Genomic DNA, 57,671 nt, shown 5'->3' on the forward strand with positions numbered 1-57,671 from the left:
AGTAATTTCTACCATCAATCAATGAAAATAATTTCGATCAATCAACCAGTAAAAATCCACACAAGTTGTTCTTCATATTCTCTTAATGATCTTCTTAATGCTTCGTCAGCATCAAGCTAGGTCGGCTATATTACTCTCTATCTCTAAAAAGTCAACATGTAATGAAAATTATTTTTAATCCTTCTTTCCAACACCCAACTTAATCAATTCAACCAAGTCATTGTTTTATCAGAAGTTTTAATCTTCATCACCGCCGATGGATGTGCATTCTACAGTATTTCAGATACGACGCAACCCCTTTTTTTGATTTTTTTTATCTTTTCCCATTTTTTTTACTCATTCGCTACCTTTTTAAGCAATTTTTTATGTTTTTTTTAACTCTTAAGGTAATTTGAGTTAAATACATACTGTCGAACTGCTGTTAGAATAGCGCCATGATTGTCACAAGTTCGTTCCTTGTAACTTACATTTAGGAATTTATATGCATCGTTTTAATTTTTTATGGGCAAGTATGCTGTGCATAGGCTTGACCTCAACTGCATTTGCTCAAGATGCATCTTCAGAATCTCTTGTTCAGGAAAGTGAGACAGCTACCCAAAAAACAGAGAATACTGAAGCTGTTACAACAGCAGAAAATTCAACTATAGATAGTAAACATCCACGTTTTGATGCTTTAAAAGAATTAAAGTATGTCAAAGTTGAAAATTTAAAAGTGAATGCTAATGCTGCTCAAGCGGATGATGTCAAAGATCCATTGCAACCGTTAAATCGTGAAATTTTTGCATTTAATGATATGTTAGATCGTAATGTTGCACGTCCACTTGCTGTGCAATATTCAGAAAAAGTGCCTGAAGATGTACGTGGCTCTTATAGTTCATTCCGTAAAAATTTGAGTGAGCCGTGGAATGCAGTCAATCAATTAGCACAAGGTCGTTTTAGCCGTGCCGCAAAAACCTTAGGTCGTTTTACGATTAATACAGTCACCTCTTTAGGTTTTGCAGATCCTGCAAAACGTTTAGGTATGCCAAATGAAGATGAATCATTGGGTACGACTTTAGGTTATTATGGTGTTCCAAGTGGTCCTTATTTAATGTTGCCACTTTTTGGACCAAGCACTTTACGTAATTCTTTAGATTATGTTGCTGAAAGTTATGCAAACCCACTGACTTATACAGTAGATAATGCAGATCAGTCAGGTTATATCTGGGGAAATCGTCTAATGGGGGGTATTAATGCCCGTTCACGCTTATTAGAGTTTGAAGGTGCTTTACAAGGTGATAGATATGCTGCGATTCGTGATATTTATTTACAACGTCAAAGTTATAATATTGCCAAGAAAAAAGGTTTAGATACCGAAGCTATTTCCTTTGTTGATGATGTAGATGAAGATACTTCAACAGATGCCGAGCAATAATTTAAATCCACCTTTTTCACATATTTTGTAAAAAATTATCTGATATTGGCATATCCTCTGATGTGTCAATATCTCTTGGTTATCTATTTTACATCGTCTAACATATATTCAGACATATACGCTTTATAGCAGGATTATTGAATCACTTTATGTATTTCATTCAGCCCACTCGTACCATACCCAATTTAGACCAAGTACTAAATGCCCTTCCGAGTCTGCAAATGATCAATATTGAAGATATTCATTTGTATGATCCTACAGTCATTGCCATTGCAGATGTACAAGACTATTTACAACACCAGTGGAACTTACCGACAGTTGCTATTGCATTTGAAAATGAAGGTACAGCGCTTTCCCAAGCTTGGGAACTTGGTGCTTTAGCAGGTTGGATTTGGACACGTTTGCCTGCACACCCTGAACATTCATTATTAAAAATAGACGCACAATATAAACGTAATCAAGACAGTCGTGATTTACCGTCTGCTGCAGAATTACAAAAAAAATTACTGCCAAATCCAATTGAACTACAGAACTATAAAGTAGAAACTTTATTTAAGCCTTCAGCATATTTGTCTGGAGATTGGTACGATTATTGGAAAATTAGCGATAAAGAAATCATTTTTTATCTTGCTGATGTTTCAGGACATGGCGTTACTAGCTCTTTGCTAACATCATGGATGGCAGCGTTTCATGGGCGTTCTAAAACACCTAGAGAATTGATTAAAAAACTCAATGGAATGTTGGTGCAGGAAAATATCGAAAAGCACATTACCATGATTGCAGGGATTTTAAACTTAGAAACCCATGCTTTAAAATGGTCAAGTGCAGGACACTATCCTCCTCCGATTATTTTTGAACCAAACCAAGCACCTCGTGTTTTAAATACCAGTAGTTTTCCTTTAGGGTTAACTGAAGACCTTGAAGTTGAAGAGTTTGATTTGGTGTTAAATCGCCATGCACGTTTTATTATTTGCTCAGATGGTGCGCTTGAACCTTATACAGGTGGCTTAAACGAACAGTTTTCACAACTCGTCTATCATTTGCAAAATCAATCATTCCAAACCCCAAATCACGTTGCTGATGATATTGCCATCCTCAGTTTAAGAAGAATGAATTAGCATATTATTCAAAAACTTAATTCAATATAGACTATTCTCTAACGCGTCAATACTTGAGTATAGAGTTGCGCTATGTGATAATTTTCCCATCCTTCTCTGCAAATGGCATTTATATGTCAACAGGTCATGTTGAATATGCAAGCTTGAATGGAACGCATATTTTCAAACTTATTGGTGAAGTGCGAGCCCAATCTTGTATAAGCTTAGATAAACTTTTGGCGCGGATTGAACAGCAAGAAAACGTCATTGGCGCTATTGTTGATTTAACCCAAACCACATTTATAGATAGTACAGTTTTAGGTGTACTGGCAAAGTTAGGCTTAAAGCTGAAACAAATCCATCATATCCAAGCTGTAATGCTATCCACAAATCCCGATATTACAACGCTTGCCAATAGCATGGGCTTAGGGCAGGTTTTTGTCATCCTCAATTATTGTGGTGATCCGAATGTCTGCACTCAGGCATTACTCGATGATAATGTCAATCATAGTACGATGTTAACCACGGTTTTAGATGCGCATAAAACATTAATGAAGCTCAATGAAAACAATCAAAATATGTTCGAGCCATTGGTAAAACAGCTTGAAAAACAGCAAGATGACATGGAATGTGTATCTCAAAGTGTGCCACAGCATAACGCTTAGCATTAAAATAAGGAAAAATCATGACTTTACTTTCTGTTGTTCAAATGAACTCTCAAAATGACATTGAAGCCAACTTTAGTGTGATTGAGTCGTTGATTCAACAAAGTAAAGCAAATGGTGCTTCTTTAATTGTTTTTCCTGAAAATTTTGTCTGTTTTGCTGCAGGTAAACAGCGTGAAACAGCTGAACGCTTTGAAGAGTTTCAACAGCGTTTAGAGCGTCTTGCAGCGCAATATCAAATCTGGATTGTTGCAGGCACCTTGCCTTGCCCTTTCCGTCCCGACGGTTCGACGATTTCAGATGGTCGTGTTCGTACAGTAAGCCTGTGTATCAGCCCTGAACGGACTGAAGCACGTTATGACAAAATTCATTTGTTTGATGTGCAAGTCGGTGATTCGGTGGGGGGCTATCAAGAGTCAAAATTCTTTGAACCTGGTACAGATGTGGTTGTAGCAAAAACACCTTTTGGCAATATTGGCTTAATGGTCTGTTATGACTTACGTTTTCCTGAACTTGCTTTAACCTTGAGATCGCAAGGTGCCAATATTTTGACTGCGCCTGCTGCATTTACCTATACCACTGGCGAAATGCATTGGCAGTTATTGCTTCAAGCACGTGCCATGGACAGTCAATGTCAGGTTTTAGGTGCAGCGCAACAAGGTTGGCATGGTGAAAAGCGTCAAACTTGGGGGCATGCAGGCGCAAGCAATAGTCGTGGTCAGATTTTAGAGATCACCAATCAAGAAGGTGCGCAGCTTTTGACTGTACCTTTTGATTTAGCAGAGCAGGAAGCCATTCGTGCTTCTATGCCTTTGATGCAACATCGTATTTTAGTGCAATACTGAACATCATTTTGCATTGCATCTCACTTTTCAATCCCTGATAAATTTACAAAAACACTGCTTATTCTTTTCTCACTTTCAGACAGGATAATGGTTCAAATAATATACACAGGGATTTACCATGTCTTTAGAAAAAGTTGTTTATACCGCATATGCAAAAGCTACAGGCGGTCGTGATGGTCGTGCTACTTCCTCAGATAATATTTTAGATGTAAAACTCGCAGTACCTACAGAAATGGGCGGTGCAGGTGGTGGAACCAATCCTGAACAGCTTTTTGCTGCGGGTTATTCTGCATGTTTCTTAGGTGCAATGAAGTTTGTTGCCAACCGTGATCACATCAAAATTCCACATGATGCTTTTATTGAAGGCAATGTCGGCATTGGTCCAATTCCTACAGGTTTCGGCATCGAAGTGAAGTTAGATATTCATTTGGAAGGTTTAGACCAAGCAGAAGCTCAAAAGTTGGTAGATGCCGCGCATATTGTTTGTCCATACTCAAATGCAACACGTGGCAATATTGATGTGACGTTAAATGTGATTGTTTAAAACGTTGTATAAGTAAAATCAACCTGAAGGATATAAATTTTCTTTGGGTTGTATTTCAATATAAATTAAAACATGCTCTATTCTTTTTAAAATACGTCATTGTTAAAAAAAATTATTATGATGATTCAGCTTCAAATGACTTAAAACATCATGAAACGTTTTAATTAGGCTAATCCTATAAAAGCTATGAATAATTTTTAGTTATCTCCCCAAATGAGCAGTTTACCAATATCATCTATATGAAGCTTATGCATATGATTCATTTTTTCTAATCGCTGTTCAAAAATTTCTAATTCTTTTTTCGCTAATTCAACGGCATTTTTCAAATCAGAACGATAAAAATGGATCGGATCTTGTGCAGGTGGTGGAAAAAATCCTTCATCATGCTCATCAACTGTAAAATCAAACGTTATCTGCTCACCTTGAATTTTAATTTGTGGCTCAGGATGCCCCTCATAAAAAAATGCCTTATTCGTTGCTAAATTTTCCCAATACTGAATATCAGAAAGAGTGCCACAGCATTGTGGAAAATATTGATCAGTCTCATTTATTTGTAAAACATAACCGCCAAAAAATGCGACTACTTGAGACCGTTCGTATATTCAATCTCTCAAATCTTGCGTATGATCAATGATTATTTTGATCAAATTACGTTCTGAAATTTCTAAAATTTTACAAAATGATGACCCTGGGCTATAAGGCTTAAAATCATCTAAAAAACCTGCTTTTTTATAACAGTCAGCATGATATCGATTCCATAAATGAGCATAATCCCAATATGGATATTGATCAGGAGGTGAAATGCCTTGATTGTTATACCCCAATTCAATAACAGGTATTAGCGCTAAGGTTATCATCCATTCGTCCATAAAAATAAATGCAAAATTTTAAGGACCATGCCCACCATGACATGAACGCCCTTCTTGATACTTTGAAGCGATACGAAAGCACTTATTTCGCGCACCTTCCGCATTACCTTTATAACTGCCTAAACATGTTTGATAACACTGTTCACGTTCAGGCTCATCAAATTTTGCTTTTGGCGGTGTGACATTACGATGACATCCGCACAGTGCTAAAGCTAAAAAACCGAGCAAGAATAATATTCTCATCACTCTGCTGCTTCATTCGTCACACGTAAAACCTCTTCCATCGTAGTTTTACCTGCCAAGACTTTACGCAAACCATCATCACGAATCGAACCTGCATCACGACGTGCATATTCCTCAAGTTCATACTCAGCTGCATTGCCATGAATCAAACGACGCATTTGCTCATCAATCGGCACAATTTCATAAATTGCGGTACGACCTGTAAATCCTGTATGTGAACAATGGTCACAGCCCTTTGGCACAGGCAACTTTAAATCAACTACGTTAGAAACAGGCTTAAAAATAGCTTTTTCAAAATCATCCGCTTCACGCCATGTATGACATTGCGAACAGATTGTTCTCACCAAACGCTGCGCAATCACCCCAATCAAGGAACTCGATAATAAAAACGGTTCAATTCCCATATCTTTTAAACGTGTCACTGCACCAATTGCAGTATTGGTATGTAGCGTAGATAAAACCAAGTGACCTGTTAATGAGGCTTGCACGGCAATTTCTGCGGTTTCAAGGTCACGAATCTCACCCACCATCACCACATCAGGGTCTTGACGAAGCATGGCTTTTAAAGCACGGGCAAAAGTCATATCCACTTTACTATTGACTTGTGTCTGTCCAATCCCTTCAAGCTGATACTCAATCGGGTCTTCGGCAGTCAAAATATTTTTAGAACCATCATTTAAGTCAGAAAGCGCAGCATACAGCGTGGTGGTTTTACCCGAACCCGTAGGCCCTGTCACAAGGATAATGCCGTGCGGACGATGAACCAAAGTTGTTAAACGCTCATAATCACTTGGCATTAAACCTAAATGGGTCATGTTCAAACGCCCTGCTTGCTTATCCAGCAAACGCATCACCACACGTTCACCATGCGAGGAGGGTAAAGTTGAAACACGAACATCGACTTCACGTCCTGCAAGACGCAAAGAAATACGACCATCTTGCGGAATACGCTTTTCAGCAATATCAAGTTTTGCCATGACTTTGATACGAGAAACCAAAAGTGGTGCAAGTTCACGGCGTGGTTGGACGATTTCACGTAACTGACCATCAACCCGTAAACGTACAGAAAGTTTCTTTTCAAAAGCTTCAATATGAATATCAGATGCGCCTACACGAATGGCTTCGGAGAGTAAGGCATTAATTAGGCGAACAATCGGTGCATCATCTTCCTGATCCATTAAATCTTCTGTTTCAGGAACTTGATCTGCTAAACTCAATAAATCAGGATGGTCTTCTAAGCCTGCTGCAACTTGTTGAGACTCACCTGTTTCACCCGCATAACTTGACGTGAGTAATTGATTAAACTCAGTTTCGGTAGAAAGTTGATGCTGTGCAGGACGACCTAAATAACGGCGGGCTTCTTGAATGGCAATCTGTGTGGTATTTTCACGACGGACAATAAAAACTTGGTCGCCTTCGTAACGCAATAGCACTCCATGCCGTTTCGCAAAACTATAAGGTATTTGTAATTGTTTAAGAACTTGCATTACAACTTATATTAATGATTAAAATTGTTTTGAGTGTACTCTAAGCGCATGACAGCGTGAAGTCCGTTTTCAACAAATGATCAGAGGAATAATGAGCTTTGTCGATCAAAAATGAACATCTAGAACCAGAGCTTCCTGATCTAAAATGGTGGGGAGAACAAAAATTTGAGCTAAATCAAGCCAAAGCATGGCAATTTGGCTCATTAATGATGCGTCTAACTCGAGGACTCCAAGAATGGCGCTTGGAATATTATCGCCCACAAATGCAATATGACTATGAGCAACAATGGAGTTGTATTCAAGATGTCAATTTTGGCTTTCCACAGCCTGTGCATGTTGAACGCTATATGTTTAGAGAAACCCATAATCATTTTCAACTGATGCCACGCTTAGCGGATCGTTCAGTGGTGATTCGCCCCGTAGATCCCATTTATATTCCTGCAGGACAACGTGGAACTTTATATATCAGCACCCCACTTTGGGTGGCAGGTTTTGTACAAGCGCAGAAAGAACCCCTATTTGATATTCCCGTCATCTTGCCCAAAGATACATGGTTTGGCCCTGACCATCGTACTGGTGAAATGTGTTATGCCACTTCAGTAGATGGACGTACCGAACTTAATCTATTACGCCCTCGTGCCTTTCGTGCTGTTACACCGATTGTTTTTCATAATATTAGTCATCATCAATTACGTTTTGATCGTATGAATGTACCTGTACCGGCATTACCGTTATTTTATAGTGAAAGTACAGGACGGCTTTGGACATCGCAAATTAAAGTCATTTATGAAGGTGATGACCGCCCTGCACGAATTAAAATTGAAAATCGCACGCCGCCTTTGGCTGGTGAAGTCAGTTATGTACATCCACCACGTTCGCCAGGTGGTGCGCTATTTAATATGTTTGATTCATTCTTCTAAGAGGTCAGCATGGCAGACAGTAATATTCCCAAAGACATTGCTGATAATTTAAAAGGTATTTTCACCAATATTAATACTGACCGACTCAGTGAAATTGTGGTCGCAATTGTACTGTGTTTTGTGGGTTTTTTATTGGCACGAATCATTTCCAATACTTTTATTCGAACCATTGGTGCCAAGTTTAACGCACATCAACGCTTGGTATGGCGACGAGGGATTTTTTATTTTATTTTCATGATTTTTGTGATGGCGAGTTTAAAAGAAGCAGGCTTTAAACTCAGTGTCTTTTTAGGTGCAGCAGGGATTTTGACCGTTGCTTTGGGTTTTGCCTCACAAACGTCAGCCTCAAATTTAATTAGTGGTTTGTTCTTGATTGGCGAAGGCTCTTTTGAAATTGGCGATACCATTCAGATCACCTTAATCCGTGGGCATACTATTGAAGGTGAAGTGATTTCGATTGATTTACTTTCTGTCAAACTGCTCACTTGGGATAATGTGTATGTACGTTTACCGAATGAGCAACTCATTCGGGCACCTGTACATAATTTATCAAAGTTTCCGATACGGCGCATCTTGATCACTTTGGCAATTAATTTTAATGAAGATATCAACAAAGTACGTGAAGTGTTGTTAGACCTTGCCAATGATTATCCTTTGGTTTTAGCTGACCCTAAACCACGTTTAAGCGTGACCTCTTTTGGTGAATCTTCAATTGAGTTGCATTATGCGTTGTGGTGTAAACAAAGCAATTATATGCAAGTTAAAGATGAAATCCATGAACAAATTCGCAATCGTTTTGTTGAAAATCAGATTGAAATTCCTGTGCCTAAAATTGGTTTTGTAGATCGTCCCATAACCCAACATAGCGCATTAGCCAATGAAGATGTGGATGCCTATGCAAATGCGCAAGAACTCAAAATGCAAAAAGATCAAGATAAGCATTTATAAACACGCACAATTTCAATTAAAAATTGCGATAGAAAAAACCCTCTAATCTCTAGAGGTTTTTTTATTTCTAATGATTTAACGCTTTTGTTTCAGGAATAGGTGCAATATAAGCAATGATCAGCATGACAAAACCTGCGCCTAAAAAAGAAATAACCCGTGTTAATGTGCCGATATGTGAGAGGTCAAGTAAGACTAATTTTAAGGTCACAAGCATTAAAATACTGCCGCCTAAAATCCATAAAGCGCGCATATTTTTCTTTGTTGCATAACTCATGGTAATAAAAGCCAAACTCACCCAAAGCAAAGTAAAACTCAATTGAATTGTCGCGTTTTGCCAAATCGCAAGCGTATTATATGGTGTAGACAAATAGACATGTAATGCCCGTAAAATCACATAACTACTCAACCAAAGTAAACTTAAAACTGACAACACAGCCACAATTCCACGATCCATTCCCTGTTTAAGTTGCAAACTCAACATCCAAATAAAACCAAATAAAATCGCAATACTGATCAAGTCAAAAGGATTGAATACAGGAAGTAGATAAAACTGAAAAGGTTGTTGTGAAAATAATTGTGAACATACAATCCAGATAAGGATCAAAGCCAAGCTACTTCGTGTTTGCCAAAACATTGTCCAATTCAAATTTTCTTTTTGACTAAAACACCATGCACAAAATGCTAAAGGTAGGATCACCACACTGATATAAGGCAGCGCAGGCAAAATACTCAAACTCATCAAGCTTAAGCTCAACAAAGTTCCCAAACTCACCCATTCTTTTTCAAGTTTTAAACCAATAGCCGGACGCAACCATAACCCTGTCAACAGTGCACCACTAAAGAAAATGCCTGCTTGCTCAATCGTATTCAACCAGAGGATACTGCCGTTTTCACTACGATGAATGACGAAGAATAATGCAAAAATATAAAGTGGGATCACCCCAATCCATTTTGGAATCAGCCATGACCATGATGCTTTACGCCATAACATCACGCAATTTAAAATGACATATAAGCCACTCATCAATATTAAAGTGACAATATACTGAGATGGTCCTTCAAGATAATCCACCCACAAAAACAATTGCATAGCGGTTGCCGACAGCAACAACATACTCAAAAAAGTAATACTGCTATAGGTTAATTGTTGTTGAAACTTTTCATAGGCATTAGCAAGTAAAACCACAGCAAAATAGCTGATACTCAGCACCCAATACATCAAACTTGGAAAATGTGCAGATTCAAATAAATAATATAAGCTCGACAAGCCCGCAACCAGTAATAAAGCACTCGCCAGATAACGACTCACTGTAGATTTTTGATATAAAGCAAATACAAAAATCAGTACACCTTCCACCGCCCATCCCATCACACTCCATTCATCTTGTAAAAGAAGTGGCGGAATTAATGTGATAAAAATCAACATTAAACTAAAATAGCTTTGTGAAATAATTTTGACGGCTTGATTGCGCTTCGCCAATAGATACAGCACCGCAAATAACACCGCAAATGCTAGACTCAGACTGGCTTGCCAAACTGTTTTTTCAAAATAAATCAAATATAGAAAAGTATAAGCAACCAATGGCGCACCAAAAATGAGGGCGATGTCTAAAGCAGGTTTTAACTGAAATTGTTGTACATCTTTTTGTGCGATCAGCTGACTAAAACGGAAACCTAACCAAATAAAAATGGCTGTATGTGCAAGTACCAAAAATGCCAAAGCATCATGTTGCTGCGTTTGCCCATGAATAAAGGCATAGCTTCCTGCAACAATCACCGTCATTAAAAATGCGATTTGATTGAGAATTTTCCACGGGCGCAAGGTCGTTAAAATCGCGACACAGAAATTAATAACCCAATAATACGCAACAAACTCTACTGCTGTTGCCGCCCGCACAGGCAAAGTAAAAGGTGCGGCGGCGGCAATGACCATTGCCATTAAAGCCAATTCAATACTCTGCTGTTTTAAACTTAAAGTCAGCGTGAGTGCCATGACCACAGCAAAACAGATACTCGCAACATAAATATTCGGAATGACATGATTGTAATAAGCAAAAAATAGCGTTAAAAATAGTCCTGCTAATCCAAGTCCTTCAAGTGCTAAAGCAAAACTTCTATTTTTATTCTGTAGAAAAACACCAATCCCTGTAAGCACGAAGCTTAGTATTGCAACGATTGCCAGTTTTAAAGATAAACTGACCTGCCAATGTTCCGTTGCAAAACGCAGTAATAAAATAATCCCAATGACCAATACAACAGTCGCCGCTTTTAAGACAGGATTGCCTTGAAAAATCCATTGTTTCATTTGCTGGATTAAACTCATTTCAGGATGAGTTTCAGATAAATGTTGGGTCGAATTTGAAATAATCGCAGTACTGTGTTCTGATGTGATAGATTGTTGCTGCACATGGTTCAGCTTTTCTTGTAACTGCTGTACAGAACGCTCTAAACGTCTTAGCCACCTTAGAAAAAAGAAAATCCAACAGGTTAAACCCAAGCCTATTAGCCAACCCCATTGCAGGCTCATGCCCACAACCGCAAGCAATGAGGAAATATAAAGCGGAACTTTAGAGGTAAACTGTAAAGTCAGATGTTGTTGCGCTGAAAGATCAAGCAAAGGCTTTTGCAAAGCATCGACATAATGCATTACGCTCATCACAAATGCCAAAGCGCAGACATAGGTCACGACTTCCGTCTTTAAAAACCACGCTGAAACCGCAACAATCGTTAAGACCATTAACCAAATAATACGAATCTCACTCTGCCCTTTGAGCATATTTCTCTGTCTCTCTCCTGAGTATTTGGATGATACAACAGTCAAACGCTGAGTTCTGATGAATTCATCAGATATTCGGTAACTATCGTTCTACATCATGATGCTATGCTCCTTTCCAAAATCACGTACAATACTGCTATTAATTGAATTAGGAATTTTGCAATGCCACCATTTGTTTTGGTCGATGGGTCATACTTTTTATTTCGTGCCTTTCATGCACTACCACCATTAACCACCTCAACAGGTTTACAAACCAATGCAATTCGTGGTGCTATTTCTGCAATTCAAAAGTTAATGCGCCGTGTTCAACCTACGCATATGGCCGTGATTTTCGACACACCAGAACCTACTTTTCGTCATCAACTTTCACCGATTTATAAAGGTGATCGTCCAAGTATGCCTGACGAACTTGCTCAACAAATTCCTTATTTACATGCCTTAATTCGTGCGCTAGGTATTCCACTTCATATGCTACCTGGTGCCGAAGCGGATGATATTATTGGTACTTTAGCTAAACGTGCTGAAGCTGCGGGTCATCAAGTCCTGATCTCAACAGGCGACAAAGACATGGCGCAATTGGTCACTGAAAAAGTGACGCTTGAAGACAGCTTTAAAGATAAACCCATGAATATTGAAGGGGTCATTGAAAAATTTGGTGTCCGTCCAGATCAGATCATTGATTATTTAACATTGATGGGCGATGCCTCAGACGGCATTAAAGGTGTCCCTGGCGTCGGTGCAAAAACAGCAGCCAAGCTTTTAAATGAATATGGTAATTTACAAAACATTATTGCCAATGTTGACAATATTAAAGGTAAAGTTGGTTTAAGTATTAAAGAAAACCAAGACGGTATTAAACTTGATCACCAACTTGCAAGTATTATTATCGACCTTGATATGGGTTTGACCTATGATGATTTGAAACTGACAGACCCGAATGTCGAAGAATTACGTCATTTGTATACTGAGTTAGAATTCCGTAATCAATTACAATCGTTAGATCATCCCAATAATCCAAACAGTGCTGCGTATAAACAGACCTCAAAACAAATCGAAAAAACCGCACAAAATACTGAAAATAACAATGATCAAGCCATTTCAAGTAGTATTGATGATCAACTTGGACAAGCAACTTACCACACTATTTTAACTCAGGCGGATTGGGAGCAGTTTTTCAAGCGTTTAAGTACAGAAAAGCGTTTTGCCATTGATACTGAAACCACCAGTTTAGATTATCGTGTTGCAGAAATGGTGGGGTTTTCAGTCGCTTTTGATGCGAAAGATGCCTATTACATTCCGCTTGCACATGATTATGAAGGTGCACCTGAACAACTGAATCGTGATGTGATTCTTCAACACATTAAACCTATTTTAGAAGATGTAACTGTTGAAAAAATTGGACATCATTTAAAATATGATGCACATATCTTTGAAAATCATGGTATCCATTTGCAAGGTTGGTATTTTGATACCATGTTGGCATCTTATGTCCTCAACTCAGTGGCGACGCGTCACGGTATGGATGATGTTGCACGTGTTTATTTAAGCCACTTGACCACAAGCTTCGAACAAATTGCAGGCAAAGGCGCGAAGCAAAAAACCTTTAATCAAATTGAGCTTGAAACTGCGGCGCATTATGCTGCCGAAGATGCACATGTGACCTATCGTTTATATGAAGTACTCGATCGTAAGCTAAGAGAAATTCCTGAACTCAGCAATATTTTGCACAATATTGAAATGCCTGTTGCTCGTGTTCTGACTTCAATGGAAGAAAATGGCATTGCGTTAAATCTAGCATTTTTAGACCAACTCAGTGTAGATTTTGCTGAAACCATTCAGAACCTTGAAAATCAAATTATTGAAATCGCAGGCGAATCTTTTAATGTCGGTTCACCAAAGCAAGTGGGTGAAGTCCTATTTGAAAAATTAGGCTTAAAAGGTGGTAAGAAAACAGCTACAGGTCAATACAGCACGTCTGAAGCTATTTTAGAAAAAATTGATCATCCTATTACCTCATTAATTATTGAATATCGTGGTTTAACCAAACTCAAAAGTACTTATACCGAAGGTTTATCTAAACAAGCCAATAATGAAACGCATCGTGTACACACCAGTTATCATCAAGCATTAACGGCGACAGGTCGCTTATCTTCGACCGATCCAAACTTACAAAATATTCCTGTTCGTGAAGAGATTGGACGTCAAATTCGTAAAGCATTTATTGCGCCGCAAGGTCGTGTATTGCTTGCAGCCGATTATTCACAAATTGAACTGCGTTTAATGGCACATTTTTCCCAAGATGAAGCGTTAGTTCATGCTTTTAATCATGGGCAAGATGTACACCGTCGTACAGCATCAGAAGTTTTGGGTGTTGCACTTGAAGATGTCACCAATGATCAACGTCGCCAAGCCAAAGCCGTTAACTTTGGTTTGCTTTATGGTATGTCTGAATTTGGTTTGATTCGTCAACTTGGCTTTACCCGTGAAGAATCACAAAACTATATCAAACAATATTTCCATCGCTATCCTGGCATTTATGAGTATATGCAACGTACTCGCCAAGTGGCTTTGGAACAAGGCTTCGTGGAAACGATTACAGGTCGCCGTCTTTACACACCTGATATTGATGCTCGTAATATGATGGTGCGTAAAGCGGCTGAACGTGCAGCAATCAATGCACCACTACAAGGTTCTGCCGCTGAAATCATTAAAATGGCCATGATTGAAGTTGATAAAATCTTACCGAAAGATCAAGCTAAACTTCTACTCCAAGTTCACGATGAATTGGTCTTTGAAGTCGATGAAGCGATTGCTGATGAATTAGCAAAACAGATTCAGGACGTCATGCAAAAAGTGTGTACCTTGTCTGTGCCTTTGTTGGTTGAAGTCGGCAAAGGCAACAATTGGGATGAAGCACATTAATCGCTTTTAGTACCTTCCTCCTTCTAGGAGGAAGGCTAGGATGGAGGTCGTTTTCAAACATCAAAAGAAAGATCACAATTTCTTTAATTTGAATGAAAACTACAATGTATAAAAAAGGACTCAATTGAGTCCTTTTTTATTTTCAATTAATAAATTACAAACCTGTTAATAAAACCTTTGCAACTTCATTCATTAAAATTTCAGCAATATACAACGCAAGGAAGGCCAAAATCGGAGAAAGATCAATCATTCCCATGTTTGGCATAATTTTACGAAATGGGGCTAATAAAGGCTCAGCGAGTTCTTGGATCACTTCAATATAAGGTGAACGAGATTGGGTAAACATCACTACCCAACTTAAAATAATCGTTGCAAAAATTAAATAACGACAGAAGCGAATCAAATCCTGAATCATGGTGACAAAAGTTAAAATCAAAAGATGTAAAGGGCTATTTGGCATAGCACCTTGCAAATACATGATTCCAAAAATTTTCAATAAATACAGAATAATCAATAATGCCAATGCAGCCGTATTCACACGTCCTTTAGCAACGGTTGGGAAGATGCGACTAAAAACATCTACAATTTTGGTCGCTTTCACTGTAGACAATACAACCGGATTATATGGACTCACCATTGCCAATTGCATTAAAAAACGAAAGAATACAAGCAAAATTGCGACGTTAATAATAATGCCAAAAATCTGCGCAGAATTTGCACCCATATCGGAATATTCCTAAATAAAATCAATAATTAAATTAATTATTTCGTGCTATCACTTAATTCTTGTGCTAACTCTTGACTACGCTTTTGTGCCGCAGCCAAGGCAGTTTGAATATTTTGTGAAATGTGTGCACGATCAAAAACTTCTAATGCCGCTTGTGTTGTACCATTTGGAGAAGTCACATTTTTGCGTAATTCAGCAGGCGTATTTGAGCTAGTAATTGCCATTTGTGCAGCACCCAAAGCCGTTTGTAACGTCAATGCCGTCGCCACTTTTTCATCCAAGCCCATGTTTTTGCCTGCACGAATCATACTTTCCATCATATAGAAGAAGTACGCAGGACCCGAACCTGAGACCGCAGTGACTGCATCAATTTGTGCTTCAGCACTCACCCAAATGGTTAAACCTGTCGCGGCTAAAACTTGGCTCGCTAAATCACGATCTTCACGAACAACATTATCTTGTGCAAACAAACCATGTGCACCTGTTTGTACCAATGCAGGCGTATTTGGCATGACACGAACAATACGTTCAGACCCTGTTAACGCTGCAATCGTTGCAATTTCAGCACCTGCTACAATCGAAATAATCAGTTTATTTTTAAACAAACCATTTAACGGTTTTAGCAAAGCCCCTAACACCTGTGGTTTTACGGCTAAAACAACAACATCTGCATTTTCAATTGCAACAACATTATCATCGGTGACGTGTACATCTTTCTCTTGTAATAGTTCACGTATTTTTTCTACAGGATCAGACACTGTAATCCGTGTTGCTGGGAGTCCACGGGTAATCAAGCCCCCTATCAGGGCTTGTGCCATATTGCCACCACCAATGAAAGTAATATTACAATTTAAAGCTGCACTCATGAATTACGCTCGTTTAACTTTTTGCTCGCTAAGAGATTAAATTTGGCTGCCAACCATCGACTTCAACATAGTCCGATTGTGCTAACCAAAAACCTTTCGGTGTAAAAACACCAAGCATAACATTATCTATGCTTAATATTTGAATTGTATGACGCAACCACGGAAAAATTTGCTGATTTTGGATGGCTTTTTTTAACGGCCATGCCCCAACTCGTCCATACAAATGAATTTTTTCTCCGCCAACGCGATATTGCAAAGTCAGATTTTTGTTCAGCAATGTTGGCGATAAACCGATTTTTTCTATTTGAATATGAAAATGACCTGCTGCCACAGTCAAATGTTGCCCCATTTCATAACAAACTTCTGTCATATTTTGCTCAGGTACTTGCTTACTTGCGAGATAAACCTCAGCAGTTAAACGATATAAAACATTTTGAAATCGTAAATAATAAAATTGATTCCAATGCAAGGCAGCTTGGGCATCATTTTTTGAAGCAATCACTTCATGTTGTAATCGTTGCACCATTTCAAAACTCGGACGATAATCGCCCTCACCTTTCATCCAAACCGATAAAAGCTGTCGTTGCCGTGCTGGTGACAAAGTTAAAAATTTTGCTAAATCTAATTGTTCAGCATCGCCACACCATGTTAAATCTTGCTTTAAAACCTCGTTCAAAATCTCATCAGCATCCTGCATCAATACACTCGTACGCGCCAAGGCCTGTTGCATTTTTGGGTAACGGCTTTGCAAAATATTCCAAAGTTCATGCCTACACCATGCTCTATCATAATGTGTATCGAGATTGGTCGGATCATTCACATAAGGAATATGAGTTTGTTCAACCCATTGGCAAATCTGCTCACGACTGATCTCTAAAAGGGGGCGCCAAATCGTCATTTTTTCACGAACATCGACAGGGTGCATCGCAGCCAAACCAGAGACACCTGCACCCGAGAGTAAACGTAACATCAACGTTTCTGCTTGATCTTGCTGATGATGGGCTAGTACTAAAATTTCATTGGCTTGTAAATGTTTTAAGTAGGCTTGATAACGTGCTTCTCGAGCTTGATTTTCAAGATTGCCTTTGGCAACACAAACATTTTCGATAATCGAGGGAATATTTAAAGATTGACATTGTTGAGCAACAAAATTTCCCCAGTCATCACTCATAGTTTGTAATTGATGATTAATATAAATGGCACGCACCTGTTGAGGACATAGTGCTGCCATTAAATACAACAGCAGCATGGAGTCCATGCCGCCGCTGCACCCAATTAAAAATCGGGTATTATTTTGAAATTGCTTAGATTGTTTTAAGAAGCCAGACCTAAATTGTCGCTGCCAAACTTCATTAAACGTTGGTAACGTGCTTCGCATCGCTCGTTAGCATCCATAGTTTGTAATTCATCAAGCGCTTGTTTTAACACATTTTTCAAAGATTCCATCACTTCCAATGGATGTAAATGTGCACCTTCGCCTTCATCAACGACATATTCAACAATACCCATTTTTTGCAATTTATCAGCAGTTAATGCCAATGCTTCACTCGCTTGTTCTGCTTTTTCAGCAGTTTTCCATAAAATCGAAGCACAGCCTTCAGGTGAAATCACTGAATAAATACTATGTGATAACATAATTACACGGTCAGCAACCCCAATGCCCAATGCACCGCCAGAACCACCTTCACCAAGCACAGTGGCAATGACAGGCACTTTTAAGCTTGAAAGCTGCGCCAAACTCGTTGCAATCGCTTCTGCTTGACCACGTTCTTCTGCACCAACACCTGGATATGCACCCATCGTATCAATAAAAGTAAATACAGGTAGATTAAAGCGTTCCGCCATATCAAGTAAACGCTGTGATTTACGATAGCCCTCAGGATTACACATCCCAAAGTTATGTTGTAATTTTTCACGCGTGCTGCGACCACGATGTTGCCCCACCACCATCACAGGTTGACCGTTAAAACGTGCTAAACCACCGACCATTGCACCATCGTCACCATAAAGACGATCGCCATGTAGCGTATCAAATTCTGTAAAAATTTCGCCTACATAATCCAAAAATTGCGGACGCTCTGGATGACGTGCAATTTGAACCGTTTTCCAAGCTTTAGATTGAGCAGCTTTATTTTTCATAAGTCGAGTATTATCCCTAATTCGCCGATGACTCACACCGAGAAATTTGTGTTAATCGATAAACTGTTCCGACTGAATATTCAATTCAATGTCCCAATGCTTAAATTGCACTTGCTCATCATGCAAATCGGCAACGAGCAATGGCCATTGTTTGGCATCACCAGAAACGCTGAGTTGCCATTGTTGCTCATTCTGAACTGTTAATTCAATGGCAGGAAGCATCTCATCACTACGACTGTGATTCAGTAAAACTGCAAGACGAAGCAATAAACAGAGGTAAATAAGCTTGTATCCACCTACTCTCATCACATCAATTTTACTGTCTGTACGCAATTTTCGACGATGATGAGCGACCAAATGTGACAAATGGTTTTGATCAATTTGTGAAAAACCAGGAATATCTGAATGCTGTAACAAATACGCACTGTGCTTATGATAACCACTGTGACTGATTGCTAAACCAATTTCATGTAAATATGCAGCACGACGCAATAAATCGCTATCATCATTATTTAAATCAAGTGCAACAGCCACACTATCAAATAAATACTGTGCGGTATCAACCACACGCTGTGCTTGTTTTAAGTCTGCGCTATAACGCCCAATCATCGCTTGGACACTGCGGTCACGAATATCTTCATGCTGAAAACGACCAAGCAAGTCGTACATTACACCTTCACGCAAAGCACCGTCGGAATAGACCAGTTTATCGATATTTAAAATTTCAAATACTGCATACAAAATAGCGACACCTGCAGGTAAAACTGCACGACGATCTTCTTTTAAGCCATCAAATTCCATATCTGAAACATGTTTATATTTCAGCATTTTATCTTTGAGTTTTTCCAATCCTTCACGTGTCAGATTTTCCTGATCATCGCTCCAACCCATATTGACCGTAATCTGACGACACGCCTTAATTGTACCGCTCGAACCGACTACCGTGTCCCATCCTGCTGCTTTATATGTATTTGCAATCGAAGATAATTCTTTTCGTGCCGCAACAACAGCTTTGTCAAAAATTTTAGCGTTGATTTCGCCATCAGGGAAATAAGACTTGGTAAAAGCAACACAACCCATTTGTAAGGATTCTGTATGAATAGGTTCAAACTCTTCACCAATAATGAGCTCTGTCGAACCACCGCCAATATCAATCACCAAACGACGACCACTATTCGCCATCGTATGTGAAACACCTAGGTAAATTAAACGAGCCTCTTCACGCCCTGCAATAATTTCAATCGGTTTAGGTAAAATTTCTGCGGCTTTTTGAATAAACTCTTGACCATTTTTCGCTTGACGCAATGCATTGGTTGCCACAATACGTAAACGATTGGGTTGAACTGAACTTAAACGTCCTACAAATCGTGCTAAACACGCCAAGCCTCGCTGCTGCGCTGCTTCTGTTAAATTTTTATTTTCATCTAATCCAGCCGCAAGTTGAACTTTTTCTGACATTGATGCGACTTTTTTTACTTCACCATGATCGACACGAGCAATTGCCAAATGAAAGCTGTTTGACCCCATATCAATGGCAGCAAGTAATTCTTCATCAATTAAAAAATCAGACATTATTCATACAAACTCATTCAGAAGTATGCCTAGATTAATTCACCTAAAGACAATTGAAAAGCCATTTATGATGACAATTCACTGAGCCATTATTTTTTCTACATTTGTGACAATTGTATGACAATTTCAAGCCTCCGATTAGGCTTATCGTGAGCATCAATTAGACAAATCCACAATTAAGATCGAAAATTTACCTATTCCCCTACTTTGTAAGAGATGTCTATGTAATACTTATAGACATAGATGACATCTTTAAAATATTTTGGAGCAATATCCATGTCAGGAAATATCGTAAACACAACCGATGCCAACTTTGAAGCAGACGTTTTACAATCTGAAACTCCTGTACTTGTCGATTTTTGGGCAGGTTGGTGTGCACCATGTAAAGCCATTGCACCTGTACTTGAAGTTTTATCTGATGAATACCAAGGTAAAGTAAAAATCGTTAAAGTTGACGTAACTGCATGTGAAGCAACCGCAGTAAATTATAACATTCGCAACATTCCAGCATTGCTCATGTTTAAAAATGGCGAAGTTGTAGCACAACAAATCGGTGCGGTACCTAAGTCTAAATTGACTGCATTCATCGACGAAAACATCTAATTCAGTGTTTAAGCTTTCGTTATTCTTCAAAAATACGCTATAAAAATATGGCGTATTTTTCTTCTATACATTGACAATTTTAAAGTTCTCACTTATATTCCATGCATAAGAAATTTTGGGGTTTATTCCAATTTCTTACAACACAACACATAAGATCGCCGCTCGGCAACAGAAATTGTTTTACACATTTCTCCTCGAAAGAACTAATTAGATTCTGAGTTTTGTTATTGTGCAAATACAATTACACTCACCTATTGTACTGCGGGCGACTTTTGCTTCTTTCTATTATCTCTGTGTACCACACATCCTTAAATCAATCTGACCATCTATGAACTTAACTGAACTCAAGAAAAAACCGATTGGCGAACTCATTAAGATTGCGGAGTTTATGGGCCTTGAAGGAATGGCTCGTAACCGTAAACAAGACATTATTTTTGCCATCTTAAAACGCCATGCAATGAATGGCGAAGAAATTTTTGGTGATGGTGTTCTAGAAATTTTGTCTGATGGGTTTGGCTTCTTACGCTCGGCTGCTGGCTCTTACCTTGCAGGACCAGATGATATCTATGTGAGCCCGTCACAAATTCGCCGTTTTAACCTTAGAACTGGCGACACCATTACTGGTACAATTCGCCCACCAAAAGAAGGCGAACGCTATTTTGCTTTACTTAAAGTAAATCAAATTAACTATGACACACCTGAGAATTCACGTAATAAAATCTTATTTGAAAATTTAACACCTTTATTCCCGACTGAACAATTGATCATGGAATTAGGCAATGGTTCAACTGAGGATTTAACCGCACGTGTAGTTGATTTGATCGCACCGATTGGTAAAGGTCAACGTTCAATCATTGTTGCACCGCCAAAAGCCGGTAAAACAATGTTATTACAAAACATTGCACAATCTATCGTACGTAATAACCCTGAATGCTTCCTGATCGTTCTTCTCATTGATGAACGTCCTGAAGAAGTCACAGAAATGGAACGTACAGTACGTGGTGAAGTCGTTGCATCTACATTTGATGAATCACCTGCTCGTCATGTACAAGTTGCTGAAATGGTGATTGAAAAAGCAAAACGCCTCGTCGAACATAAAAAAGATGTCGTGATTTTACTCGATTCAATCACACGTCTCGCACGTGCTTATAACACGGTTATTCCTTCGTCAGGTAAAGTACTGACAGGTGGTGTAGATGCACATGCTTTAGAGCGTCCAAAACGTTTCTTTGGTGCGGCACGTAATATTGAAGAAGGTGGCTCTCTCACCATCATTTCTACTGCCTTGATTGAAACAGGCAGTAAAATGGATGAAGTGATCTATGAAGAATTCAAAGGTACAGGTAACCAAGAGATTACACTTGATCGCCGTATTGCTGAAAAACGCGTCTTCCCTGCAATGAATATCAAAAAATCAGGTACTCGTCGTGAAGAACGCTTAATGAGCGAAGAAAATCTACGCAAGGTTTGGATTTTACGTAAACTTTTACATACACAAGATGAATTAGCAGCGATGGAATTCCTACTTGACCGTATGAAAGAAACGAAGACCAACGATGATTTCTTTGATCAGATGAAGCGTAAAGCCACTAACTAAAATTTTATTTATCTTAAGAAGGCTATCTATAACGATAGCCTTTTTATTTGGTTGACTTTATTTACATAAAATTACACATACCATTGTAGATTGTTAATATGTATTACAAGCTATTGAATATTAATATTTTTAAATATTAATCCTTATATTTTTTAAGCAGTTAGATAGTAATAAACCAATATAAACACTCAAATTAATTGTAAATACCTGTTAAAAAAACGTCATTTTCTAGTCATTTTTGCCATTTTTTTGATTTTGGGCAGTAGCAATTCTAAATGCGCAGTGATAGCATATTCGCATACCAGTTAGACTGCTATGCACAAAGCAAAAAACAGGCTAACTTGGGTTTTTTGTCTCAATTTATTTTATGAGAGTGATGCCATGTTATTCAAAAAAATCGCTATTGCTGCTGCAGTTGCTACTACTTTAGCTTTCGTTGGTTGTGCTAAAAAAACTGAAGAAGCTGCTGCTGACGCAAACGCTGCTGCTTCTCAAGCTGTAGAAGCTGCTTCTGAAGCTACTGCTGCTGCTGACGCTGCTGCTGCTTCTGCTGCAACTGACGTTGCTGCTGCTTCTGCTGCAACTGATGCTGCTGCTGACGCTACTGCTGCTGCTTCTGCTGCAACTGATGCTGCTGCTGACGCTACTGCTGCTGCTTCTGCTGCAAAATAATAATCACTTTAGATTATTATCAGAAAAAGAGAACCTTTGGTTCTCTTTTTTTATATCTTAAATTTAAAGATCAGAACCCAAAATACTCAATATTCAAAAGTATCAATATCAAAAACCTACTCTTAAGCTATACATATACATATTTTTTAAAAACTTAAGCTTTTTCTGAAATCCAATACACTTTTGAATATAACTGAACAGATAGGGAACCCTCCTACCTTCTTTCCATATCAAACTCAAAAAATTTCAATCAATACTTAACATCTGATATAAAAAAAGCCCTGTCATGTATACAGGGCTTTTTTTATAATAGAGAAAATTAATCCTCTTGTTCAGTACCAACACGTTGTCTAAATTTCTGACCCGCACGGAAAGTCACAACACGGCGTGCAGAAATTGGAATCTCTTCCCCAGTTTTTGGATTACGACCAGGGCGCTGACGTTTGTCACGCAATTCAAAATTACCAAATCCTGAAAGTTTCACTTGTTCGCCAGCAATCAATGCTTGGCTAATTTCATCAAAGAATAACTCAACCATTTGTTTTGCTTCACGACGATTTAAACTCGTAAGCTCACTTAAATGATCAGCCATTTCTGCTTTTGTTAATGCTGTCATGAGGCCCTCAATGTCGCTTCATAAGTGTCTTGCAACACTTGTATAATGTTGTCCATACCAGATTTTATTTCAGCATCTTCAAGTGTACGCGTTGCATGTTGCCATAATAATGCAAATGCTAGAGAGCGCTTGCCTTCTGCCACACCTTGACCTGTGTACACATCGAATAACCAAGTTGAGTCTAAGAGCTCACCACCCGTTTTTTCGATAAGTTGCTGAATTTCACTGACATTAATCTTATCACTAATTAAAACAGCAATATCACGTCTAACCGATGGAAATCGTGATAATTCTGTAAAATTAGATACATAAGTTTGCAAAACAACCAATTGATCGAGTTCTGCAACCCAAGTTGTTGCCAAATCTAGTTCATTTTCCAATGATGGATGTAAACGACCTAAATAACCAATCGATTTTCCAGCAACTAATATTTCAGCAGATTGTCCAGGATGCAACCATTCGCGCTCAGAACGCACATATTCAACCTGTACACGCGCAGCAGCAAGTAATTCCTCTACTTCACCTTTAAAGTCAAAGAAATCCATTGCTTGTGGTTTACCATGCCATGATTCAGCTTGTTTAGCACCTGTGGCAATCATTGCCAATGTAGGAATCTGTTTAAGATCATCAATACCTTGTGCATCTTGATAATCAAAACGTAAGCCTAACTCAAAGAAACGCACACGGCTTTGTTGACGATTCACATTGTATTGTACACATGGAATCAAACTCGACAACAAAGTTGAACGCATAACAGCAAGATCACTTGAAATCGGGTTTGCTAAAGCCAAAGGATTTACTTGTGAATTCAACTGTTTTTCAAGTTTTAAATCTGCAAAGCTAAAGCTAATCGCTTCTTGGTAACCTAAAGTCACCAAAGTTTGACGTAATTGTGGCAATTCAAATTGATCTTGATGTTTCGCTAATTTCACATCAATCACAGGCAGACTCATTTGAATATTGTCATAACCATGAATACGCGCTACTTCTTCGATTAAGTCTTGATAGATCACCATATCATAACGGTGCGATGGTGGTACAACCACCCACTCACCTTGCGCTTTTACAGTCACGTCACAACCTAAACGTTGCAATGCATCGGTAATAAAGTCAGAGGCAACGGTATAACCTAATAACTGATCCACTTGTGCCTGATTCAGTTCAATCGCTTCACGTTTTGGCAATAAATCCGCTTGTTCAGCTACAGTGATTGGACCAAATTCACCACCTGCGAGTTCTTGAATTAACTGTGATGCACGATGCATCGCAAGCATTGGCAATTCAAAATCTACACCACGTTCATAACGTTGTGATGCATCGGTATGTAAACCGAAACTACGGGCACGACCTGCAATATGAATAGGTTCAAAGAATGCTGATTCAAGGAAAATTTCAGTCGTTTCATCAGACACCGCTGAAGATAAACCACCCATGATGCCTGCAATTGCTAATGCTTTGGCATCATCTGCAATGACCATGACATTTTCAGAAAGCTCAACTTCTTGCTCATTTAACAATACGAGCTTTTCATTCGCAGTGGCTTGACGAACATGCACTGAACCTTGAACTTTCCCCCCATCAAAGGCATGTAAAGGTTGACCAAGTTCCATCAATACATAGTTGGTAATATCCACCAAGATGCTGTGCTGACGAATACCTGAACGAGCAAGCGCTTGTTCCATCCATGTAGGTGTAGGCGCTTTGGTATTGACATTTTTGATCACACGACCTAAATAACGTGGGCAACCTTCGGTTGTCACTACAACTTGCTTCTGATCTGCAATCGTTGCCGCAACTTCTTTAATTTCGGGTGCGGTTACAGCAAGTTGATTAATCACCCCAATTTCACGCGCAATACCACGGATACTAAAACAGTCACCACGGTTTGGGGTGATACTGATATCAATGACATTATCATCTAAATTTAAATATTCACGGATATTCGTACCAACTGGTGCATCATCAGGAAGTTCTAACAGACCATCAATTTTATCTTCAAGATCAATTTCCGAAGCACCACACAACATGCCTTGTGATTCGATACCACGCAGTTTGCCTTTCTTAATTTTGAAATCGCCGGGAAGCACTGCGCCAATCGTTGCAACAGGTGCTTTCATGCCTGCACGTACGTTTGGTGCACCACATACAATTTGTAATGGCTCACCTGAACCAATATTGACTGTAGTTACACGCAAACGGTCGGCATCGGGATGTTGTTCAACTGTCAGTACTTCACCCACAACCACACCTGTAAATGCTTTAGCCGCAGGTGTTAAATCATCGATCTCAAGACCCAACATGGTGAGTTGGTCAGATAAAGTTTCGCTATCAATAGCAGGGTTTACCCACGTGCGTAGCCAATTTTCGCTAATTTTCATTTCAAAAAACCTATTATTTCTAAATTTCCAATCCCTCTTCAACTTCGCTTTTTAGCAGCGAAGGCCCCTTCATCTCATGTTAAAGAACACCCCTCTCCTTTCAGGAGAGGTTAGGGAGAGGTATAAATTTGTTAAGCAAATTGGCGTAAGAAACGCACATCATTTTGATAGAACATACGTAAGTCATTGATGCCATAACGTAACATCGCAAAACGCTCTACCCCTAAACCAAAAGCAAAACCTTTATATTTCTCAGGATCAATGCCCGCAGCTTGTAGTACATTTGGATGCACCATACCGCAACCTAAAACTTCAAGCCATTTGCCACGTTCATCCATAATATCTACTTCAGCACTTGGCTCTGTAAATGGGAAATAAGAAGGGCGGAAACGTACTTTTAAATCTTTTTCAAAGAATTCATTTAAAAGATTCACCAATAAACCTTTTAGTTCAGCAAAGCTGGTATTTTCTGCAACGTATAAACCTTCGATTTGATGAAACATCGGTGAATGAGTTTGATCCGAGTCACAACGATAAACACGACCCGGGCAAACGATACGAATCGGTGGTTGTTGCGTTTCCATAGTACGAATTTGTACACCTGATGTGTGTGTACGTAGCAAATGTGTCGCATCAAAATAGAACGTATCATGCATCGCACGCGCAGGATGATGTCCCGGAATGTTTAATGCTTCAAAGTTATGGTAGTCATCTTCTACTTCAGGACCCGTCGCAACCGTAAATCCAGCTTTAGTAAAGAATTGACAAATACGCTCTTGAACTTGCGTCACAGGATGAATGCTACCAATAGTTTGCCCACGACCTGGCAAAGTAATATCAATCGTTTCACTTGCAAGCTTTTGTTCTAGTGCTGCTTTTTGTAATGCTGCTTGACGCTCAGTTAAGGCAGCGTTGATTGCTTCACGTACCGCATGAATTTGCGCACCAAAAGCTTTACGCTCTTCGGGATCCATTTTACCCAACGACTTAGATTGTTCCGCAAGCTGGCTTTTTTTCCCTGTAAATTGCACTCGCACTTGGTCGAGTGTAGCAAGGTCTTGAGCTGCTGCAATCGCAGCGAGCGCTTCAGTGGTCAGGGCTTCCAGTGACATAGTAACTCTCAAAGCAACAATTTAGAAAATAATATAACTGCATATTCTAACAGTTTTTATGCAGATGGATGAAGCTTCATAAACAGGAAAATCAAATTAGTATTTTTAAGTATAAAAAGTATAAGATAATCAGAATTTCATAAGAATGATGTCACCGAGATCAAGAACACATGGCACTTGACCCAATTTGGAAGCAACAACTCACGCTTGTCACTTATGGCAACGAATTTTTGTCCCAAGATTTAAGCTTTAATCAATGGGTCAATCACGCTATTTTTAATCAACACCGTCTGTATTTTCGAGATTTACTCAATCAACATTTATTGGCACAACATTTTCAAATATGGCTAGAAGGCTTAAAAAGACAAGGGGTTTATCGCCTTAGCTTACATAGCTCAAGCCTACTCAATGACGAAAAAAATCCAAATGCGAATGTAGAGCTCTTAGCAACGCCACACTTTATTATTAGTCATCATAAGCAACAGCATACAGCTTGGATTTTAGGTAAAGAATTGGCTGAATGGTACACTGCGGACAATGATTATGAAGTGCCGACAGCCCAACACAATAGTACCCGTCAGGAAACATTTTGGCGTTTTGAACTCAGCACAAAATATAATAAACCCATTGAGCAAGATTTAGCACAGCCGAATTGGGATGATATTCAGGTGTACACGGACAACGAGCTCTTTAATAGTAAATATGCACAAGGTTTTATTGAACCAAGTACAGTAACACTCCCTTATTTAGGTTTGAGTAAAGCTCAGTCTGCTCAAGAAAATACCAACAATCTTGCCTTATTTCCAAGTGCCTACTCAGCAGATTATGCACATGAAACGTTACATCGCTTAGAAGCTTTATCGACTTTTATTCAAAATAAAATGCAATATTCTTCAAATGATTTAGAACAAGAAATGAGTCCAGAAGAGCGAATGAATTTACGTCATTTTTCACAGAAACTTGATAATTTATACAGCAAATTTATTACCAAAGTTGCCAACCATTATCAATCAGCACGTTTAACGCCGAAACAAGCACCATCACCGTTTGAGGCAACAGGCACTGAAAATAAACAGCAACGTTTTAGTCAAAATTCGGAGTCCAAAGTTGGTAAATCAGGAGTTATGACTTTAATTGTCATGACTATTTTGATTTGTATCGCAGCATATTATTTTGGCTTGTAAATTTGCATTTTCAATAAAATCAAACCTTGTGAGCAAGCAGCATTAAAGTTGCTTCCTCACTTCCATCAATGCAAAACCTAACAGATTTAAACCTTTCCATTGCAATGGTTTTTCAGCATTTTTATCATCCGCAGCTAAACCAATGCCCCAAATTTTATCGACAGGCGATGCTTCGACCAACACACGATTTCCTGTGTCCAATAAATACTTTTTCAATTCCGCATTTTGCGAAAACTTCGCTAAATTACCTTGCACCACAATATCAAAACGATGCTTTAGCCATACATCTTCCTGATAATTTTTGACTTTTCGTCCCAAAGCTTTGGCTTCATTAGGATGATTTGCCTGAATAATGTTTTGAAAAATCTCTTCGTCCGCAAACAACCGCGCTTTTTGCGCCATCATAAAATGTTCAGCCGTTTTATATTCGATTCCATCGACCTGAAAAGCCGCAGGATACCATTGGCTAAAACAGCTTTTATCCACAAGATCTTGTTGCTTGGGCGTATGCCCCCAAAAGCAAAGATATTTAAAGTTTTTTCCCTTTCTAAGGTCTTCTTGTAAATCTGTTAAATAGCGTTGATCTGACATATTATTATCCACTCTTGAGAAGATTCCACTGATAAAAAACTTCTGAAATTCCCTCACCATACTCAGGAATCGTTTGTTCATCTACCTAAATACCACCCATTTTTTCATAAAAATAGCGGCTTAAATTTTTATTCAAAACACCTAATCGTAAAATAGAATATTGATCTGGCTGTAAAGATTGATAGAACTGCTCAAACATAGCACGACCAATACCTTGCCCATGGATTCTTTTCAACAAATAAAATGCATGAATTTCTGCTATCGTTTGCTCAGGATTTAAATAACCATCTAAAAAACCGAAAATGACATCATCTTTCTCATACACCGTAATTCGATGCTGTTGATCAACAATTAACTTTTGCCAAAGTTGCTTACACCCCTCTGCACTTCGACTATCTAAAACTTCTTGTCTAATCATGCCTGTATAGGTCTCATGCCAACTATGTACATGATCTTGTGCAATCTGTTCAGCCTCATCAAGTGTTGCAACATGAAAAAAGTAGCAAAAAAGCTACTTTTAATCATCTAATTTTTATCAATTAGTTAATTGGTTTTAACACGATGGTAATTTTATGCTCATCTGCATGTTGATTAATATAATGATTAATTGAAGCAACTTCGCCTTCAACTTCTGCATCTGCCCCATAAACTATTTTTAAATATTCACCTTCTCTCGGTAAGACATCTAAGTTAACATCTATTGTCCCTTGATCTAAACCTTGAATTGCAACAAGCATATGAAGCTCCTGATTTTATTATCGTTCTAATGTATTTGATTCAACTTTAAACAACTAGAATATTCCTGTTGATATTGTGTATATCTTGAGCAGTTTTAATCTTCATCATATTCGAGATCATCTTCATTGATATTCATAAAGTCTGGCGGTGGTGTTTCTTTAAACTGTACCGCTTGAATCATTTTTTGATTCAATAATTGAGCTTTTGCGACTCGATGCATACCATCCATCACTCGTCTATCTGCACATAAAATAATGGGATAACTTAGATTGGCATCTTGAATCAATTGAATATGCTCAATGATTTGTTGTGTCGTTGGATGTGTATCTGGGATGCCAATACGCTTCGCTGAGTTCTTGAATATCTACTAACTCAATATTTTGAATAGGAAAATTTTAAATCAATTCAATGAGATGATGTACATCCCAAATCAGCGTGTCTTCACCAACTTGGCAGAAATGATATTGTTTTCTCATTATTTTTTACGCATGCTATTACACAATCAAAAAGCATAATAACAGGAAAAAACACATGTATTTGGAAAGGGCTTATCGCCAAGTCGCTTTAGTGAGTTATGGCAATGAATTTTTGAGCGGCTCTGTCGATTCCGAAATTTTAGATCGCCATCCACTCCTTTTTACTCATTTTCCGATTTTACGTGATCTAGACACAGGGACTTTATTGGCTGGCTCAGGCTCACATCTACTCAATCATCTTAAAACTCAAGGGCTTTTTAAAATCAGCTTACATCTTGCTGCAGATGTATTAGAAGATATTACCGAATCTAAAATATTCGATCTAAAAACCACTGAAAATGACTTTTGTATTGTCTGTCATTTTCCAAACCAAATCTTTAAAGTTTTGATCTATGCTGAGGAAGAGCCACTTTGGCAAGAATATGATGAAAATGGATTTCCACAGCAATCAAACTATAATAATTATCATGACAGTGTTGAAAACTACGTCTTAATGGATATATCTCATGATTATTCAGACAAAATTTTAGCAGATCTACAAGCTTTCTCATGGCAATCTTTTTATGATGATTATCAAAACTCCATCTACGCCTTTGAGATTTCCAAACGTTATGGAACCTTTCCTGTTCCATTAACAGAAAGTAATTGTTATGAAGGTAATTATTATCAAAAACAAGAACAGTTTCCTTTATTACCTTTTAGCTTAAAACGCAATTATGCCAGTAATTTAATCATCAATGCTGCCGCACTCACGCATGCTTTTCATGTTGAATCTCATGCTAAAAATGAATATGCAGCATATTGGCATATGTCTGAAAATGAAAGAAAAGAGTTTTCAAAAGCATCCCAGACCTTAGATGAGCTTTTCCCAATTTTGTTAAAGCATAGTGCTAATCACCATCAAGAGGCTGTACTCAATTCACAAACACAGCGATTTACACCCTTGATTACACCACCCACAATCATAGCAAAATCACAAGATGATTCAGCTCACGATTCAAATATAACGAACACTGAACATATCGCGTTAGATGAAACACCGTCTGCATTTCACTGGGTTGGACTCATCAAGTTTTTATGGTTTATGTTGTGGTGTTATTGTGCTCTATGGACATTGGCATATTTCACAGTACATTGGGGGAATATTTTCATTATTATCATTGCGTTATTTTATGCATTATACAAAGCCCTTAAAATAAAAGATGATCAATCAATATAAAATCAATCCATAAAAAAGACCGCAAAATAGCGGTCTTTTTCAATCATCAATGATGATTATGCAGCCAATGCACCTTTCGCTTTTTCAGCTAAAGCAGCAAATGCAACTGCGTCATGCATAGCGATGTCAGCAAGTACGCGACGGTCGATGATCACTTGCGCTTTTTTCAAGCCAGAAATCATACGGCTGTACGATAAACCATTTTGACGTGCGCCCGCATTGATACGTGCAATCCACAAAGCGCGGAATTGACGTTTCTTTTGACGACGGTCACGGTAAGCGTATTGACCTGCTTTGATTACCGCTTGGAACGCTACACGATAAACACGTGAACGCGCGCCATAGTAACCTTTAGCACGAGCAAGAATTTTTTTATGACGGCGATGAGCCTGTACACCACGTTTTACACGAGCCATTTATAATCTCCTTAGATGTATGGGCACATACGACGAACTGAATTCATGTCACTTACGTGAACCATGACACAACCGCGCAATTGACGAATACGTTTAGCAGATTTTTTGGTCAAAATGTGGCGTTTGAACGCTTGTTTACGCTTGAAACCGTTAGCAGTCGCTTTGAAACGCTTAGCTGCACCACGGCGAGTTTTTAACTTAGCCATAACAACCTCTTTAAACACCTGTTCGGCATGTTCGCACCATTGCGAGACAACCTGCAGGTAAGGGAGGCAATATTCTAAATCATCTGCGTATAAAACAAAAGCAATAACTTTTAAATTTAACTTTAAAACAGATGCAATGGCATGTACGCTTAAAATGATATTTCTAACCTAAACAATAAATACTTCAAAAAAATTTCCTTATAATCATCACATCATGATAATTTTGGAACATTATGAACCCTGCACAGGATGCATTCGCAGCGCTCCGCTACCGAGATTTCTCTATCGTCACCATTAACCAATTTTGTTTAACTTTAGCGATTTTGATTCAGGAAATTATTGTTGCTTATTCTTTATATCAAATTACCAAAGATCCCCTAACACTTGGTTTAATTGGTTTAGCTGAAGCAATTCCTTTCATCGCGCTTTCATTATGGGGTGGTTATTTCGCGGATAAATTCAACAAACAAATCATTATGAAAATTTGTTTATTTTTCGCCTTTCCTCTTCCACTGGTTTTATGGTGGTTATTTCATAGCTATGATCATGGGCATATCGGGATTCAGACATTATCATGGGGAATTTATGCCGTTATTTTTGGATTAGGTACAATTCGTGGTTTTTACAATCCCTCTGCAACATCGCTAAAGCCATTTCTCATTCCACGTGAGTTATATGCCAATGGTGCAACATGGACAACAATTGGTTGGCAAAGTGGCGTCATTATCGGTCCAATGCTCGGTGGTTTTATGTTGGCATGGCTCGGACGAGAAACCAGTTTATTATCGGTTGCTGTTTTACTGTTTATTTGCTTTTTCCTGATTTCACTTCTTAAAAAGCGCATTTTTCCTACGATGGAAAAAGATAATTTATGGGATAGTTTAAGTGAAGGTTTCCGTTTTATCTGGAAAACTAAAATCGTATTGTGGGCGATTTCACTTGATCTCGTATCTGTATTGTTCGGTGGTGTGATTGCTCTACTCCCGATATTTGCTGAAGATATTTTAAAAGTTGGTCCTGAAGGTTTAGGTTATTTACGTGCTGCTCCGTCTATTGGTGCACTTATCACCATGATTGCCCTCACTAAATTTCCACCGACACATCATGCATGGCGCAATATGTTACTTGCAGTCGCTGGTTTTGGTGTATTCACGCTTGTTTTTGCATTTTCAAATACACTTTGGCTTTCTCTTTTTGCTTTAGCCATGACGGGTGCATGTGACAGTATCTCAGTCGTCGTACGTCAAACTATTTTACAAGTGTATCCACCTGAAAATATGCGTGGTCGTGTTGCTGCGGTAAATGGCATGTTTGTATCCAGCAGTAATGAACTGGGTGCTTTTGAGTCAGGTCTTGCAGCCAAATATATGGGAACGATTGCTGCTACTGTTTTTGGTGGTTGTATGACGATGGTTGTCGTTGCGATCAGTTGGGCAAAAACACAGGACTTATTCAAAGTCGATATTACCCAAGGTCATGATGATTTAAGAAAATAAACAGATATATTTTAAAGGGTAAATATTCATTTTGCCCTTTTTTATGGATGATTTATACTCCATTTTTCTCATTATTTTTACAATTTAAGATTTATTTTATGAAAATTAAAACTTTGATTTTACTGAGCAGTATTTTATGTGGCTATTCCTATGCCGATATCAATCTAAATAACAGCCCCAAAGAGGTTAAAGTACAACCTAGCGGCATTAGTTGGCTTAGAACTCCAAATATTGAATTTGAAGACACTGATCTAAAAGGTAAATCTCGTCAATTGCTTGCACATTTATATGTAAATGAGATAGGCAAAGTGACTCAAGTCGAAATCATCAAAAGTACAGGCTTAGATCGTTTGGATCGAAAAATAAGTTCATCCTTAAAAAGTGCAAGATTTAAGCCGTATATAGAGAATGGTCAAGCCTCTTCATTCATTGCTGAAATACCTATTAATCTGAATACTAACTCTCCAAGTAGTATTTCACCTGAATGCAAAATAAAACTTCATTCAAATGCTTATGATGCTCAACACAAAGGCGAAAAAACCTCATTTAAATATGAACAAACTTTGCGATCTATCTACTTAGACAGAAATCTGTTCACTAAAACCAGTCCATCTATCTCCGTATCATTCACGATGAAAAAAAATACGATAACCCATCCAGAGATTAAAGAGATAGAAAGCTCTGGTAATCGATATATCGATGAACAAATCAAACAAATCATCTCCAATACCGCAGTTCAATCTAAAAAATCATGGTTTCCATTTTTTAAAATGACTGCTACAGATCAAATTCGTCTCGATAGCAGTGATTGTGAAAATGATTAAGCAATTAAAATAATCCTATATACAACAGGTAGATAAAAATATATCTGCCTGTCTTTGCTAGCGTGACAATCAATAAAAATCGCCAAAAACTTTCTTTCAGCAATCCAGCAATTAAAGTAATTGGATCTCCAATAATCGGCATCCAACTGAGAAATAACGACCAAAACCCATATTTTTGATAAGTCTTTTCGGCTTTTAACATATTCTGTTCAGTTACAGGAAACCATTTTTTATGTTTAAATTGCTCTATTTTTAAACCCAAGTACCAATTTATACACGAACCTAATATATTCCCTATAGATGCAATTAAAACCAATCCAAAAACTGAATATTTCTCTTGAGCTAATAAGCCAACTAACACTGCTTCAGACTGTAAAGGAAGTAAAGTCGCTGCACCAAACGCAGATAAAAACAGTAAAAAATATGCCATAAAATCAATCAAGATCCATGATCTAACCTATAAGCCTAGTGATTTTTTAGTTTTTAAATATTGAACATTTGCAGCAATAATTGCCACAATTATCACCACTATACGCGCCCAAGAATAACGCTGAGCAATCGGATCAATCAGGGCACGTAATGCCGATCTATCTTGCACTTTCACATCAGGTAATAAATTTTGAATATGAACCACTTCCACAACATACAACACTGAACATAGGGCGATCCCCATAATTATGCACCAATAAATTTTAGGATTTTTTTCTAAAATAAGGGTGAGATTTAAAAAGAATGCTTTCATCGTTCATATCCAACATTAAAAAACCACCGTAGCAGGTGGTTCAGCAGTGTAGCATATTCTGGTTTTAGACTTTGATCGATAATGCACGCTGTACTGCGGGACGTGCCGTCATACGTTCTACATACGCTTTCACATAAGGATAATCATCTAAATTAATTTGTTGCCACTCATGACGTAAGATCCAAGGTAAGATCGCCATATCAGCAATTGAATATTCTCCTGCGACAAATTTTTGCCCAATTAATTGCTTGTTTAAAACTGAATATAAGCGTTGCGTTTCACTCACAAAACGATCTATAGCATAAGGCACTTGCTCTTTAGCAAAACGACTAAAATGATGGTTCTGTCCTAACATTGGACCAAACCCGCCCATTTGCCACATCAACCATTGCTCTACTTCAACACGATCCTGTTCGTTTTCAGGATAATATAATCCTGTTTTACGACCTAAATATTGTAAAATTGCACCTGATTCAAAAACTGAAATCGCCTCACCATTTGGTCCATTTTGATCAACAATCGCAGGAATTTTATTATTTGGCGAAATACGTAAAAAATCAGGTTGAAATTGATCATTTTCCAAAATATTAATTGGAAAAATTTGATAATCTAAGCCCATTTCCTCAAGTGCAATGGTTATTTTATGTCCATTGGGTGTTCCCCAATAATAAAGATCAATCATTTTAAAATTATTCTCCATACACCGTAGATGGTGGCTCTTTACACACCTTAATAGATTTAAAAAGAAACAACAAGTTTTGCAAATTAAAAATAATTTCCTATAATTATCATATATATAAAAAGTTTATTTAAAAAAATAGATATTTTACTTGAATTTTTTAAACTCAAACACATATTAATTATTGTGTTAGAAATGACGATTTTTAACATTCTGTCGATGTTTATACATGGCAGGTTTAATTTTATCTTCTTATTTTTAAAACTTTGCTGACCTCAGGAGGTTCTAATCATGAGTAATCTAAATCTTCATCCTTTATTTCGTCGTAGCATTGGATTTGACCGTTTAAATGATTTTATTGACTACGCCATGCAAAGTGATGCACCCAACTACCCTCCATATAACATAGAGAAATCTGGTGAAAACCGTTATCGCATTGTGGTGGCTACCGCAGGTTTTAGCCTAGAGGAATTAGGACTGAGTCTAGAAAATCAGTTACTTACCATTTCAGGTAAACCTGAGGCTGTTCAGAAAGAAACAACTGAATATCTGCATAAAGGAATCGCGCGTCGTGCCTTTAAATTGTCTTTACGCTTAGATGAACATATTGAAGTTCAACAAGCTGATTATGAGAATGGTTTATTGATCATTGACTTGGAACGAATCATACCAGAAGAAAAACTTCCACGCGAAATCCCAATTGGTAAGAAAAAACTTTTACTTGATCAGCCTGAATCTACAGACAAAACTGTAAGTATTGAGTAATTATGCTTTAAATCAAAAAAGCCCTGCTATTCGAGCAGGGCTTTTTTGATCATTGGATGATTACTTTTTCTTTTTAGGACCAAGTAACATACCCATTTGACGACCTTCCATTTTTGGTGCTTGTTCAACAACACCACTTTCAGCCACATCAGCCTCAATTTTTTGTAATTGAGCCAAACCTAACTGTTGGTGAGCCATTTCACGACCACGGAAACGTAGAGTAATTTTGACTTTGTTGCCTTCTTCAAGGAATTTCAGAATAGCACGCAACTTAACGTTGTAATCACCAACATCTGTACCAGGACGCAATTTGATTTCTTTAACTTGCACTTGATGCTGTTTCTTCTTAGCATCTTTTTGCTTTTGCTTTAAATCAAATAAATGCTTGTTAAAGTCCATGATTTTACAAACAGGCGGTTCTGCATTTGCCACAATCTCAACAAGGTCAAGATCTGCGTCTTCAGCAGCACGCAACGCTTCTGCAAGCGTCACAATGCCTTTTTGTTCTCCATCTGCAGCAACGAGACGGACTTCTTTTGCCTTAATCTCGTCGTTTAATGCAGGACGATTGCTTTTAGCACCTTGTTGTTGGTTACGGTCAGGCTGTTTAATCTTTCTTACTCCACAATATACCGGCCACGTTCGGCAACGGCTGCTTTCACTAAGTCAACAAATGCATCAATTGACATAGTCCCTAAATTTTTTCCAGAACGGGTACGAACATTAACCGTACCTTCTTCCACTTCACGGTCCCCAAGTACCAATAAGTATGGAATACGCTCTAATGTACGCTCACGAATCTTAAAGCCGATTTTCTCATTTCTCAAGTCTGAAATCGCTCGAATGCCATTTTCTTTGAGTTTTGCAACTACATTTTCACATGCTGCTGCTTGAGAATCGGTAATATTCATCACACATGCTTGGACTGGTGCCAACCATGGTGGCATAAAGCCTGCGTAGTGTTCAATAAGTATACCAATAAAACGTTCAAAACTGCCAAGAATTGCACGGTGTAACATCACAGGATGGTCACGATCGTTATCTTCTGTTACATATGAGGCATCTAAACGTAACGGCAAGTTAAAGTCACACTGAATTGTACCGCATTGCCAGATCCGACCTAAGCAGTCTTTCAATGAAAATTCAATCTTAGGACCATAGAAGGCACCCTCACCTGGCTGTTCCTCCCAATCTAGACCTGCTTCGTCTAAAGCATCTGCTAAAGATTTTTCTGCAACATCCCAAAGCTCATCTGCACCTACACGTTTTTCAGGACGAGTAGACAATTTCATTTGAACTTCTTCAAAGCCGAAGTCTTTATACACATCTAAAGTAAGTTTAATAAAGTCTGCAACTTCTTTACCAATTTGTTCAGTGGTACAGAAGATATGTGCATCATCTTGGGTAAAGCCACGTACACGCATAATGCCGTGTAATGAACCTGATGGTTCGTTACGGTGACATGAACCGAACTCTGCCAAACGAATTGGAAGATCACGGTAAGATTTCAAACCTTGGTTGAAAACTTGCACATGACATGGGCAGTTCATTGGTTTTACAGCATAGTTACGACTTTCTGAATGCGTCGTAAACATGTTTTCAGCATAGTTAGCAGCGTGACCCGATTTTTCCCAAAGTGTAAAGTCTACAATTTGCGGCGTTTTAATTTCTTGATAACCATTGTCTTGTTGAATTTTACGCATGTACTGTTCAAGTACTTGGTAAATCGTCCAACCATTGGCATGCCAGAACACCATACCAGGCGCTTCTTCTTGCATATGGAACAAGTCTAAAGCTTTCCCAATTTTACGATGGTCACGTTTTTCAGCTTCTTCAATACGCTTGATGTAAGCAGCTAATTCTTTTTTGTCCGCCCAAGCTGTACCATAAATACGCTGAAGCTGTTCATTCTTCGCATCACCACGCCAGTATGCACCTGACATTTTAGTGAGCTTGAATGATTTTAAAAACTTAGTATTGGGCACGTGTGGACCACGACACATGTCAACGTATTCTTGATGATAGTACAAGCCCATTTGAGTTTCGTCAGGCATATCATCAATTAATCGTAATTTATAATCTTCACCACGCTCAGTAAAGATTTTGATAACCTCTGCACGAGGGGTCATTTTTTTAATGACATCATAATCTTCATCGATCAGCTTTTTCATGCGTGCTTCGATGGCAGCCATATCTTCTGGTGTAAATGGCTTTGAACTAAAGATGTCATAATAAAAACCATCTTCAATCACAGGGCCAATCACCATTTTGGCTTCTGGGAAAAGTTGTTTTACCGCATGTCCCACCAAGTGCGCACATGAGTGACGAATGATTTCTACACCTTCTGGATTTTTAGGTGTAATAATTTCAAGTGTGGCATCTTCGGTAATGAAATCACTTGCATCCACTAAACGACCATTGACTTTACCTGCGACTGTATTTTTAGCAAGTCCAGGTCCAATACTTTGTGCAACTTCCATGACAGAAACGGCTTGGTCAAAAGTTTTTTGATCGCCATTTGGCAATGTGATAATAGGCATAAGAAAAAATCCTTAAGGAGTGATGCCCCGTACAATAGAGCATATCACCGCGAGATTATGATCGAGCGAAGCTCAAAAGATAAAATCGGTGGAACAAATAAAAAGTGCGGATAATTTTACACCTTAAATGATGATTGATAAACCTCTTAACGCAGATATAACGCGTTGGTCTATTTTTTTTGAAACAAATGACTAAAAATAAAAATACAGTGATATGTTTATCACTTTAAAGAAAAACTAGAGTTTCAAATCTCCATCTAAGACTAAAAAAGGCAAATGATGAAAAAGCTCAACAAGAAAATTAAACTTATAAGTACAAGTGTTGTTATATCTATGGCATTGAGTGCATGTGGAGGTGGAAGTTCTAATGATGGAAATTCTGCTGCCACTAATCCAACCCATCCCACAACACCGACCAATCCAACTACACCCACTACCCCAACAAATATTGAATGTGTCAATGGTATTCCTAAGAATTTAAAGACAACGGGTTCAGGTTTCTTTAGTGAAGAAATTTTTTCATTAGAAAGAGAAAGTAATCTCGTTTTTTATTCAAATACACTCCACAATGGTGTCATCTATCAAAACTTAACTCACTTTCTTAAAAACTCACCTACATCCATCAGTACTGATTATATAGATCAATATCGTCTAACACCCTCAAAATTAGACACGAGTTTCAAACAAACGCTGACGAGTAGTGGTTTTCCACTCGGTTATGTCATTTCTCAAAATGGAAATTCAACTGTATTAAATCAATTTAGTGATGAATGTACAATTCAAGCCGAAACTCAAGTTAAATCCCATGCGATACAAATTGATATTTCAGGTAAAACAGTTGCTGATTTATTTAAGTATTATGATTACCCTAATTCAGGAAATGCTCAACGATATATCAGCTCTAATATTGTAAACTTTCTCAAATATCATGATAAAAAATTACTAAATTCACTATTATTAGATCAAACTAAATTTCCTGCGGGATCAAAAATTGGCTACATTGATCAAACAATTTTAAATGCTCCCAATATTACATTTAATGACAGTAACTTAACCAATTACAAAACAATAGAAGAATTTATAGCAAATACAAAAATCCCTAAAGGTTATGTTTGGAAAACAGACCAATTTGCAGGATATCAAGTTGCTTATCCAGTGAGTAGTTCGACAGGAATAGGATATCCATTTACTCAAAACTACACAGCTGTAAGATTAAACGGTAAGATCTATTCAGCAGCCTATTTCCCTGCTGGAGATTTAATTAAAATGCAAATGGATCCATCAGAAAAAAATGTGGATATGTCTGAAACTTACTTTAATAAAACAGCCATGATGACATTGGCAAATGCATTAAACAAAGTGCTTTGATAGAACTTTGTTTTTAAAAAACCGCCATTACGGCGGTTTTTTAATGTTATTTTTAAGGTGTAGTAGTCACTTTATTTTAAATAGTCATGTTAAAAATAAAATGTAAATTTAGACAAATACTCGACTAAAGAATAAATGATTTATAATCAAGATATGCATATCTTTTAGACATGGAAATTAAAACAAATATGAAATGGAGTTAAAAAATATGATCAGTGCATACGATGAATTACCACGCACACCTGCGAACTTTGTCGCATTATCACCTTTACGCTATTTAGAGCGTGCTGCGTACATCTATCCACATCAGGATGCGATCGTACATGGTGCACGACATATTTCTTGGCGTGAAACGTATACACGTTGCCGTCAGTTTGCGCATCAATTACAAAATTTAGGCATTCAAAAGAATGATACTGTTTCGGTATTATTACCTAATATTCCAGCAATGATTGAGGCACACTTTGCAGTTCCTATGGCAGGTGCAGTACTCAACACCTTAAATACTCGTCTAGATGCAAAGACCATTGCCTTCATGCTTGAACATGCTGAAACCAAAGTCCTTTTGGTTGATCCTGAATTTGCAGCACTTGCACAAGAAGCAATCGGACTCATAGATCAGGAAATCTATATCATTGACGTGGCAGATGCAGAATACGAAGCCAATGATACCACTCCACGTATCGGTCAGGTCGAATATGAGGACTGGCTCAAAGCAGGTGACGAAAATTTTGAATGGCATCTACCACAAGATGAATGGGATGCCATCAGTTTAAACTACACCTCAGGTACGACAGGCAATCCGAAAGGTGTGGTTTATCATCATCGTGGTGCTTATATTAATGCAGCAAGTAATATCATTGCCTGCGGCATGACCCCACGTTGTAAATATTTATGGACATTACCCCTCTTTCACTGCAATGGTTGGTGTTTTGCGTGGACAGTAGCGGCAAATGGCGGTACCAATATTTGTTTGCGTAAAATCGACCCAGAATTGATTTATAAATTGATTGATCAATACAAAGTCGATTATTTTTGTGGCGCACCAATTGTACTGTCGATGCTCATTAACACACCAAAAGATAAGCAAATCAAATTTAATCATCGTGTTGAAGTGATGGTGGCAGGCGCTGCCCCACCTGCGGCAATCATTGAAGGCATGCATCATATTGGGGTACAAGTGAACCATGTGTATGGTTTAACTGAAACCTATGGTCCATCTGCACTATGTGCCTCACAAGCAGGTTGGAGTGAGCTTTCAATCAGTGAGCAAGCACAGCTACATTCGCGTCAAGGCGTACCTTATCCATTGCAAGATGGTATGCGTGTGCTTGACCCTGACACCATGCAACCTGTGCCTAACGATGGTACCACCATGGGCGAAATTATGTTCCGTGGCAATATTGTGATGAAAGGCTATTTAAAAAATCCACAAGCAACAGAAGAAGCCTTTAAAGGGGGATGGTTCCATACAGGTGACCTCGCAGTTTGCCAACCTGATGGTTATGCCAAGATTATGGATCGTTCCAAAGACATCATCATTTCAGGAGGTGAGAATATTTCATCGTTAGAAGTGGAAGAAGTCCTTTATACCCATCCAGCCATCATGACGGCTGCTGTAGTGGCAAAACCTGATCCACGTTGGCAAGAAGTACCATGTGCCTTTATTGAGTTGAAACAAGGTGCACAAACCACACCAGAAGAAGTGATCGAGTTCTGTAAGCAGCATTTAGCTCGTTTTAAAGTGCCAAAAGATGTAGTGATTGGTGAAATTCCAAAAACCTCTACAGGTAAATTACAAAAATTTATCTTACGTGATTGGGCAAAAGAGCGTTCTGTAGGTGAGTTTAGCTAATCCTGTAAACAATCCTCTCCTTTTCAGGAGAGGGTTAGGCAGAGCCAAAATAAACGCATAAAAATGATGGATCAATGTGAATTCTGATAATCTCAAACAAGTATGGATAGCCCAAACAGTAAAAAACGACCTACAAAAGGTCGTTTTTTATCATCAAACTTAAGTAAATCAAATTACTTTGCTCGACCTTGTTCAGACAATAGCGCCACTTGTTGAACATAGTTTAAAAACTTCTGTTTAGATTCAGCTAACTCTTCTTCAGTTGCTTGCAATGACTTATCACGATGAATACGAAGCACATGTTGACGCAATGAATGACTTTCTGCGGCATTATAAGATTTACAAAATTCTTTAATGGCAGGATCACGCTGCTCAATCATACGTTCAACCCAACGATCCAATTGTGCAAGTTTTTTTGCACCTTGTTTCGGAGTCAAGTAAGATAAAATCATTGCTTCATCTTCATTACGCAATAATTTACCAATACGCTGAAATTGACGGCGGCGTGCTTCAAATGATGTGATTAATTGCACATCAAGCAAAGCTTCGATCAAACGTTCTTCAACAGGCAAGGCTTCGATTTGTTTTTTCGACAATTCAGCCAATTGCTCACCCAAAGCAGCCATACGTTGTACAGCTCTTTTCTGTTCTGATTTACTTGCACGTCCTTCTAAAGACTCAAAATCGTCTTCAGTAAAACGTTGCGGACGACGTGCCACGATTATTCTGCCTCGTAAAATTTAGCTGCGAATAGTGCTTGAACTTCAGACAAAGCTTTTTCTTCATCTGCACCGTCAATCACTAGACGTAAAGTGGTTCCCTTACCTGCACCAAGCATAAGTAAAGAAAGGATATTCTTTGCATCAACCAATTTATCATCTTTACCAATCTGAATCGATGAACGAAATTTGGTCGTCACTTCAATGAGTTTTCCAGATGCTCGCGCATGTAACCCTAATTTATTAATTACGTCAACAGTTGTGTCAATCATGACCAGTGCTTCATTTCTCTATGTAATACTTGAATCGTCCATTTCGACTGTAACGCTGTTTTCAACCGATCAACGATATAAACCGAACGGTGCTGTCCACCCGTACAACCAATAGACACCGTAATATAATGTCGATGTCCTTCCGCAAATGCAGGCAACCACTTATTTAAAAATTGGTAAATATCGTTATACATGTCATTGGCTTGTGGACTTTCTTCTAAAAAAACTTTCACAGGTTCATCCAAACCTGAAAATTTTCGCAGCTCTAAATCCCAATGCGGATTAGGCAAATGGCGGACATCAAAAACAAAGTCGGCATCTAAAGGAATACCGTATTTATAACCAAATGACTGTAAAATCAAAATCAGTTTATCTGAATGCCCCAACTTGGACAATAATATATCTTTTAAATCGTGTACGCTTTTATCTGATGTATCTATATGCACTGTGGCACGTAATTGAATTGGCAGTAATAAATTTTTTTCTTCTTGAATACACTCATTTAAACTTTTAAAACGTGTAGACAAGGGATGTGGTCTACGTGATGCACTAAATCGTGAAATCAGCTCTTGATCACGTGTCGTAAGATAAATCACATCGACTTCACCATGCTTTTGTAGCATTTGAAAAACATGGTCGAAACCTTGTAAATCAGCACGTGTACTACGGACATCAACCCCTAGAGCCAATTGCTCTAGATTGTTTTCTTTGTCTAATTTTTCTACAATTTCAGGCAGCAATGCCAAAGGTAAATTATCAATACAGTAATAGCCCAAATCTTCTAAAACCTGCAATGCAGAGGATTTTCCTGATCCAGATTGTCCTGTCACGATAAGTATACGCTTCATGGCATGGCGACCCTAATTTATTGTTTTAAGTAGAATGTTTAACCTGTAAGTTATCAATCAAACGGGTTTTTCCTAATTTTGCAGCAACAAACAATACTATATCTTGATCAAATTGACCAATTTTTTGCAACGTTGGCGTACGTGCTTCCACGTAATCTACTTCAAAACCTGCCTCAGTGAGTGTTTGACGAATATTCGTTAACACAACATCTAATTCAAGCCCATCATGCAGTTGCTTTTCAGCTGCTTGCAAAGTTGCATAAATGGTCGGTGCAGTTGCACGATCTTGCTCAGATAAATAACCATTACGAGAACTTAATGCCAAACCATCTTCTGCACGCGCAATAGGCACAGCAATGACTTCTATTGGCATACTTAAATCTTGAACTAACTGCTTAATCACTGCTAATTGCTGATAATCTTTTTGCCCAAAAAATGCAAAATTAGGTTGCACAATATTAAACAGTTTAGTCACAACAACGGCAACACCATCAAAATGTCCCGGACGTTGTAAACCGCATAAGTCATTGGTAATGTCACTCACGCTGATATTGGTCAAACGCGGTTGTTTGCCATACATTTGCTCTACAGAAGGTGCAAATACAATATCACATCCAACTTCAGCCAAAAGATGACTGTCGTGCTCTAAGGTGCGAGGATAATTATCAAAATCTTCATTTGGACCAAACTGAATCGGGTTCACAAAAATACTGACCACCACTACATCACACAATTTTCGTGCAGCACGCACAAGGTTCAAATGCCCCTCATGCAAATTCCCCATCGTGGGGATAAAACCTATGATTTTACGTGCTGATCGAGCAGGACTTAACGATGCAGATAATCCTTGTATGGTAGTTTCAGTTTTCATGTTTATAGCTCGACTTGGAAAGTATGTTCAGCTGCAGGGAACGATTGATCTTGTACAGCAGCATGGTAAGCTTTAAAAGCATCCAAAATTGCGGTTTCCCCTGCTTGTTCTTTCATAAAATTACGGACAAATCGTGCTACACGACCAAAGGTTAAACCTAACATGTCTTGTACCACCAACACTTGTCCATCCGTTTCTTTACCTGCACCAATGCCGATGACAGGAACTTCAGGGAATAATTCAGAAATTTCTTGCCCCAACTGTGCAGGCACACATTCAAGCAATAAAATTGCTGCGCCTGCCGCAACCACCGCTTTACAATCTGCAATAAGCTGATCTGCTGCTGCACGGGTTTTTGCTTGTAATTTATAGCCACCAAACACATGTACAGACTGTGGTGTTAAACCTAAATGCACACAGACAGGAATACCATTGCGCGTCAAAGTTCGCACAGTTTCAGCTAACCACGCACCACCTTCGATTTTGACCATTTGTGCGCCAGCTTGCATCACTGTTTTTGAGTTGACCAACGCATCATTAAGCGTTGCATAACTCATAAAAGGTAAATCACACATGATAAAAGAATGCTGATTACCACGGCGTACCACAGCAGTATGATAAGCCATATCTGCAACAGTGACAGGCAAAGTTGAATCATGCCCTTGAATGGTCATACCTAAAGAATCACCGATTAAAATACTATCAATCTCAGCAATTTGCATTGCTTTTGCCATGCTTGCATCATAGCAAGTTAAGCATGAAAATTTACGTCCTTGCGTTTTAAATTTGCGTAAATCACTTAGACTAATCATGATGATAATCCTCTCATTCAGAGTTCCTTAGCGTTCAACAGGCTTAAATGTTTGCCCAATCTGTATCAGCTAAAACAGTTAAAGTTGAATGTTGTAGCAGTTCTGAGTTTTTTAAAGCTTGCCCATTCACTTTGAGATCAGGATCTAAATCCAACAAAGGAATCACTACAAAATCGCGCTCTAAAATACCAATATGTGGCACAGTGAGCCGCTCATTTATAATGTTTTTTTCAGCATAAAGCAAAAGATCTAAATCTAAAGTGCGTTCCCCCCAACGGCGTAAACGCACGCGCCCTGATTCATTTTCAAAGCGCTGTAAAGCATCTAACAATGCCAAAGGCGCTAAATCCGTCACCAATTGTGCAACAGCATTATGATAATTCGGCTGATCTTGCGGTCCCATCGGTGGACTTTGGTACAATTTCGAGACTTTCACTTGCCCAATAGTCGCAAGCTTTTGCACCGCTTCTTGTAAAATTTGCTGTGAGTCACCGAGGTTACTGCCTAAACCAATATACGTCAGCACACTCATTGTGTTGGTCCAAAAATCACTTGCGTCAAATCACGTTGTACACGTTTACGTTTTAAGATTGGATGATCAGGATGAATCGTATCCGCTTGATGAGAAGTGGCTTGTGTTACAGGTTTTTTCTCCTCAACACGTGCTTTACGACTACGACGATTGCGTGTTTCAACTTCTTTTACCAAAGGCTCAATTTGCGTTGAAACTTTGCTTTCTACAGACTCATCTGTTGTGGCTTTACGACGGTTTTTAGCACGTTGACGATTGTAACTGCTGATCGCACGTTCTTTCTCATCCAAAGACATATTTTGATAGGCTTCCCACCAACTGCCCATGCCTTGTGTTGCTGTATCGCCTGCCTTTTCACGCAATAACAAAAAGTCAAAACCCGCTCTAAAACGTGCATGCCCTGATAATGCTTCAATTTGCTGTGGCTTCGGATTCAACAAACGCGTTTGCATTTCCCACACTTCACGAATAAACGTTTCCGCAAAACGAGGAATAATAGTACGTGTCGCTTGGCGTTTTAGTACATCTAAACCTGCTTGCGCACGTGCTTCTGCTGCAACAATACCTTTGGCTTGGTACACATCACAACGTTGCAGGAAGTTTTCCCATAACAACACCGCATAGAAAAATGCAGGATTTATGGTTTTACCAATTTGGATACGCTGATCGGTATTTTTTGCAGCACGTTCCATAAATGGAGTGACTTCAGGGTTTAAATCGGCAAATAGCTGTTGCCAAATACCAAACTCGATCAACATCGGCATAACACGATTGAGATGCCCCATGGTGAATAATTTTTGTGACTCATCATATAAACGATGGGGTGATACATCGCGCAAAAGCTGAGTCATTTCAGGGGTGAATATATCTAAAATCGTCTGGTCAATATTAAAATTGAGCTTGGCTGCAAAACGTAAAGTACGCAACATCCGCACAGGGTCTTCTTCAAAACGCTGTGCAGGATCACCCAATAAACGTAAGGTTTTACTGTTTATATCCTCGACTGCATCACAAAAATCAAGCACGATACCTTTACGTGGTTGATAATATAAAGCATTGATCGAAAAATCTCGGCGAGCAAAATCTTGCTCGATCGTGCCCCAATTATTGTCGCGTAAAATCATCCCTGCGGCAGAGGTGATGGCTTTTTTCGGTGGTGCACGGAAAGTCGCAACTTCAATCAACTCACGCCCTGAATAGACATGTGCCAATTCAAAACGGCGACCAATAATACGACAACGACGTCCAAAGACTTCTTTAACTTGGGATGGTGTTGCATTGGTCACAGCATCGTAATCTTTTGGACTTTGTCCCAACATCAGATCACGAACGCCGCCACCGACGATATAAGCTTCATAGCCCGCTTTTGTTAAAGAATCAATAACATCTAAAATGGAAGAAGGTAATTGAGCGGTGGATAATCCACACTTTGACGCACGCAAAGTTTGCAAAAGACGCTGTCTCCTACGTCAGGACGTAAAAATAATAATTATGCTAATAATATCTCTAACACAATCAAAGGGCAATTTGATTCTCTCAATCTTGCCCGAAATAATCTATTGTCGAATACATACTGCACACAGTTCAACCACATATTTTTTCTTATAAAACAATCATCGTACGATTCTTTTCTAGCAATTTGGGACCAATTCCTTTGATATTTTGCAGCTCATCAATATTTTTAAATTTTCCATTTTGTTGTCTATATTCCAAAATGGCTTGGGCTTTCTTTTCACCTACCCCATTTAATTGCTGTAATTGCTGAACATTGGCTGTATTAATATTAATTTTTGCCCCCGATACAGCAGCGCCAGCACTGTTTGCTTGCTTCGATGTTTGATTATTACTCACCGTTGGCTTTCCTAAATAATAATTAGGGTCTTGCCTTTTAAGTTGCTCATCACGTGCTTGTTGTTTAGCTTTCCATTGCAAATAATTTTGGTCAAATTTTTCAGCATGCGTATGAGGCAACACACACATACTGAAAAATAATGCTAAAAACAAAAAAGCATTTTTAAATGGATATTCCTGATTGTTTTTCATACGCAGCCTGTTGTTTTAAATGTAATTTGGCTTGCTCCCATAGCTGATCTAATTGCGCTAAACTCATCTGCTCTAATCTTTTATTTTGTTGTAATACTTGATCTTCTATAAAAGCAAAACGTTTTTTAAACTTGTGAATGGTACTCAATAACGCCATTTCACTTGAGATCCCTAGTTTACGCCCAACATTGATTAATGAGAACAAACAATCACCAAATTCATCCATTATTTCGTCGGATTTTTTAGCGGCAACTGCTGCCTCTAACTCAGCCAACTCTTCTTTCACTTTGCCATAAGCTTCTGCTGCATCAGAAAAGTCAAAACCAATCTTTGCAACATTTTTTTGAATATTTTCCGCTTGAATCAAAGCTGGCGCATGTTTCACCTCATCCAAACGCGACTGTGTTTTACCTTGCTTTTCTTGCTGTTTAATTTGCTGCCAAAGCTGTGAAACTTCTTCTGCATTTAAATCATTAAATTTATCTTTCTCAAAAACATGTGGATGACGGCGAATCAATTTTTGACAAATTGCCTCAACCACATCATTAAAGTCAAATGCCCCTTGCTCACTGTACATTTGCGCTTGAAAAACGACTTGCAATAACAAGTCCCCCAACTCATCACATACATCATTGGCATGACCTGAGCGTACTGCGGACTCAACTTCATACGCTTCTTCGATGGCATATTGTGTTAAAGATTCTGGCGTTTGTTCACGATCCCAAGGGCATTCTTGACGCAACTGTTGCATGATGTTGAGTAACTTTTCCATAAAACGTCCTATAGATAACACAATAAAATCGATGACTACGCAGGCTTGTCAGCTAAAAGTATTTTATGTTCAACTGAACTAAGATCAATATTTTAAAACAAAAAGGATAGCCACATGCAGCAAAGTATTTTTATTAGTGGTGCAGCACAAGGCATTGGTGCTGCGATTGCTCGAACTTTTTATCAACAAGGCTATAAAGTGGGCATTTATGATATCAACGAAACTTTAGCACAACAGCTTGCACAACAACTCGGCAATAACGCCAAAGCTGGAAAACTTGATGTCAGCGATTATATACAATGGCAACATGCCTTAGACGAGTTTAGCACTTGGGCAGGTCAGCTCAATGTTTTAGTCAATAATGCAGGCATTTTATACTCTGGCGCATTTGAAAAAACCGAAATTCAAGCCCATCATCGCACCATTGACATTAATGTTAAAGGTGTTCTAAATGGCTGCCATGCTGCATTGCCTTTTTTAAAACAAGCAAATTTTGCACGTATTATCAACCTATCTTCAGCCTCTGCAATTTATGGTCAAGCCGACCTGATTTCCTATTCAGCCAGTAAATTTGCCGTACGTGGCATCACTGAAGGCTTAGATATTGAGTGGCAAAAATATGGCATTCGAGTCTTAGATGTCATGCCACTGTTTGTACAAACCACAATGGTAAAGGATATGGATGCAGGCACCATTCACAATATTGGTGTGAGTTTAAAACCACAAGATATTGCTGATGAAGTGTTAAGCTTAGTAAATTGCAAAGGTAACATGCTCACACCAACACATCATCCAATTGGTTTTAAAACCAAAGCCATGTATCAACTTTCAAATATCAGCCCACAAATTATCAATCGCCTAAGTAACATGTTATTAAGTCGAAAATAAAAATGAATATAATTTCAGCCAATAAAAAACCTGCGTTACGCAGGTTTTTTATCAGATCTACACTAGTTGCCTTGCACTAAGCGTCTTGCGCTAATAATACCGGGTTGTTGCTCTAAACGTGCCAACAAACGAGACAGTTGCGCCAAGCCTTTGACTTCAATCAAAAGCTTCATATTGGCAATGCCATCTGCTTCAGAAATGGTATTGACCTGACGAATATTAATTTGATCAGAGAAAATCACTTGGGTTAAATCTTTCAACAAACCACGTCGATCATAAGCTTCCACCACGATTTGCACACTTTGCCCACGTGTCGGCTGCATTTCCCAATCAGCTTCTACTGCACGATCAGGCTCTAAATTGATCATACGCATATAATCGGTACAGGTCACTTTATGAATGCTCACACCACGATTTAAAGTGATATAACCTGCAATCGACTCACCATGCACAGGCTGACAACATTGTGCGATATGCAGTTCAACATTATCCAAACCGTCAATCAAAATACCATGTGCTGACAAGGTATGACTTGCACGAGGGTTCAACGTCGGCTTTAACACCAGTTCAGGCTCATCCTGATCTAAGTGCATATGACGATTTACTTGGTTAATCATGGCATGTAGGCTAATGTCACCACTCACCAATGCCACTAAAATATCGTCCCCTGTTTTGACATTAAAATGATTACAATAATCATTTAAATCAATACTTTTCGGGTGAATCGCTAAACGAGAAAGTTCTTTATTTAAAATCTCTCGTCCAACTTCCAAGTTTTTACTGCGATCTTGCTGTCTAAACCAATGACGCAATTTGTCACGCGCTCGCGCAGTTTTGATATAACCTAAAGAATTTACCAACCAATCCCGATTTGGCTCACGATCTTTTTTGGTTAAAATTTCAACTTGCTCACCTGTTTTTAAGGTGTAAGTAAGTGGGACATAACGCTGATTCACACGTGCGGCATAGCACTTATTGCCCACTTCTGTATGTACGTGATAAGCAAAATCTAAGACGGTTGAACCACGTGGTAATTCTTTGATATCACCATCACGACTAAAGACATAAATTTTCTCAAAACCTTCAAAGTCTTGAATATGTTCAAAATCTTCAGTGTCATCTTCATTTGGATGCACATTGGTTTCATTGCGTTCTTGATAATGCTCAAGTACTGAACGCAAAGAATGCAACCGATGATTAAATGAATAATCTGTGGTTTTTGAACCTTCTTTATAATTGAAATGTGAACAAACACCTAGTTCAGCTTCTTCATGCATTTCTACAGTACGAATCTGAATTTCAAGCGATTTATTTTCAGCAATAACAGCCGTATGTAAGGAACGATAACCATTGGCTTTAGGATTAGTAATATAATCATCAAACTGATGCGGAATATGTCGCCAAATTTGATGCACAATACCCAAAGCGTGATAACATTCAGGAACCGATTTTACTAACACACGCACAGCGCGAATATCATAAAGTTGGTCAAAGCTCAGATTTTTACTCTTCATCTTACGATAAATAGAATAAATATGTTTTACACGCCCTGAAATTTCCGCATGAATATCATGTGCTGCCAATTCACTTTTAAGTTTTTCAACCACAAATTGAATATATTGTTCACGCTCTAAACGCTTTTCATTGAGCAATGATGCAATTTCTTTATAACGTTCAGGCGCTAAATAACGAAAGGCTAAATCTTCAAGTTCCCACTTTAACTGTGCAATCCCTAAACGATGCGCCAAAGGCGAATAAATGGTAAGAATTTCACGTGCAACACGTTCTTGACGCTCTCTAGGTGATTTTGCTAATTCACGTAAAGCATAAGTACGTTCAGCCAATTTAATTAATACAACCCGGACATCTTCGGTCACAGAAATCAGCATTTTATAAATACCAGACAAATGCTCACGTTGGTTATTATTAAAATGGTCTTCTAAACGTTTGTTTTTTTCGATCAGTTCAGAGAGTTTCCCCATTGCCAAAGTACCTTTGACAAGATTAAAAACATGCTCTCCAAACTTTTCTTGAATTTCTTCAAGGGTGGTAATACCTTCACGCACACTACGGTATAAAACAGCAGCAGATAAGGTATCTTCATCGACATGTAAATGCGCCAAAATATCAGCCATCCCAATTCCTGTTGCAAAGGTATTGGTTCGGCTATTTGCTATGGTCGCTAATTCTTTTTGTAAAACTAATTGAGCTACTTCTTGAAGCTGATCCAGCTCTGCACCGTCTAAAATTCCACGTACACGATCTAGCCAAGTCGCTAAAGCCTGTTGCGCTTCTACGGCATGTTCTACAGTCGCTTCCTCAGACAACTCATTTAGCTGTTCTGGAAGTTGTTCACGTACTGTGACCATACCCTTCTCCTGTGAATCTACAGTTCATTATAAATCGTTTATCTCAACATTTTTTTCAAATAAGGCAATGGATTCAACATGACCTGTATGTGTAAACATATCCATCACACCCGCCTTTTTCAGCTGATACCCATGTTGCACTAAAATCCCAGCATCCCTCGCAAGCGTTGCAGGGTCACAGGATACATAAACGATTTTTTTTGCACCAAACTTAGGTACATAATGCATGATTTGCTCCGCCCCCGCACGAGGTGGGTCTATTAATAATGCATCAAATCCTTGATTTGCCCAAGAATTTTGAGAAAAATCTTTTGTTAAATCTTGTGAGTAAAACGTAACATTAGTTATGCAATTTTTCAGTGCATTTTCTGTACCGCGCTTAACCATCTCGGGACTACCTTCAACAGCAATCACCGATCCAGTTTGCCCAACTTTTTTAGCGAGTGGTAAAGAAAAATTACCTAGACCGCAGAAAAGATCAAGCACACGCTCACCTTGTTTTAAATCAAGCAAATCACATGCCAATTTTACCATTTGTGGATTTACAGTAGGATTCACCTGCGTAAAATCTGTAGGTTTAAATGCAAAATGAATTGCAAAATCATTCAAACTATAATGTAAATGCATCGCCGCTTGAGCATCATCTACACGATGTAAGCTCTCATTCCCCGCAGGTTGAAAATACAGTTGCCACTGTTCCTCTAACGCAAATTGTTTTAATCGGTTGACATCTTGTGTCGATAAATCCGCTGTATGGCGAATTAATAATGCAATTTCCTGATCACCCTTTGCTAATTCTATATGACCAATATCGGCTTTGCCTGTAAGACTTTCGAGTAATACACGCAGTTTAGGTAAAGCTTTATCTAATTGTTGATCTAAAATCTTACACGTGTGGATATTAATCAATTGATTACTTTGCGACTCACGAAAGCCCATCAACAGTTTTTTCGTTTTTGCAATATAGCGCACACCAATGCGGGCTTTATGACGATAATCAACTTTAAGAGAACGAATAGGCGCTAGCCATTCTTTAGGCTCCAAACCTGCAAAATGTTTTAAATGCGATTTTAATACATCTTGTTTAAAACGGATTTGCTCATCAGGATGTAAATGCTGCAAGTTACAGCCGCCGCATGTGCCAAAATGTGGACATATCGGTTCGATCCGTTGCGGATGTGGTTCACTTAAAAGTTGTATCGTATCGGCTTCTTCAAGCTTAGACACTTGACGTGTAATTTGTACTTTGACTTTTTCACCTGGTAAAGCAAAACGAATAAAAACACTTTTGCCTTTTTTATCAGATGGATGACTTGGATCATCACCATAGCGTGCTATGCCTCGCCCCTCATGTGAAAGTCTCTCAACGTTAAAAATAGACTGTGGTCGTTGAGATGGACGAGGTTTAGCTCTATGTTTCAAAGGAATACCTAATTGGGAGTAGTGGGAAAATCTGTAGCGCTAAAAGCAGTTTTTTGTGCGCTTTCACGCCAAATCTGTACAAACTCAGCTTGCTGCGGTTGACCTTGTAAATAGTGAATCGTCGCTTGAATCCAAAGCTGATGATCTGCGAGTGAAATTTGACCTTTTAGTAAATTCCAACGCAAAAATATCAACCATGTATTTAAGACATCACCTTCACAATAACTGGTCAACTTGAGCCATTGTTTGGTTTTCACATATTCAGGAATAAAATAACCTGCAATACCTCGTTTACCAGGAAAACCCAATAAATGTGCAATATCATCTAATTTCTGAAAATGTCGACCATTAAACATTGCCATCACATCCATCAAGTCAACATGACGATGATGATAACGATTTTGGTAGTTATTATACCGTTTTTGTGTGTCAATCTCACCTTGATCGAACAAACTTGGTGCAGATAAACCATGATACATGGCACGGAACAAAATCACAGGTAAATCAAACTGCGAACCATTCCAACTGACCAAAGTAGGATGACGCTTATCAAAAATCGATAGAAATTTCTTTAAAATTTCTGCTTCAGAAAAATTTTCTTGGCTAAATGAAAACAGCTTCATCGAACCATTTTCATCAATCCATAAACCTGAAATACAGACAATTTCATGTAAAGGTAAGCGTTGAAAATCCGTCCCTGCTTCTTGACGGCGGATTTTCATTAATGCGTGCTCTAAATCTTCTGCAGGTAAATCCAACCCATACAAATGTGCACCCGACTGATGATCAGTCAATGTTTCAATATCAAAAACCAGTACGGGTAAACGCATAAATAAGATTTCCCTAAATGACATAGACTATTTTACACATTAACTCGCTTCTTTTCAGAGAATCAATGCAGATAGGCAAATAATTGCAAAGTCTAAATCTTTTAAAATTTAATCCTCAACAGAGAATAAACCTGTTGAAAGATAACGGTCGCCACGATCACACACGATACATACAATCACCGCATCAGGATTTTCTTCTGCAATTTTGATTGAAGCCCACACAGCTCCACCTGATGATGTTCCCGCACTGATCCCCTCTTTACGTGCTAAAGCACGTGCAGTTTTTTCAGCTTCAATTTGTGGAATATCCATAATGTGATCGACACGTGATGGATCAAAAATCGTAGGTAAATACTCTTGTGGCCAACGGCGAATCCCTGCAATATTTGAACCTTCAGACGGTTGTAAACCCACAATTTGAATGTCAGGATTTTGTTCTTTTAAATATTTTGAAATCCCCATGATGGTTCCCGTTGTTCCCATAGAACTCACGAAATGGGTGATTTTACCCCCTGTTTGTTGCCAGATTTCTGGACCTGTCGTGAGGTAATGTGCTTCAACATTATCAGGATTACCAAACTGATTTAAAACCAGACCTTGCCCTTCTCTTTCCATTTGTAATGCCATATCACGTGCTTCTTCCATGCTTGCTGCTTCAATCAGCTCAGCACCATATGCACGCATCGCATCTTTACGCTCTTGGCTCGATGCAGCTGGCATAATCAAACGCATGTTGTAACCACGCATTGCCGCAACCATCGCCAATGCAATTCCTGTATTCCCACTGGTCGCTTCAATCAAGGTATCACCCGGCTGAATTTGTCCACGTTTTTCAGCTTGCATAATCATATTGTATGCAGGACGATCTTTAACAGAACCCGCAGGATTATTGCCTTCAAGTTTTGCCAATACCGTTGCTTGAGTATGATTTGCCAAACGCTGCAAACGCACTAAAGGCGTTTTTCCGACATAATGGTCAAGTAGAAAATCATCAGCGAAGAAATCAGGTTGTGTGTTACTCATCATTTGCACCTATATTGAGGTGGCGATATTGTATGAAAAAATAAAACTTACTGCACAACTTTCCATTCATTTTTCAAAACACTATGCCTCTATTAAAGCGATTCTGTATATTTTTTACTTTCATAGCATTTAATATTTTATTTTTAAAATCATTGATATAAAATAATTGAAACTTTACTTAGCATTTAAAATAATAAGATTATCTATAAATCAGCAAAGTATATTTTCCAAATGCTAAGATTTTTAATCAGATTATCATGCAGGATGAATAAAGCATGTTAATATCATGCGCATGGTCAATGAGTTGCTGGAACCATGTCGAATTTCAATAAAAAACTCTTTAAACGTTTAAAACTCAATCATGCTTATGGGCAACTTATTGCATTAATTTTTGTACCGATCACTATTTTAGCGTGTGTTGGTGCACTCTTAGTGATCAAAGAGACTTCTTCCGCGACCAAATCCAATCAACGCTATGCTGCAATTGCGATTTTGAGCCGTTATCAAAATACTGCTGAACAGTTGATTCGCTTAATACAGAATGATCCCAAACAAAAAACCCATGCTGAAAATATTTTGCAGCATATGTTTAATGAAAAATATTTGATTCGTGCTGCAATCGTTCAGTCAAATAGCAAAGTATTGCTCAATGTTGGTTATCAAAGTCAGCAGTCTTGGCCAAAGCCCCCCACACAAGGTACTTTTGTCGGACCTCTTACAGCAAAGCATAACAATATTTACGCCACTCTTTTACACAATAATACGCAACAACCACCCGTTTGGCTCATGATTGAGTTGGACAATCAACCCTTAGAAATTGCCCACTATCGGGTCATGATCGTGTTGATTACTACAGGGCTATTTACTTTACTTTTATTATTACTGTGCTTAAATTTTTATTCTCGCCGTTGGATCGCACCAATGTACGAGATTCGTATGCAGTTACAACGTCTAAATGCCGACACGCTCGATCAGCACATGGTCATCAACAGTACAGGCGAGCTACGTCTACTACAACGTGACATTGCCAATGTGGTCAAACGTCTGCATTTTAGTTTCTTAGAATTAAAAGAACATACCGAACAAACTGAGGATGATTTAAGACGTACCTTAGATACACTCGAAGTGCAAAACATTACCTATAAACAGGCACGTGACCAAGCGATTTCATCCAATCAGGCAAAATCGGTCTTTTTAGCCAATATCAGTCATGAATTACGCACCCCATTAAACAGTATCGATGGCTTTATTCATTTATTGCTTCGACAAGATAATCTCAGCAATGACCAAAGCTTATACCTACAAACCATTCGTAAATCTTCGGCCCATTTATTGGCATTAATTAATGATGTACTCGACTTTTCCAAAATTGATGCCGGAAAATTAGAACTCGAAACTGCACCTTTTGATCTTGAAGAAGCAATTTTTGACGTCATGGATATGTTGTCACCTTTGGCTGCACAAAAGCAGATTGAAATGGCATTTTACTATGACGATACCGTTCCAAAACATGTCAATGGTGATATTTTACGCTTTAAGCAAATTCTGACCAATCTTATTTCCAATGCGATTAAATTCACCCCAGATGGCGAAATTATTGTACGTGTGCGTATGGAACATGATGATATTGGACAATGCTTATTGCACTTTAGTGTACAAGACAGCGGAATCGGTTTAAGTGGTACAGATCGTAAAAAACTATTTGAATCTTTCTCACAAGGTGATGCTTCTGTCACACGCCAGTTCGGTGGTACAGGTTTAGGACTTGCCATTTCCAAACAGCTTGTACATTTAATGCACGGGCAAATTGGTTTTGAAGACAATCAAGAACGTGCACCCACAGAAAAAGGCTCAACCTTTTGGTTTACCGCACAGTTTGATGTGGATGAACATGAGGAAATTATCCATCCTGTCTTTAAAGATATGCATGTCGTTTCCTTCCTCGCACATCCTGCAACTGCCAATGTGTTACGTCATTATTTAGAAGACTATCAAGTGACGCATATTGAAACACAGTCTATTTTAGACTTGTTTAGCAAGCTCAATAGCTTAGAGCGACTACCTGAAAACACATGGTTAATTGTTGATCATAGCGGTGATACAGAAGCATTATTAAAAGAAATTCGTGCACGTTATCAAGGTCATTTAGCAGTATATGG

Annotated in this window: 55 protein-coding genes and 1 pseudogene (1 of these 56 running past the window's edge); 20 read left to right on the plus strand and 36 right to left on the minus strand. The window is 38.5% G+C overall.

The genetic code is table 11. The annotated features are described in order from the left end of the window. The first annotated feature begins 481 nt into the window (after window positions 1-481). The 5 genes from HX129_RS02570 to HX129_RS02590 all read left to right on the plus strand — a co-directional run bounded on the left by HX129_RS02570 (window position 482) and on the right by HX129_RS02590 (window position 4,565). Window positions 482-1,414: an MlaA family lipoprotein gene (locus HX129_RS02570; RefSeq protein ID WP_286433737.1), complete on the plus strand. Its 933-nt coding sequence runs from the start codon at window positions 482-484 to the stop codon at window positions 1,412-1,414. A gap of 149 nt (window positions 1,415-1,563) precedes the next feature. Further along, on the plus strand, window positions 1,564-2,532 hold the full coding sequence (gene gigA, locus HX129_RS02575; protein WP_130071980.1) for an RsbU family protein phosphatase GigA: 969 nt from the start codon (window positions 1,564-1,566) through the stop codon (window positions 2,530-2,532). Window positions 2,533-2,645: 113 nt separating this feature from the next. After that, window positions 2,646-3,176 carry an anti-anti-sigma factor GigB gene (gene gigB / locus HX129_RS02580; protein ID WP_130071981.1) on the plus strand — a complete coding sequence of 177 codons (531 nt, stop codon included), beginning with the start codon at window positions 2,646-2,648 and terminating at the stop codon, window positions 3,174-3,176. Between the two features lie 20 nt (window positions 3,177-3,196). Further along, window positions 3,197-4,021 carry a carbon-nitrogen hydrolase family protein gene (locus tag HX129_RS02585; protein ID WP_130071982.1) on the plus strand — a complete coding sequence of 275 codons (825 nt, stop codon included), beginning with the start codon at window positions 3,197-3,199 and terminating at the stop codon, window positions 4,019-4,021. Window positions 4,022-4,139: 118 nt separating this feature from the next. Next, window positions 4,140-4,565 (plus strand): organic hydroperoxide resistance protein, encoded by a 426-nt coding sequence (locus HX129_RS02590; protein ID WP_286433736.1) that lies wholly within the window; start codon window positions 4,140-4,142, stop codon window positions 4,563-4,565. A gap of 602 nt (window positions 4,566-5,167) precedes the next feature. Here HX129_RS02590 and HX129_RS02595 read toward each other — a convergent pair. From HX129_RS02595 to gspE, 3 genes are read right to left on the minus strand one after another with little or no spacing between them, the layout of a single operon-like run. Further along, window positions 5,168-5,422 (minus strand): hypothetical protein, encoded by a 255-nt coding sequence (locus HX129_RS02595; RefSeq protein ID WP_286433734.1) that lies wholly within the window; start codon window positions 5,420-5,422, stop codon window positions 5,168-5,170. 30 nt (window positions 5,423-5,452) lie between these two features. Beyond that, a complete protein-coding gene (locus tag HX129_RS02600) occupies window positions 5,453-5,677 on the minus strand; it encodes a hypothetical protein (RefSeq protein WP_174493692.1) in 225 nt (74 codons plus the stop codon). Further along, the gene (gspE, locus tag HX129_RS02605; protein ID WP_286433733.1) at window positions 5,677-7,164 is read right to left on the minus strand and encodes a type II secretion system ATPase GspE; all 1,488 of its coding nucleotides are present in this window, start codon (window positions 7,162-7,164) and stop codon (window positions 5,677-5,679) included. Before gspE ends, HX129_RS02600 begins: the two co-directional genes overlap by 1 nt. 98 nt (window positions 7,165-7,262) lie before the next feature. Between gspE and HX129_RS02610 the strand changes: the two genes are divergently transcribed. Both HX129_RS02610 and HX129_RS02615 read left to right on the plus strand, forming a co-directional pair. Then, complete coding sequence (locus tag HX129_RS02610; protein WP_130071988.1) at window positions 7,263-8,084, plus strand: DUF432 domain-containing protein; 822 nt, start codon at window positions 7,263-7,265, stop codon at window positions 8,082-8,084. A 9-nt stretch (window positions 8,085-8,093) separates the two neighbouring features. Continuing rightward, the gene (locus HX129_RS02615; RefSeq protein ID WP_174493694.1) at window positions 8,094-9,032 is read left to right on the plus strand and encodes a mechanosensitive ion channel family protein; all 939 of its coding nucleotides are present in this window, start codon (window positions 8,094-8,096) and stop codon (window positions 9,030-9,032) included. Between the two features lie 67 nt (window positions 9,033-9,099). Here the strand turns inward: HX129_RS02615 and HX129_RS02620 are convergent, their stop codons facing one another. Beyond that, window positions 9,100-11,808, minus strand: coding sequence for a DUF2339 domain-containing protein (locus HX129_RS02620; RefSeq protein WP_286435972.1), 2,709 nt, complete (start codon window positions 11,806-11,808; stop codon window positions 9,100-9,102). Window positions 11,809-11,970: 162 nt separating this feature from the next. On the opposite strand from HX129_RS02620, the gene polA reads away from it, so the two are divergent. Beyond that, window positions 11,971-14,730 carry a DNA polymerase I gene (gene polA / locus HX129_RS02625; RefSeq protein ID WP_286433729.1) on the plus strand — a complete coding sequence of 920 codons (2,760 nt, stop codon included), beginning with the start codon at window positions 11,971-11,973 and terminating at the stop codon, window positions 14,728-14,730. Between the two features lie 154 nt (window positions 14,731-14,884). Here polA and HX129_RS02630 read toward each other — a convergent pair whose 3' ends face one another. From HX129_RS02630 to ppx, 5 genes are read right to left on the minus strand one after another with little or no spacing between them, the layout of a single operon-like run. Then, window positions 14,885-15,454 carry a YggT family protein gene (locus HX129_RS02630; RefSeq protein WP_180045073.1) on the minus strand — a complete coding sequence of 190 codons (570 nt, stop codon included), beginning with the start codon at window positions 15,452-15,454 and terminating at the stop codon, window positions 14,885-14,887. A gap of 38 nt (window positions 15,455-15,492) precedes the next feature. Continuing rightward, a complete protein-coding gene (proC, locus tag HX129_RS02635) occupies window positions 15,493-16,323 on the minus strand; it encodes a pyrroline-5-carboxylate reductase (RefSeq protein WP_174493697.1) in 831 nt (276 codons plus the stop codon). 28 nt (window positions 16,324-16,351) lie between these two features. Further along, a complete protein-coding gene (tilS, locus tag HX129_RS02640) occupies window positions 16,352-17,701 on the minus strand; it encodes a tRNA lysidine(34) synthetase TilS (protein ID WP_286433725.1) in 1,350 nt (449 codons plus the stop codon). After that, window positions 17,638-18,462 carry an acetyl-CoA carboxylase carboxyltransferase subunit alpha gene (locus tag HX129_RS02645; protein ID WP_130071995.1) on the minus strand — a complete coding sequence of 275 codons (825 nt, stop codon included), beginning with the start codon at window positions 18,460-18,462 and terminating at the stop codon, window positions 17,638-17,640. The genes tilS and HX129_RS02645 overlap by 64 nt, the downstream gene beginning before the upstream one ends. A 51-nt stretch (window positions 18,463-18,513) precedes the next feature. After that, window positions 18,514-20,034, minus strand: a complete 1,521-nt coding sequence (gene ppx / locus HX129_RS02650) for an exopolyphosphatase (protein WP_180045070.1) — start codon at window positions 20,032-20,034, stop codon at window positions 18,514-18,516. Between the two features lie 276 nt (window positions 20,035-20,310). Here ppx and trxA point away from each other — a divergent pair, with 276 nt between their 5' ends. The 3 genes from trxA to HX129_RS02665 all read left to right on the plus strand — a co-directional run bounded on the left by trxA (window position 20,311) and on the right by HX129_RS02665 (window position 22,906). After that, entirely contained in the window at window positions 20,311-20,637 is a 327-nt protein-coding gene (gene trxA / locus HX129_RS02655; RefSeq protein ID WP_130071997.1) for a thioredoxin, read from the plus strand. 328 nt (window positions 20,638-20,965) lie between these two features. Then, window positions 20,966-22,234 (plus strand): transcription termination factor Rho, encoded by a 1,269-nt coding sequence (gene rho, locus HX129_RS02660; RefSeq protein WP_111859432.1) that lies wholly within the window; start codon window positions 20,966-20,968, stop codon window positions 22,232-22,234. A 381-nt stretch (window positions 22,235-22,615) separates the two neighbouring features. Continuing rightward, entirely contained in the window at window positions 22,616-22,906 is a 291-nt protein-coding gene (locus HX129_RS02665) for a hypothetical protein (protein WP_286433721.1), read from the plus strand. A 319-nt stretch (window positions 22,907-23,225) separates the two neighbouring features. On the opposite strand, the gene HX129_RS02670 is transcribed toward HX129_RS02665, so the two are convergent. From HX129_RS02670 to pheS, 3 genes are all read right to left on the minus strand, one after another. Then, window positions 23,226-23,522 (minus strand): integration host factor subunit alpha, encoded by a 297-nt coding sequence (locus tag HX129_RS02670; protein ID WP_004723042.1) that lies wholly within the window; start codon window positions 23,520-23,522, stop codon window positions 23,226-23,228. Continuing rightward, window positions 23,519-25,900: a phenylalanine--tRNA ligase subunit beta gene (gene pheT / locus HX129_RS02675; protein WP_286433719.1), complete on the minus strand. Its 2,382-nt coding sequence runs from the start codon at window positions 25,898-25,900 to the stop codon at window positions 23,519-23,521. Before pheT ends, HX129_RS02670 begins: the two co-directional genes overlap by 4 nt. A gap of 131 nt (window positions 25,901-26,031) precedes the next feature. Next, window positions 26,032-27,012: a phenylalanine--tRNA ligase subunit alpha gene (gene pheS, locus HX129_RS02680; RefSeq protein ID WP_130072000.1), complete on the minus strand. Its 981-nt coding sequence runs from the start codon at window positions 27,010-27,012 to the stop codon at window positions 26,032-26,034. 170 nt (window positions 27,013-27,182) lie between these two features. On the opposite strand from pheS, the gene HX129_RS02685 reads away from it, so the two are divergent. Beyond that, window positions 27,183-28,196, plus strand: coding sequence for a hypothetical protein (locus HX129_RS02685; protein ID WP_286433716.1), 1,014 nt, complete (start codon window positions 27,183-27,185; stop codon window positions 28,194-28,196). 42 nt (window positions 28,197-28,238) lie between these two features. Here HX129_RS02685 and ybiA read toward each other — a convergent pair whose 3' ends face one another. The 4 genes and pseudogenes from ybiA to HX129_RS02705 all read right to left on the minus strand — a co-directional run bounded on the left by ybiA (window position 28,239) and on the right by HX129_RS02705 (window position 30,001). Then, on the minus strand, window positions 28,239-28,787 hold the full coding sequence (gene ybiA, locus HX129_RS02690; RefSeq protein ID WP_130072002.1) for a riboflavin biosynthesis intermediates N-glycosidase: 549 nt from the start codon (window positions 28,785-28,787) through the stop codon (window positions 28,239-28,241). 85 nt (window positions 28,788-28,872) lie between these two features. Continuing rightward, a complete protein-coding gene (locus tag HX129_RS02695; protein WP_286433712.1) occupies window positions 28,873-29,205 on the minus strand; it encodes a GNAT family N-acetyltransferase in 333 nt (110 codons plus the stop codon). A gap of 121 nt (window positions 29,206-29,326) precedes the next feature. After that, window positions 29,327-29,524, minus strand: a complete 198-nt coding sequence (locus HX129_RS02700; protein ID WP_130072003.1) for a hypothetical protein — start codon at window positions 29,522-29,524, stop codon at window positions 29,327-29,329. Window positions 29,525-29,619: 95 nt separating this feature from the next. Continuing rightward, window positions 29,620-30,001 (minus strand): annotated as a pseudogene (locus HX129_RS02705) (hypothetical protein). Window positions 30,002-30,056: 55 nt separating this feature from the next. On the opposite strand from HX129_RS02705, the gene HX129_RS02710 reads away from it, so the two are divergent. Then, entirely contained in the window at window positions 30,057-31,220 is a 1,164-nt protein-coding gene (locus HX129_RS02710; RefSeq protein ID WP_286433710.1) for a hypothetical protein, read from the plus strand. Between the two features lie 56 nt (window positions 31,221-31,276). On the opposite strand, the gene rplT is transcribed toward HX129_RS02710, so the two are convergent. Together rplT and rpmI are read right to left on the minus strand one after the other, a co-directional pair. Then, window positions 31,277-31,636, minus strand: coding sequence for a 50S ribosomal protein L20 (gene rplT / locus HX129_RS02715; protein WP_120401613.1), 360 nt, complete (start codon window positions 31,634-31,636; stop codon window positions 31,277-31,279). Window positions 31,637-31,647: 11 nt separating this feature from the next. Continuing rightward, window positions 31,648-31,842, minus strand: coding sequence for a 50S ribosomal protein L35 (gene rpmI, locus HX129_RS02720; protein ID WP_002054552.1), 195 nt, complete (start codon window positions 31,840-31,842; stop codon window positions 31,648-31,650). A gap of 233 nt (window positions 31,843-32,075) precedes the next feature. Between rpmI and HX129_RS02725 the strand changes: the two genes are divergently transcribed. Both HX129_RS02725 and HX129_RS02730 read left to right on the plus strand, forming a co-directional pair. Continuing rightward, window positions 32,076-33,338, plus strand: a complete 1,263-nt coding sequence (locus tag HX129_RS02725; RefSeq protein WP_130072006.1) for an MFS transporter — start codon at window positions 32,076-32,078, stop codon at window positions 33,336-33,338. A gap of 98 nt (window positions 33,339-33,436) precedes the next feature. After that, the gene (locus HX129_RS02730; protein ID WP_286433707.1) at window positions 33,437-34,162 is read left to right on the plus strand and encodes an energy transducer TonB; all 726 of its coding nucleotides are present in this window, start codon (window positions 33,437-33,439) and stop codon (window positions 34,160-34,162) included. 4 nt (window positions 34,163-34,166) lie between these two features. Here the strand turns inward: HX129_RS02730 and HX129_RS02735 are convergent, their stop codons facing one another. The 3 genes from HX129_RS02735 to HX129_RS02745 all read right to left on the minus strand — a co-directional run bounded on the left by HX129_RS02735 (window position 34,167) and on the right by HX129_RS02745 (window position 35,586). Continuing rightward, entirely contained in the window at window positions 34,167-34,592 is a 426-nt protein-coding gene (locus HX129_RS02735) for a YqaA family protein (protein WP_130072008.1), read from the minus strand. Between the two features lie 27 nt (window positions 34,593-34,619). Beyond that, complete coding sequence (locus HX129_RS02740; protein ID WP_353620003.1) at window positions 34,620-34,835, minus strand: hypothetical protein; 216 nt, start codon at window positions 34,833-34,835, stop codon at window positions 34,620-34,622. Between the two features lie 133 nt (window positions 34,836-34,968). Beyond that, complete coding sequence (locus HX129_RS02745; RefSeq protein WP_130072010.1) at window positions 34,969-35,586, minus strand: glutathione S-transferase N-terminal domain-containing protein; 618 nt, start codon at window positions 35,584-35,586, stop codon at window positions 34,969-34,971. Window positions 35,587-35,874: 288 nt separating this feature from the next. Between HX129_RS02745 and HX129_RS02750 the strand changes: the two genes are divergently transcribed. Next, complete coding sequence (locus tag HX129_RS02750; RefSeq protein WP_130072011.1) at window positions 35,875-36,348, plus strand: Hsp20 family protein; 474 nt, start codon at window positions 35,875-35,877, stop codon at window positions 36,346-36,348. A 60-nt stretch (window positions 36,349-36,408) separates the two neighbouring features. On the opposite strand, the gene infC is transcribed toward HX129_RS02750, so the two are convergent. Beyond that, complete coding sequence (gene infC, locus HX129_RS02755; RefSeq protein WP_130072012.1) at window positions 36,409-36,960, minus strand: translation initiation factor IF-3; 552 nt, start codon at window positions 36,958-36,960, stop codon at window positions 36,409-36,411. 5 nt (window positions 36,961-36,965) lie between these two features. Beyond that, window positions 36,966-38,888 (minus strand): threonine--tRNA ligase, encoded by a 1,923-nt coding sequence (gene thrS, locus HX129_RS02760; RefSeq protein WP_130072013.1) that lies wholly within the window; start codon window positions 38,886-38,888, stop codon window positions 36,966-36,968. A gap of 279 nt (window positions 38,889-39,167) precedes the next feature. Between thrS and HX129_RS02765 the strand changes: the two genes are divergently transcribed. Then, the gene (locus tag HX129_RS02765; RefSeq protein WP_180045059.1) at window positions 39,168-40,256 is read left to right on the plus strand and encodes a hypothetical protein; all 1,089 of its coding nucleotides are present in this window, start codon (window positions 39,168-39,170) and stop codon (window positions 40,254-40,256) included. A gap of 208 nt (window positions 40,257-40,464) precedes the next feature. Further along, a complete protein-coding gene (locus tag HX129_RS02770) occupies window positions 40,465-42,111 on the plus strand; it encodes an acyl-CoA synthetase (protein WP_286433703.1) in 1,647 nt (548 codons plus the stop codon). A gap of 173 nt (window positions 42,112-42,284) precedes the next feature. On the opposite strand, the gene yjgA is transcribed toward HX129_RS02770, so the two are convergent. From yjgA to mazG, 9 genes are all read right to left on the minus strand, one after another. Next, window positions 42,285-42,830, minus strand: a complete 546-nt coding sequence (yjgA, locus tag HX129_RS02775) for a ribosome biogenesis factor YjgA (protein WP_130072016.1) — start codon at window positions 42,828-42,830, stop codon at window positions 42,285-42,287. Between the two features lie 2 nt (window positions 42,831-42,832). Then, window positions 42,833-43,102 carry an HPr family phosphocarrier protein gene (locus HX129_RS02780; RefSeq protein ID WP_130072017.1) on the minus strand — a complete coding sequence of 90 codons (270 nt, stop codon included), beginning with the start codon at window positions 43,100-43,102 and terminating at the stop codon, window positions 42,833-42,835. After that, complete coding sequence (rapZ, locus tag HX129_RS02785; protein ID WP_286433702.1) at window positions 43,099-43,950, minus strand: RNase adapter RapZ; 852 nt, start codon at window positions 43,948-43,950, stop codon at window positions 43,099-43,101. The genes HX129_RS02780 and rapZ overlap by 4 nt, the downstream gene beginning before the upstream one ends. Before the next feature lie 25 nt (window positions 43,951-43,975). Further along, entirely contained in the window at window positions 43,976-44,821 is an 846-nt protein-coding gene (gene panC / locus HX129_RS02790; protein WP_286433701.1) for a pantoate--beta-alanine ligase, read from the minus strand. Window positions 44,822-44,823: 2 nt separating this feature from the next. After that, window positions 44,824-45,633: a 3-methyl-2-oxobutanoate hydroxymethyltransferase gene (gene panB / locus HX129_RS02795; protein WP_286433699.1), complete on the minus strand. Its 810-nt coding sequence runs from the start codon at window positions 45,631-45,633 to the stop codon at window positions 44,824-44,826. 43 nt (window positions 45,634-45,676) lie between these two features. Beyond that, window positions 45,677-46,165, minus strand: coding sequence for a 2-amino-4-hydroxy-6-hydroxymethyldihydropteridine diphosphokinase (folK, locus tag HX129_RS02800; RefSeq protein WP_130072021.1), 489 nt, complete (start codon window positions 46,163-46,165; stop codon window positions 45,677-45,679). Next, the gene (gene pcnB / locus HX129_RS02805) at window positions 46,162-47,616 is read right to left on the minus strand and encodes a polynucleotide adenylyltransferase PcnB (protein WP_130072022.1); all 1,455 of its coding nucleotides are present in this window, start codon (window positions 47,614-47,616) and stop codon (window positions 46,162-46,164) included. Before pcnB ends, folK begins: the two co-directional genes overlap by 4 nt. Window positions 47,617-47,767: 151 nt before the next feature. Continuing rightward, window positions 47,768-48,208: a ComEA family DNA-binding protein gene (locus tag HX129_RS02810; RefSeq protein WP_502872625.1), complete on the minus strand. Its 441-nt coding sequence runs from the start codon at window positions 48,206-48,208 to the stop codon at window positions 47,768-47,770. Next, window positions 48,180-48,980 carry a nucleoside triphosphate pyrophosphohydrolase gene (mazG, locus tag HX129_RS02815; protein ID WP_286433698.1) on the minus strand — a complete coding sequence of 267 codons (801 nt, stop codon included), beginning with the start codon at window positions 48,978-48,980 and terminating at the stop codon, window positions 48,180-48,182. Before mazG ends, HX129_RS02810 begins: the two co-directional genes overlap by 29 nt. 114 nt (window positions 48,981-49,094) lie before the next feature. On the opposite strand from mazG, the gene HX129_RS02820 reads away from it, so the two are divergent. Continuing rightward, complete coding sequence (locus HX129_RS02820) at window positions 49,095-49,868, plus strand: SDR family oxidoreductase (RefSeq protein WP_286433697.1); 774 nt, start codon at window positions 49,095-49,097, stop codon at window positions 49,866-49,868. Window positions 49,869-49,930: 62 nt separating this feature from the next. On the opposite strand, the gene HX129_RS02825 is transcribed toward HX129_RS02820, so the two are convergent. The 4 genes from HX129_RS02825 to cysM form a co-directional block, all read right to left on the minus strand. Further along, window positions 49,931-52,237 carry a RelA/SpoT family protein gene (locus HX129_RS02825; protein WP_130072025.1) on the minus strand — a complete coding sequence of 769 codons (2,307 nt, stop codon included), beginning with the start codon at window positions 52,235-52,237 and terminating at the stop codon, window positions 49,931-49,933. Between the two features lie 27 nt (window positions 52,238-52,264). Continuing rightward, window positions 52,265-53,659 carry a 23S rRNA (uracil(1939)-C(5))-methyltransferase RlmD gene (gene rlmD / locus HX129_RS02830; RefSeq protein WP_174493713.1) on the minus strand — a complete coding sequence of 465 codons (1,395 nt, stop codon included), beginning with the start codon at window positions 53,657-53,659 and terminating at the stop codon, window positions 52,265-52,267. 8 nt (window positions 53,660-53,667) lie between these two features. Next, window positions 53,668-54,489: a 3'-5' exonuclease gene (locus HX129_RS02835; protein ID WP_286433696.1), complete on the minus strand. Its 822-nt coding sequence runs from the start codon at window positions 54,487-54,489 to the stop codon at window positions 53,668-53,670. Between the two features lie 108 nt (window positions 54,490-54,597). After that, window positions 54,598-55,512, minus strand: coding sequence for a cysteine synthase CysM (gene cysM, locus HX129_RS02840; protein WP_286433695.1), 915 nt, complete (start codon window positions 55,510-55,512; stop codon window positions 54,598-54,600). A 315-nt stretch (window positions 55,513-55,827) separates the two neighbouring features. Between cysM and HX129_RS02845 the strand changes: the two genes are divergently transcribed. Continuing rightward, a protein-coding gene (locus HX129_RS02845; RefSeq protein WP_286433694.1) for a GacS-like sensor histidine kinase crosses the window boundary here: on the plus strand, window positions 55,828-57,671 show its 5' portion. It continues 961 nt past the right edge of the window; the window shows 1,844 of its 2,805 coding nt (coding positions 1-1,844); it begins with the start codon at window positions 55,828-55,830; its stop codon lies beyond the right edge, outside the window.

It is taken from the genome of Acinetobacter sp. 251-1 (assembly GCF_030329305.1).
Taxonomy (GTDB): Bacteria; Pseudomonadota; Gammaproteobacteria; order Pseudomonadales; family Moraxellaceae; genus Acinetobacter; species Acinetobacter piscicola_A.

What these genes read in the sequence shown, in the direction of transcription:
- rho (WP_111859432.1), top strand. Translation starts at nt 20,966, where the DNA reads ATGAACTTAACTGAACTCAAGAAAAAACCGATTGGCGAACTCATTAAG.
- HX129_RS02770 (WP_286433703.1), top strand. Translation starts at nt 40,465, where the DNA reads ATGATCAGTGCATACGATGAATTACCACGCACACCTGCGAACTTTGTC.
- HX129_RS02780 (WP_130072017.1), bottom strand. Translation starts at nt 43,102, where the DNA reads ATGATTGACACAACTGTTGACGTAATTAATAAATTAGGGTTACATGCG.
- HX129_RS02620 (WP_286435972.1), bottom strand. Translation starts at nt 11,808, where the DNA reads ATGCTCAAAGGGCAGAGTGAGATTCGTATTATTTGGTTAATGGTCTTA.
- gigA (WP_130071980.1), top strand. Translation starts at nt 1,564, where the DNA reads ATGTATTTCATTCAGCCCACTCGTACCATACCCAATTTAGACCAAGTA.
- HX129_RS02685 (WP_286433716.1), top strand. Translation starts at nt 27,183, where the DNA reads ATGGCACTTGACCCAATTTGGAAGCAACAACTCACGCTTGTCACTTAT.
- HX129_RS02700 (WP_130072003.1), bottom strand. Translation starts at nt 29,524, where the DNA reads ATGCTTGTTGCAATTCAAGGTTTAGATCAAGGGACAATAGATGTTAAC.
- HX129_RS02670 (WP_004723042.1), bottom strand. Translation starts at nt 23,522, where the DNA reads ATGACAGCATTAACAAAAGCAGAAATGGCTGATCATTTAAGTGAGCTT.
- HX129_RS02630 (WP_180045073.1), bottom strand. Translation starts at nt 15,454, where the DNA reads ATGGGTGCAAATTCTGCGCAGATTTTTGGCATTATTATTAACGTCGCA.
- panB (WP_286433699.1), bottom strand. Translation starts at nt 45,633, where the DNA reads ATGATTAGTCTAAGTGATTTACGCAAATTTAAAACGCAAGGACGTAAA.
- HX129_RS02725 (WP_130072006.1), top strand. Translation starts at nt 32,076, where the DNA reads ATGAACCCTGCACAGGATGCATTCGCAGCGCTCCGCTACCGAGATTTC.
- ppx (WP_180045070.1), bottom strand. Translation starts at nt 20,034, where the DNA reads ATGTCTGATTTTTTAATTGATGAAGAATTACTTGCTGCCATTGATATG.
- HX129_RS02590 (WP_286433736.1), top strand. Translation starts at nt 4,140, where the DNA reads ATGTCTTTAGAAAAAGTTGTTTATACCGCATATGCAAAAGCTACAGGC.
- HX129_RS02740 (WP_353620003.1), bottom strand. Translation starts at nt 34,835, where the DNA reads ATGGGGATCGCCCTATGTTCAGTGTTGTATGTTGTGGAAGTGGTTCAT.
- HX129_RS02595 (WP_286433734.1), bottom strand. Translation starts at nt 5,422, where the DNA reads ATGATAACCTTAGCGCTAATACCTGTTATTGAATTGGGGTATAACAAT.
- HX129_RS02710 (WP_286433710.1), top strand. Translation starts at nt 30,057, where the DNA reads ATGTATTTGGAAAGGGCTTATCGCCAAGTCGCTTTAGTGAGTTATGGC.
- tilS (WP_286433725.1), bottom strand. Translation starts at nt 17,701, where the DNA reads ATGCGAAGCACGTTACCAACGTTTAATGAAGTTTGGCAGCGACAATTT.
- HX129_RS02665 (WP_286433721.1), top strand. Translation starts at nt 22,616, where the DNA reads ATGTTATTCAAAAAAATCGCTATTGCTGCTGCAGTTGCTACTACTTTA.
- panC (WP_286433701.1), bottom strand. Translation starts at nt 44,821, where the DNA reads ATGAAAACTGAAACTACCATACAAGGATTATCTGCATCGTTAAGTCCT.
- rplT (WP_120401613.1), bottom strand. Translation starts at nt 31,636, where the DNA reads ATGGCTCGTGTAAAACGTGGTGTACAGGCTCATCGCCGTCATAAAAAA.
- polA (WP_286433729.1), top strand. Translation starts at nt 11,971, where the DNA reads ATGCCACCATTTGTTTTGGTCGATGGGTCATACTTTTTATTTCGTGCC.
- folK (WP_130072021.1), bottom strand. Translation starts at nt 46,165, where the DNA reads ATGAGTGTGCTGACGTATATTGGTTTAGGCAGTAACCTCGGTGACTCA.
- HX129_RS02695 (WP_286433712.1), bottom strand. Translation starts at nt 29,205, where the DNA reads ATGATTAGACAAGAAGTTTTAGATAGTCGAAGTGCAGAGGGGTGTAAG.
- rapZ (WP_286433702.1), bottom strand. Translation starts at nt 43,950, where the DNA reads ATGAAGCGTATACTTATCGTGACAGGACAATCTGGATCAGGAAAATCC.
- HX129_RS02645 (WP_130071995.1), bottom strand. Translation starts at nt 18,462, where the DNA reads ATGAAAAATAAAGCTGCTCAATCTAAAGCTTGGAAAACGGTTCAAATT.
- HX129_RS02820 (WP_286433697.1), top strand. Translation starts at nt 49,095, where the DNA reads ATGCAGCAAAGTATTTTTATTAGTGGTGCAGCACAAGGCATTGGTGCT.
- proC (WP_174493697.1), bottom strand. Translation starts at nt 16,323, where the DNA reads ATGAGTGCAGCTTTAAATTGTAATATTACTTTCATTGGTGGTGGCAAT.
- HX129_RS02730 (WP_286433707.1), top strand. Translation starts at nt 33,437, where the DNA reads ATGAAAATTAAAACTTTGATTTTACTGAGCAGTATTTTATGTGGCTAT.
- HX129_RS02600 (WP_174493692.1), bottom strand. Translation starts at nt 5,677, where the DNA reads ATGAGAATATTATTCTTGCTCGGTTTTTTAGCTTTAGCACTGTGCGGA.
- HX129_RS02735 (WP_130072008.1), bottom strand. Translation starts at nt 34,592, where the DNA reads ATGGCATATTTTTTACTGTTTTTATCTGCGTTTGGTGCAGCGACTTTA.
- gspE (WP_286433733.1), bottom strand. Translation starts at nt 7,164, where the DNA reads ATGCAAGTTCTTAAACAATTACAAATACCTTATAGTTTTGCGAAACGG.
- HX129_RS02750 (WP_130072011.1), top strand. Translation starts at nt 35,875, where the DNA reads ATGAGTAATCTAAATCTTCATCCTTTATTTCGTCGTAGCATTGGATTT.
- mazG (WP_286433698.1), bottom strand. Translation starts at nt 48,980, where the DNA reads ATGGAAAAGTTACTCAACATCATGCAACAGTTGCGTCAAGAATGCCCT.
- HX129_RS02570 (WP_286433737.1), top strand. Translation starts at nt 482, where the DNA reads ATGCATCGTTTTAATTTTTTATGGGCAAGTATGCTGTGCATAGGCTTG.
- ybiA (WP_130072002.1), bottom strand. Translation starts at nt 28,787, where the DNA reads ATGTCAGATCAACGCTATTTAACAGATTTACAAGAAGACCTTAGAAAG.
- thrS (WP_130072013.1), bottom strand. Translation starts at nt 38,888, where the DNA reads ATGCCTATTATCACATTGCCAAATGGCGATCAAAAAACTTTTGACCAA.
- cysM (WP_286433695.1), bottom strand. Translation starts at nt 55,512, where the DNA reads ATGAGTAACACACAACCTGATTTCTTCGCTGATGATTTTCTACTTGAC.
- pheT (WP_286433719.1), bottom strand. Translation starts at nt 25,900, where the DNA reads ATGAAAATTAGCGAAAATTGGCTACGCACGTGGGTAAACCCTGCTATT.
- HX129_RS02745 (WP_130072010.1), bottom strand. Translation starts at nt 35,586, where the DNA reads ATGATTGATCTTTATTATTGGGGAACACCCAATGGACATAAAATAACC.
- HX129_RS02810 (WP_502872625.1), bottom strand. Translation starts at nt 48,208, where the DNA reads ATGAAAAACAATCAGGAATATCCATTTAAAAATGCTTTTTTGTTTTTA.
- pheS (WP_130072000.1), bottom strand. Translation starts at nt 27,012, where the DNA reads ATGTCACTGGAAGCCCTGACCACTGAAGCGCTCGCTGCGATTGCAGCA.
- gigB (WP_130071981.1), top strand. Translation starts at nt 2,646, where the DNA reads ATGTCAACAGGTCATGTTGAATATGCAAGCTTGAATGGAACGCATATT.
- trxA (WP_130071997.1), top strand. Translation starts at nt 20,311, where the DNA reads ATGTCAGGAAATATCGTAAACACAACCGATGCCAACTTTGAAGCAGAC.
- HX129_RS02585 (WP_130071982.1), top strand. Translation starts at nt 3,197, where the DNA reads ATGACTTTACTTTCTGTTGTTCAAATGAACTCTCAAAATGACATTGAA.
- HX129_RS02765 (WP_180045059.1), top strand. Translation starts at nt 39,168, where the DNA reads ATGAAAAAGCTCAACAAGAAAATTAAACTTATAAGTACAAGTGTTGTT.
- HX129_RS02835 (WP_286433696.1), bottom strand. Translation starts at nt 54,489, where the DNA reads ATGCGTTTACCCGTACTGGTTTTTGATATTGAAACATTGACTGATCAT.
- HX129_RS02615 (WP_174493694.1), top strand. Translation starts at nt 8,094, where the DNA reads ATGGCAGACAGTAATATTCCCAAAGACATTGCTGATAATTTAAAAGGT.
- rpmI (WP_002054552.1), bottom strand. Translation starts at nt 31,842, where the DNA reads ATGGCTAAGTTAAAAACTCGCCGTGGTGCAGCTAAGCGTTTCAAAGCG.
- HX129_RS02825 (WP_130072025.1), bottom strand. Translation starts at nt 52,237, where the DNA reads ATGGTCACAGTACGTGAACAACTTCCAGAACAGCTAAATGAGTTGTCT.